Genomic DNA, 42843 nt, shown 5'->3' with positions numbered 1-42843 from the left:
CACCTACTTTTCTTTGCCGCCGCAAAGAAAAGTAGGCAAAAGAAAGCGGGCTCACAACCGCCAGCCTGTAGGTGTCCACCACTCAAACCATTGCGGCGTGGTCCGCACGAAGACCGGCCCTCGCATCTCCCCCATTAGTGACAAAGGGCTCATCCACCCCACTCCGCACTGCGTGCGTCGCGGATGGGTCTGCCTGGGAAAGCGGGTCTGCCTGGGTTTGCGGCCTATGGTCGGGCTGTGCGGCGACACCAGGAACAATGGGATGGACTCCTCCTCACCCGGTTAGCGCTCGGCGCATGATCAGCGACGTGGTTGACCGCTCGGCATGCCGCCGGCGCTACCGTACCGATAGTGGGCAAGCCAAAGATCGCTGGAATACCTACGGAGTGTGCAGAAGGCGCTATGCCCTTCGGCGGGGCGCGTAGCGCAACGCTGGAACGGATGACGGCCTTGTCACTAACGCGAATGGTGCAAGGGCCGCTCCTCGTGCGGACCATTCCGTGGTGACCTGAGTGGTGGACACCTACGGGCTAGCGGTTGTCAGCCCGCTTTCTTTTGCCTACTTTTCTTTGCGGCGGCAAAGAAAAGTAGGTGCCGCCCCGCACAGGGGCAACGCTAATAAACCAATAACACAGCAAGGAAAGGCCAACGCCGTAGGCAAACAGACCACTAAAAAAACAAGAACTCAAAATGGAAGAATAGGTAATGCACCAGTAACCCCCACTGCTTGCAACTCCCCTAGACTCGCTCTCCAATGTTGTTCGGAGCGCTCTCATGTCACAGCCGGTTGCCGTCGCGATCCATTCCCTTCACTCCTTCGAGCTGACCGGCGATGGCCAGTACCTCATGCTCAAAGGAAATCAACCCGATAGCATCGCCCTGCACTACTCGGTCATGCACGAGCTGTTGGCCGCCATTTCCAATGCCATCGGCTGGTCCGCAAGAGTCCGGCAGCAAAACGACGACGTGAAATTCGCCATGCCCTGCGAGGCCTGGGCCGTCGGCAAAGACAAGGGCGAGTCATCCCATCTGCTGCTCTCGTTTCGTCTGCCCGGCGGCGCCGAGCTGTCGTTTCGCATGCATCGCACCGAAGTGCGTCATATGACCGAAGTGCTCTCGCTGGTGACAGGCCTCGCCAAGGTGAATGGCGCAGCCGGCGTTCGCCTGCAATAGCGCGGCCGTGCCCACCGTTCGTTCGCGGCCCCGCGCTCGCCTTCCTTCTCTCGTATCGCCGTCCTCGCACCCGGAGCAGCGGCTCCCGGAGCAACGGCTAACGTTGCGCCTCCCATCCTCCTATTGTGTGTCTCTCCTGTCAGCCTGTATGAACCTCGAAACCATTTCGGCCCGTTGCGCCCGTGCGCTGACATTCATTGGCGTGAGCGTCACCGCCGCCTCCGCCTACGCCACGACCCCGTTCGTGGTGCGCGACATCCGCCTCGAAGGCCTGCAACGCGTCGAACCGAACACCGTTTTCTCGTATCTGCCGATCAAGCAGGGCGACACTTTCTCCGACGACAAGGCCTCTGACGCCATCCGCGCGCTGTACGCGACGGGCTTCTTCAACGACGTCAAGATCTCGGCCGATGGCGACGTCGTCGTGATTCAGGTGCAGGAGCGCCCCGCCGTCGGCACCATCGATTTCGCCGGCCTCCACGAATTCGACAAGGACAACCTGACCAAGGCGCTGAACTCGGTCGGGCTGTCGCTCGGCCGCTACTACGACAAGTCGCTGGTCGATCGCGCCCAGCAGGAACTCAAGCGCCAGTATCTGACCCGCGGTTTCTACGCGGCCGAAGTCACCACCACGGTCACGCCGATCGACCGTAACCGCGTCGGCCTGCTGTTCTCGGTGATCGAAGGCCCCAGCGCGAAGATCCGCCAGGTCAACCTCATCGGCAACAAGGTGTTCAGCGACAGCACGCTGCACGACGAAATGCAGGAGTCCACGCCCAACTGGTTCTCCTGGTACACGAAGAACGACGTGTACTCGAAAGACAAGCTGACCACCGACCTCGAAAACCTGCGTTCGTACTATCTCGACCGCGGCTATCTCGAGTTCAACATTGAATCGACCCAGGTCTCGCTGTCGGCGGACAAGAAGGACATGTACCTGACGCTCACCCTGCACGAGGGCGAGCCGTACACGATTTCCGGCATCCGTCTGTCCGGCAACCTGCTCAACCGCGATGCGGAGCTCACGAAGCTCATCAAGATCAAACCGGGTGACCGTTTTTCGGCGGCCAAACTGAAAGCCGCCACCAAGGCCGTGGTCGACAAGCTCGGTGAATACGGCTACGCGTTCGCCACCGTCAACGCCCAGCCGCAGATCGACCAGCAGCACCACACGGTCGACCTGACGCTGCAAGTGGACCCGAGCCGCCGTGTCTACGTGCGCCGCATCAACATTATCGGCAACACCCGCACGCGCGACGAAGTCATCCGCCGCGAAATGCGCCAGCTCGAAAGCTCGTGGTTCGACTCCAGCCGTCTGGCGCTGTCCAAAGACCGCGTCAACCGCCTTGGCTACTTCACCGACGTCGACGTGACGACCGTGCCGGTGGAAGGCACCCCCGACGAGGTCGATATCGAAGTCAAGGTGACCGAGAAGCCGACCGGCTCGATCACGCTCGGTCTCGGTTACGGTTCCGGCGAAGGTCCGATCATTTCGGCGGGCGTGTCGCAGGACAACGTGTTCGGCTCGGGCACGAGCCTCTCGGTGAACGTGAACACGGCCACCACCTACCGCACGCTGACGGTCACCCAGGTGGACCCTTATTTCACGGTAGACGGCATCAAGCGCATTACCGACGTCTACTACCGCACCACCGAGCCGCTCTATTACTCGAGCGTCACCGACACGAGCTTCCGGATCATCACGCTCGGCGCCGACCTCAAGTTCGGCGTGCCGTTCTCCGAATCGGACATGGTCTACTTCGGCACCGGCATCGAGCAGAACCGGCTCGACGTGGACTCGACCACGCCGCAAAGCTATATCGACTACGTGAACTCCTTCGGCCGGGTGTCGAACAACGTGCCGGTCACGGTAGGCTGGTCGCGCGATAACCGCGACAGCGCACTGGTGCCGAGCCGCGGCTATTTCACCCAGTTCAACGCCGAATACGGCACGCCGATCGCCCGCACCAACTATTACAAAGCCGATCTGCAGGCGCAGTACTACTACTCGTTCGCCAAAGGCTTCGTGCTCGGCCTGAACTTCCAGGGCGGCTACGGCAACGGCCTCGACGGCAAGCCGTACCCGATCTTCAAGAACTATTACGCCGGCGGTATCGGTTCGGTGCGCGGCTATGAGCCGAGCTCGCTGGGTCCGCGCGATACGAGCACGGGCGACCCGATCGGCGGCTCGAAAATGCTGGTCGGCAACATCGAACTGACGTTCCCATTGCCGGGCACCGGCTACGACCGCACGCTGCGCGTGTTCACCTTCGTCGACGGCGGCAACGTCTGGGGCACCGAAGGCAGCAGCACGGGCGCCAACGGCTTGCGTTACAGCTACGGCGCCGGTCTCGAATGGATCTCGCCGATCGGGCCGCTCAAGCTCGACTTCGGCTTGCCGATCGTGCGGCATGCCGGCGACCAGTACCAGAAGTTCCAGTTCCAGATCGGCACGTCGTTCTGACGGCGCCAGCCGCGCTTCGTGGACCGCACGTCGGCGACGCGCGGTTTTCACGGCAATCCTAACAATATGCTTTCGCAACATTACGGAATCGAAATATCCAGCTCGCCATGTCTTGCATAACGGGCTGATGCGTTACCGTCTTTTACACAGCGCCCGTGGCGTAACTCCTCGCAACCACTTTGAGGGTCGCAAGGCACGGCAAGCACCCCCGCGCACATTAAACTCCTGCGCATGGCTATCCAAATTCTGGTCGTCGACGACGACGCCGATCTGCGCGATCTGCTGCGCACCTATCTGAGCAACTCCGGCTTCGAGGTCTCGGTGCTGCACGGCGCCGGCACGCTGGAGCGCCGGCTCGAACGGGAGCGCCCCGATCTGATCGTGCTCGACCTGATGATGTCGGACATCGACGGCCTGACGGCTCTGCGCAAGCTGCGCGCCACCGGCGACGACATCCCGGTGATCATCCTCACCGCCAAGGCCGACGACGTGGACAGGATCGTCGGCCTCGAACTGGGCGCCGACGATTTCCTCGCCAAGCCGTTCAACCCGCGTGAGTTGCTGGCGCGCGTGCAGGCCGTACTGCGGCGCCGCGTCACCCCCGCGGCAGCGGCGCCCGAGCAGCGCGAGCCGTTCACCTTCGGCCACTTCACGCTCGACTTCCAGGCGCGCATGCTCAGCCAGCAAGGCCGGCCGCTCATGCTGGCCGACAGCGTGTTCGCGCTGCTGAAGATCTTTGTCGACCATCCGCTGCGTGCGCTCAACCGCGAACGCCTGCTGGAGCTGCTGCACGGGCCGGAATACGACGGCACCGATCGCGGCATCGACGTGCAGGTGTGGCGCCTGCGCCGCATCCTCGAGGCCGACCCGTCCACGCCGCATTTCATTCAAACCGTGCGCGGCCGCGGCTATATGTTCGTGCCCGACGGCATGCGCCAGCCAGGCTCCGCATGAAGCATGGCTCGTCAGGACACAACGGCTGTCACATTCGTCAAAAGAAAATCAAAGGACGGTTCGATGGTGACAACGCCCAGTAAACGTGGCACTTTTCCGCAGTCGCGAAAAAATGCATTTTTTCGCCTCGCCCTGCGTTCGCCAACCGGACAGATGAACCGGTTGCGGCAGCGGACGCGAGTCGTTCTTGCCGGTGCGGTCCAGCCAGGCCGCATCGAACCCAACGCCTACGGCACCACCAGTTTTCGGAGATTGATATGAGCGAAGCCGTGTCCACGCAGCCCAAGCGCTCGCGCCGCAGGCTCGTCCTGCTCGCGGTCATAGTGCTGGCGCTGGTCGCGCTCGTGATCGTGCACCTGCTGAACCGGCCGAAGCCGGCGCGGGGCACCCCGCCGCAAGTCGTCACGGTCGCCACCGCCACCCTCGGCTCGATGCCGGAAACCTTAAGCGAACTGGGCACGGTCACGCCCACCGCGACCGTCACCGTGTTGCCGCAACTGAGCGGCTACCTGACCGCGGTCGGCTATCACGAAGGCCAGGACGTCGAGAAAGGCCAGTTCCTCGCCCAGATCGATCCGCGCCAGTACGAGATCAACAAGCAGCAGGGAGAAGCGCAGCTCGCCAAGGACCGCGCCTCGCTCGGGCAGGCCCGCTCGGACCTCGCGCGCTTTCAGCAGTTGTACGAGCACAAGTCGATCGCCGAGCAGACCTTCGTTGACCAGCAGTTCCTCGTCCAGCAGGACGAAGCCGCGGTCAAGTCGGACCTCGCGACCATCGCACAGTACGAACTCGACCTGGCCTATTGCCATATCACCGCGCCGGTTTCCGGACGCGTCGGCCTGCGCCTCGTCGATCCGGGCAACTATGTCACCGCATCGTCCACGACGGGCATCGTGGTCATCACCACGATGAAGCCCACCACGGTACAGTTCACCGTGCCGCAGGACTCGCTCGCCGCGGTGCTGCGGCGCATGAACGGCGGCGCGAGCCTGCCGGTCACCGCCTACAGCAGCGACAACTCGCGGCAGGTCGCCACCGGCATGCTGTACGCGGTCAGCAACCAGATGGCCACGGGCACCGGCACGGTCACCTTGCGGGCGACTTTCCCCAACGACGATGAAGCGCTGTTCCCGAACGAATTCGTCAACATCAAGCTGCTGGTCGATACGCTGCAAAACGCCGTGCTGGTGCCCACCCCGGCCGTGCAGACCGGCGCCCCGGGCGACTACGTGTACCTCGTGAACGCCGACAACACGGTGTCGGTCCACAAGGTCACGCTTGGCCCGAGCGACGGCAAGAACACGGTTATCACCTCCGGGCTCGAGGCCGGCAATGTCGTCGTGACCGACGGCACCGACCGGCTCAGCGACGGTGCCAAAATCCAGGCCGCTGCCCCGCGTGCCGCCTCGGGCGGCGCTGCCGCGGCAGCGCAGGGCGGCGCGGCCAGCGGTGCACCCGGCCAGCATCGACGGCCTCATAACGGCGCTTCGGGGGCCGCTGCCGCCTCTGCAGATGCAGCTTCGTAGTAGCGGACCCAGCCAAGCCACGCGCCGATGAATATCTCCCGCCTGTTTATTCTCAGACCGGTAGCCACCCTGCTGCTGATGATCGCCCTCGTGCTGGTGGGCCTCGTCGCGGTACGCGTGCTGCCGGTTTCCTCGCTGCCGAACGTCGACTACCCGACGATCCAGGTGCAGACCTTCTATCCGGGCGCGAGTCCGGACGTGATGGCCACCACCGTGACCGCGCCGCTCGAAGTGCAACTGGGCGAGATCCCCGGCTTGCAGCAGATGACCTCGTACAGCTCGGACGGCGCGTCGGTGATCACGCTGCAGTTCGATCTGTCGCTGAACCTCGATATCGCCGAACAGAACGTCCAGCAGGCCATCAACGCGGCCAACAGCTACCTGCCGAGCGGCCTGCCCGCGCCGCCGACCTATGCCAAGGTCAACCCGGCCGACCAGCCGATCCTGACGCTCGCGGTCACCTCGAAGTCGATGTCGCTCACGCAGCTCGAGGACGCCGCCAACAACCGCCTCGGCACCAAGATTTCGGAAGTGTCGGGGGTGGGCGTCGTGACCACCAGCGGCGGCAATGTGCCGGCCATCCGCGTCGAAGCCGACCCGCAAAAGCTGGCCGCCTACGGCCTGAATATCGACGACCTGCGCACCACACTCAGCTACGTCAACGTCAGCCAGCCGAAGGGCAACTTCGACGGACCGGACCTCGACTACACGATCAACGGCAACGACCAGATCAGCGATCCGAAAGACTACATGGACACGGTGGTCGCCTATCAGAACGGCGCGCCGGTGTTCATGCGCGACGTCGCCCGCGTGACCTCGGCGGCCCAGGACGTCGAGCGCGGTGCCTGGTACAACGGCTCGCCCGCGATCGTGCTGAACGTGCAGCGCCAGCCGGGCGCCAACGTGATCGCCACCGTCAACCAGATCATGCGGCAGTTGCCGCAGCTCGAATCGACGCTGCCGGCCGGCATGAAGGTCACGGTGGTGTCGGACAGCACGGGCGTGATCCGCTCGTCGGTGTCGGACGCGGCGCTCGAACTGGTGCTCGCCATCGTGCTGGTGGTGGCGGTGATCTTCGTGTTCCTGCGCAACGTGCCGGCCACCATCATCCCGAGCATCTCGGTGCCGGTGTCGTTGATCGGCACGCTCGCCGTGATGTACCAGTTGAACTACTCGATCGACAACCTCTCGCTGATGGCGCTGATCATCGCCACCGGCTTCGTGGTCGACGACTCGATCGTGATGATCGAGAACATCGTGCGCTATCTGGAGGAAGGCAAGACGCCGCTCGAAGCGGCGCTCGAAGGCGCCGGGCAGATCGGCTTCACGATTCTGTCGCTGACCATCTCGCTGATCGCGGTGCTGATCCCGCTGCTCTTCATGGGCGGCGTGATCGGGCGGCTCTTCAGCGAATTCGCGGTGACGCTCGCGGTCACCATCGTGCTGTCCGCGGTGGTCTCGCTGACCGTGGTGCCGATGCTCTGCGCGCGCATGTTGCGGGCTCAGGCCGAACGCCATCCGAGCCGCTTCGAGCGCTTCAGCGAGGGCCTGTTCGACAAGACGCTCGCCGCCTACGAACGGGGCTTGCGCTGGGTGCTCGATCACCAGTTGCTGACCCTGATGGTGGCGATCGGCACCGTGGTGCTGACCGGCGTCCTGTACGTCGTGATTCCGAAGGGCCTGTTCCCGGTGCAGGACGTCGGCGTGATCCAGGGGATCAGCGTGGCCGACAACTCGGTGTCGTACAAGGCGATGGTGGTGCGCCAGGGCGCGCTCGCCGATGCGATCCTGAAGGATCCCGATGTGGTCTCGCTCACCTCTTACGTCGGGATCGACGGCACCAACCCGACACTCAACAACGGCCGCTTCCTGATCAATCTGCGCGAGCACGACAAGCGCTCGGACACGGCCGAGGAGATCGCGCGGCGCCTGCAGCAGGAAGTCGCCAATGTGCCCGGGATCAGGCTCTATATGCAGCCGGAGCAGGATCTGACGCTCGACACCACGGTCTCGCCGAACCAGTACAGCTTCGTGCTGCGCGGACCGAGCCAGCAGGCGTTCCAGAAGTACGTGCCTGAACTGGTGGCGCGCCTGAAGCAGATCCCGGCGCTCGCCGATGTGCAAAGCGATATGAATACCGACGGCCTGAGCGTGAACGTCGAAGTCAACCGGCAACTGGCCGCGCGCTTCGGCATCACGCCGGCCACCATCGACAACGCGCTCTACGACGCGCTGGGCCAGCGGATCGTCTCGACCATCTTCCAGCAGTCGGACCAGTACCGCGTGATCCTCGTCGCCAAGCCCGAGTCGCTGCCCAACGTGGGGTCGCTCGGCAACCTGTATCTCCCCAGCGAGACCAGCAGCTCGGGCCAGGTGCCGCTCTCGGCGATCGCCAAGATCCAGATCGTCAAGTCGCCGCTGGTGATCAGCCATCTGGCGCAGTTCCCGGCCGTCACGATCTCGTTCAACCTCGCCAAGGGTGCGTCGCTGAGCACGGCGGTGGCGCGCATCCACGAGGCCCAGCAGGCGGTGAATCTGCCGCCGTCGATCACCTCGTCGCTGCAGGGCGCGGCCCAGGCGTTCGAGGACTCGCTTTCGAGCGAGGTGTTTCTGCTGATCGCCGCGCTGGTGGCCGTGTATATCGTGCTGGGGGTGCTGTATGAGAGCTTCATCCATCCGGTGACGATTCTCTCCACCCTGCCCTCGGCGGGTATCGGCGCGCTGCTCGCCCTGATGATGGCGGGCAGCGACCTCGACGTGATCGGCATTATCGGCATCGTGCTGCTGATCGGTATCGTCAAGAAGAACGCCATCATGATGGTGGACTTCGCGCTGGAGGCCGAACGCAATCACGGCAAGGCGCCGCGCGAGGCGATCTTCGAGGCCTCGCTGCTGCGCTTCCGGCCGATCCTGATGACCACGCTCGCCGCCATGCTCGGCGCCCTGCCGATGCTGCTCGGCACCGGCACCGGTTCGGAACTGCGCCGCCCGCTCGGTCTGGCGATCATCGGCGGCCTGACCTTGAGCCAGATGCTCACGCTCTTCACCACGCCGGTCATCTATCTGTACTTCGACCGCATGGCCGAGCGCACCCGGCGCTGGCGCAACCGCAACCGGCCCGAGGGCACGCCTGAAGGTACGGCGGGGGACGCGCCTTGAACATCTCGGCGTTATTCATCCGGCGCCCGGTCGCGACCACCCTTCTGGCGATCGCGATCCTGATCTCCGGGACGCTCGCCTATTTCCGGCTGCCGGTCGCGCCGCTGCCGAACATCGCCTTCCCGGTGATCGTGGTGCAGGCCAACATGGCGGGCGCGAGCCCCGACATCATGGCCTCGACCGTGGCCGAACCGCTCGAACGGCGCCTCGGTACGATTGCCGACGTGGAGGAACTGACCTCGATCAGCTACGTCGGCTCGTCGATGATCGTGGTGGAGTTCGGGCTCAACCGCGACATCAACGGCGCGGCCCGCGACGTCGAAGCGGCCATCCAGGCCGCGCGCGCCGACCTGCCGACCACCCTGCGCAGCAATCCGACCTATCGCCAGTACAACCCGGCCGATTCGCCGATCATGGTGCTCGCGCTGACCTCGAACACGCTCACCAAGGCACAGCTCTACGACTCCGCGGATTCGGTGATCCAGCAGCAGCTCTCGCAGGTCAACGGCGTGGGTCAGATCACGCTCGGCGGCGGCGCGCTGCCCTCGGTGCGGGTCGAATTGCAACCGGGCAAGCTGAACAGCTACGGCATCGGCCTCGAAGACGTGCGCGCGGCAATCTCGGCGGCCAACGCCGACAGCGCCAAGGGGCACCTCGACGAGGGGGAGCAGCGCTACGTGGTGCTGTCCAACGACCAGATCACCAAGGCGGCGCCGTACCGCGACCTCGTGGTGGCCTACCGCAACGGCGCGCCGGTGATGCTGCGCGATGTCGCCCAGGTCAAGGACTCCAACGAAAACATCCGCAACGCCGGGCTCTACAACGGCAAGTCGGCGGTGCTGGTGATCGTCTATCCGATGCCCGGCAGCAATATCGTGAACACCGTCAAGCAGATCAGAAACGTCCTGCCGGCGATCGAGGCAACCCTGCCGCACAGTGTCCACGTGCAGGTCGCGGTCGACCGCTCGGAATCGGTGCGCTCCTCGGTGGGCGATACCGAGCGCACGCTGTTTATCGCCGTGCTGCTGGTGGTCGGCGTGGTGTTCATCTTCCTGCAGTCGCCGCGCGCCACGCTGGTGCCGGCGGTCGCGCTGCCGCTGTCGATCGTCGGCACGTTCGGGCCGATGTACCTGCTCGGCTACAGCATCGACAACCTCTCGCTGATGGCGCTCACGATCGGCACCGGCTTCGTGGTCGACGATGCGGTGGTGGTGCTGGAAAACATCACGCGCTATCTGGAAATGGGTCTGAGTCCGAAAGAAGCCGCGCTGAAAGGCAGCGGCGAAGTCGGTTTCACCGTGATCTCGATGAGCTTCTCGCTGATCGCGGTGTTCCTGCCGATCCTGCTGATGCCGGGCATCGTCGGCCTGCTGTTCCACGAGTTCGCGGTCACGCTGTCGATTGCGATCCTGATTTCGCTGGTGATCTCGCTCACCGTCACGCCGGCCATGTGCGCCTATGTGCTGAGCCGCAACAACGCCGGCCATTCGCAGGCCCGCTGGGCGAAGTGGATCGAGGCGCAGTTCGAGCGCTTCAAGAGTGCTTACGCGCGTTCGCTCACCGCGGTGCTCGACCATGCGCTGCTGGTGATCGTGCTGCTGTTCGTGCTGCTGTTCGGCAACTTCTTCCTCGCCAAGCTGCTGTCGGCCACCTTCTTTCCGGAGCAGGACACCGGCATCCTGATCGGCCAGATCATCGCCGACCAGAGCATCTCGTTCCCGGCGATGCAAAAGAAGCTCGAGCAGTTGCAGGAGATCGTGCAGAAAGATCCGGCGGTCCAGTCGGTGGCCGGCTTTACCGGCGGCCGTGCGCTGAACACGGCGAACGTGTTCGTCGAACTCAAGCCGCTCGCGCAGCGCCGCGTCAGCGCCACCGAGGTGGTCAACCGCCTGCGGCCCAAGCTGAACCAGGTCTCGGGCGCACGGCTCTTCATGCAGGCGCAACAGGACTTGCGGATCGGCGGACGGCAGTCGGCCGCCGAGTATCAGTACACGCTGACGAGCGAAGATTCCGCGGCGCTGTTCGCCTGGACGCCGAAGCTCGTCACCCAGCTCAGCAAGGACCACGCCCGGGTGCTGGACGTGAACTCGGACCTGCAGCAAAACGGCCTGCAGACCTACGTCAACTTCGACCGCAGCACGGCGGCGCGCTACGGCTTTCAACCGAACCAGATCGACAACGTGCTGTATGACGCGTTCGGCCAACGCACGGTCTCGACCATCTACAACGCGCTCAACCAGTATTTTGTGGTGATGGAAGTGGCGCCGGAGTACTGGCAGTACCCGCAGACGCTCAGGCAGATTTTCCTGAGCACGGCGGCGGGCAACTCGAGCGGCACCGCGCAAACGCAGATGCCGGGCAAGACGGTCACGGGCGTGACGGCGACGAGCACGACCACCAGCACGTCGAGCAGTTCGTCGAGCACCAACTCGCTGAATTCGAACGCGCAAGCCAACGCCACCACCAACAGCATCTCCAACAGCAAGGGCGGCACCTCGAGCGGCAGCGCGGACAGCACCTCGGCGGAGACCATGGTGCCGCTGCCGGCGATGACGAGCTACGTGAACAATCACACCTCCACCCAGGTCAATCACCAGAGCGGCCTGGTAGCGGCGACGATCTCGTTCAACCTGCCGGCCAACGGCTCGCTGAGCACCGCGAAGCAGGCCATCGACGACGCCGCTCGCGAGATCGGCATGCCGGCCAGCATCCACGGGGCGTTCGCCGGCGCGGCGCAGGCCTACGCGCAATCGACCGGCACCATCCCGTTGCTGATCCTGGCGGCGCTCGGGGTCGTCTACATCGTGCTCGGCGTGCTCTACGAGAGTTCGATTCACCCGCTCACGATCCTCTCCACCCTGCCCTCGGCCGGCATCGGCGCGACCCTCGCGCTGCTGATCTTCGGCACGCCGTTCTCGGTGATCGCGCTGATCGGCATCATCCTGCTGATCGGTATCGTCAAGAAGAACGGCATCATGATGGTGGACGTGGCGATCCAGTTGCAGCGCAAGGAAGGCATGTCGGCCAAGGAGGCGATCCACTCCGCCGCCGTCGTGCGTCTGCGGCCGATCATGATGACCACCTTCGCCGCCGTGCTCGGCGCCGTGCCGCTCGCCATCGGCATCGGCCAGGGCGCGTCGCTGCGCCAGCCGCTCGGGGTCACCGTGATGGGTGGCCTGATCCTGAGCCAGGTGTTTACGCTCTACACCACACCGGTGATTTACCTCTACCTGGACCGTTTGCGCTTCAGGCTCGTCAGATGGGCGTCGCGACTGCCGTGGAGCAGCCAGGCGGAGCAGATGGGGCCACCGGCACAGCCGGGGCAAACGGATACGAAGGCATGAAGATGAAGATTTCCCTCACCCCTCTCACCCCTGTTGCCGCTGCGGCGGCCCTGCTGCTCGCCGCCTGCGCGGTCGGCCCGGACTACCACCGGCCGCAGGTCAGCGTGCCCGCCACCTATCGCGAACTGCCCGGCTGGACCCAGGCCGAGCCGGCCGCCGACGGTCCGAAGGGCGCGTGGTGGACCGGTTTCAACGATCCGCTGCTCGACCAGCTCGAACCGCTGGTAGCGGTCTCCAACCAGACCGTGCGCCAGGACTACGCCAACTACCAGGAAGCGCTCGCCGAGGTGAAGGTCGCCCGCGCGAGCCTGTTTCCGACCATCGGCATAACCGGCTCGGCCACCCGAGCGCGCAGCGCCACGGGCACACCGACCGTGAACAACTCCGGTTCGCTCGAAGGCAATGTGAGCTGGTCGCCGGACCTGTGGGGTTCGGTACGCCGCACCATCGAGGAGAACTCGGCAACCGCCCAGGCGAGCGAAGCGACCCTCGCGAACGCCACGCTCTCCGAGCAGGTTGCGCTCGCCACCGCGGTGATCGAGCTGCGCACCAGCGACGCGAATATCGACCTGCTGCAGAACACGGTCAAGGCGTACCAGCACTATCTGGATGTAGTCGCGAATCAGGACAGGTTCGGCACCATCGCGCCGTCCGATGTGGTGACCGCACGCACCCAGCTCGAAACCGCGCAGTCGAGCCTGATCGCGCTCGGCGTAGCGCGGGCGCAGGATGCGCACGCGATCGCGGTGCTGGTCGGCAAGAACCCGGAAGAGCTGGACATTCCGCATAGCACCGCGATGCCGACCTTGCCGTCGATTCCGGTCGGCGTGCCGTCGACGCTGCTGCAGCGGCGTCCCGATATCGCGACGGCCGAACGCCAGATGGCGGCCGAAAACGCGGCAGTCGGCGTGACCATCGCGGCGTATTACCCCACCGTCTCGCTGTCCGCGCTGGACGGCTTCACGCAGGACCCGCTGGGCGGCTTGCTGCACGTCGCCAACTACGTCTGGTCGCTCGGCGGCAGCGCCACCGAGACGATCTTCGACGGCGGCGAGCGCAGCGGCGACGTCGCCGCAGCAAAGGCTGCGTACGACGCGGCGGTTGCCAACTACCGCGGCACGGTGCTGACAGCGTTCCAGGATGTCGAGAACGACCTCTCCGGCCTGCGCATTCTTGCCGAGCAGGCCAATGTGCTCGATGCTGCGGTGCGCGATGCGACGCACGGCACCGAGATCGCCTTCAACGAATACCAGGCCGGCACGGTGGACTACACCACCGTGGCGACGGCCCAGGCGACCCAGTTGACCAACCAGCAAACGGCCTTGAGCGTGCAGGAGTCGCGCCTGCTCGATGCGGCTTCGCTGTTCGGCGATCTGGGCGGCGGCTGGTCGGATAGCGAGTTGCACGATCCGCGCCATCCTGACCGTCAGCCGGCTGCGTCAGCGGCGGCGGCGACCGCAGCAGCGTCCACGCCTGCGGCGCCGGGCAGCAGTGCCGCTGGCGGCCAGGGGACACAAGCCGCGACACAGTGATCCGTACCCGGCGAGCCTCGTGCGGGACGCGGCTCTCTAACGGATCACCTGCGGGATTACCCGCTCGATGAATTACTCGCTCGGGGCGTTGGTGGCCGGCGTCGGCGACGACGCGCGCAGCGTGTCGATATGCGTCAGCGTCGTCTGGCCGTCGTTGTGCGCAAACGTGAAGACCGGGAAGCTGCGGCCATGAAACTCCGGTCCCACTTTTGACAGCATCGTCTGAACCTCCGCCTTGCTGCCCTCCCATGTCCCCCCTGGCTTGTTGAACATCAGGCCGGCAACCGCGGTCGGCTCTATCCCGACGGTCTGGATCTCGCTGTTTTCAATGTTGGCGTGCTGGGCCTGCTTGTCTTTCAGCGTATTGAGCAGCGCGCCGACCTGGCGCCTGCTGTCTTCAGGCCGCAGGGCCTGGGTGCCGGCCGCGATGTTGCCCGACTGCTGGTCGTTCTCATGCACGCCCACCACGTGCTCACCTGCAAGATCCGGCATCGCGAGCACGGCAATGTGACGGGCAAACGGTCCGTTCGTGTCAGGGCCCATCTTGTAGTACTGCGGCTTGAGGTCCGCATGGGCCAGCGACCATTTGCGCAAGCCGCCATGACCGCCTGCGGCGGCCTGGCTGGACGCCTCCTCGACCGTGACGCCGCACTTGTCCAGCTCCTTGTGCGCGTGCTTCATCTGTAGCGTGCGGATCAACAGGCCGCTGTTCCTGAACGCGTGCTGGATGTCTTCCGGCGTCTTGTCGTGGCTGTGCGTGCCGGTGACCGGCGCCGTCATGGTCGCGCTGCTGACTGCCGAGGTGGAGCCGACCGCTTGCGTCTGGGCCGTTCTCGCGAGCCCGGACGGCCTGGTTGCGCTGCCCGACTGCGATGGTGGCGGGCGCGAAGACGAGGTCCGGAACGCCGAAGGACGAAACGCCGGGCCGGGAGGCGGCGGAGGTGGCGGGGGCGCTGCCGTAGGATGGCTGCCAGCCGTGCCCGACGTCGTCGAGAAGCTTGCCCGCGGGGAGCGCGACCCCGCGTCAGTGGCGCCTGAGGTCTGCCCCGGCGGCTGTTTCAGCGCATCGAGGCGCGCATCGTCGGCCGCTGGGCTGAATCCGCCCGAGGCCTCGTCCTTCGTCTGTTTGAGCGCGCCGGCATGCTCGCCTGCGTGGTCAAGGCTGCTAGTCGACGATGTCGCCGAAGATACCTTGTACATACGTTCTCCCATCCGGTCAGCCGCCATGATCCAGGCAACCGGCGCGGCCACCGAGGCCGCTTGCGCAGCGATGTGCAGCCCGCCGAAGCGGCCAGCTACGGCTCAACCGTCCGGCATCGAAAGCCGGCCCTTCCCCGCGCGGCCAGTCCCACGATTGCGCAACGCCTGTGCCTGCGCTAGTGTTGTAGGTCGTCATGCCCACCGGATCGTCATCATGCGCAATCTGCCCCGTTGCCTCGCCCTGAGCGTGACATGCAGCGCCATCGCGATGCTGAGCGCATCGGCGAGCGCCGCGCAGCCGCCTTCCGCGCCGCTGCCGCTCGACCAGCTACGGCTGTTTGCCGAAGTGTTCGGTCAGATCAAACAGGAATACGTCCAACCGGTCGACGACGCCACGCTGCTCACGGCGGCCATCAAAGGCATGGTGTCGAGCCTCGATCCGCACTCGGCCTATCTCGACAAAACCGACTTCAAGGATCTGCAGGAGCAGATCACCGGCCGCTTTGCCGGCATCGGCATCGAAAGCGGCACGGAAGACGGTCTCATCAAGGTGATTGCGCCAATCGACGACACGCCCGCGTTTCGCGCCGGCATTCGTCCGGGCGACCTCATCATGAGCATCGACAACAAGCCGGTGAGCGGCATGACGCCGGACCAGGCCTCTGCGTTGATGCGCGGCACGCCCGGCACCAAGGTGACGCTGACCCTTTACCGCAAGCGCGAAGACCGCACCTTTCCGCTCACCATTACGCGCGCCCTCATCAAGCTGCAGAGCGTGAAAACGGCTGCCCCGGCGCCGGGCTACGCTTACGTACGCATTACAAGCTTTCAGGAAGGCACGACCCCGGATCTGGCGGCGAAGCTGCGCGTCATCGCCCAGCAACAGCCGCAGTTGAAGGGGCTGATTCTCGACCTGCGCAACAACGGCGGCGGGCTGGTGGAAAGTGCGGTCGGCGTGGCGGGCGCGTTCTTGCCGCGCGATTCGGTGGTGGTGACGACCAATGGCCAGGTCGAATACTCGAAGCGCGCCTATCGCGACAACTACGCGTACTACAGACTCGCTTCGTTTACCAGCGATCCGCTGCTGAACGAACCGGCCATCTTCAAGACGGTGCCGATGATCGTGCTGACCAATGCGTACACGGCATCGGCCTCGGAGATCGTCGCGGGCGCCTTGCAGGATGCGCATCGCGCGCTGATTCTCGGCAAGACCACCTTCGGCAAGGGCTCGGTGCAGACCTCCATGCCGCTCAGCCCGGACACCGCGCTGCGCCTGACGACCGCTTATTACTACACGCCAAGCGGCCGCTCGATTCAGGACATCGGCATCCGTCCGGACGTGGCGGTCGACCAGTTCGCCGACGGCGATCCGGACGATGCGCTCGTGACGCGCGAAGCCGATTATCCGAATCACCTCGCGAATATCCAGGATCCGAACGAAAAGAAAGAACTGCAGGCGCGCGAGCAGGACCGTCAGGAACAATTGCGGCTGCTCGAGGAACAGAGCGACCGCGAGACGCCGGAACAGCGCCAGAAAGACCGCGACCGTGCGCCCGTGGAGTTCGGTTCGCGCGACGACTTCATGTTGCAGCAGGCGCTCAACAAGCTGCAGGGCAAGCCCGTGCAGCTATCCAGAGGGCTGCTCGAGCGCCGGCTTGCGCAAAGCGATGCGCCGGCGTCGTCGGTGGCGGCGGAGGAGCCGGCCGCGCACTGAGGATCGGGCGTTGCGGGTCGCACCGAGAGGCTGCTGGAGAACGGTGCTTGAAGCGCCGCTCTGGAGGCTTCGTCCATTGTTCGCCTCTCCCGTCAAATGAATTCGCCTTGACCCCAATGATCCACGGCGGCCGATGCACTAGAGTGGCTCCAGTCGCACCTCAATGCACCGCCGGGAACCCTCCCGCCCGTGCTCTGTCACTTGCCCCCTCAAAGGAAGCCATCATGTCCAAGCTCACCGGCAAAGTCGCCGTCGTCACCGGCGCATCGAAAGGTATCGGCGCCGCCATCGCCAAGGCTCTCGCGGCGCAAGGCGCGTCGGTCGTCGTCAACTACGCGTCGAGTCAGGCCGGCGCCGATGCGGTCGTCGCGGCGATCACGCAAGCCGGCGGCAAGGCGATCGCCGTGCGCGGCGACGTCTCCAAGGCGAGCGATGCGCAAGGCATTATCGACGCCGCCATCGAAACCTACGGCCGCCTCGATGTCCTCGTCAACAATTCGGGCGTCTACGAGTTTGCGCCGCTCGAAGCGATCACCGAAGCGCATTTCCACAAGCACTTCAATGTCAACGTGCTGGGCTTGCTGCTCACCACCCAGGCGGCCTCGAAGCATCTCGGCGAAGGCGCCAGCATCATCAACATCGGTTCGGTCGTCAGCCGCGTGACGCCGCCGGGCAGCACTGTCTACACGGCCACCAAGGGCGCCGTCGATGCGGTCACCGGCGTGCTCGCACGCGAACTCGGACCGCGCAAGATTCGCGTCAATTCGATCAACCCGGGCATGGTCGCAACCGAAGGCGCCACGGAAGCCGGCTTCATCGGTTCGGACATGGAGACGTGGCTGGTCACTCAAACGCCGCTCGGCCGTGTCGGTCAACCCGACGATATCGCCAAGGTCGCCGTGTTCCTCGCCTCGGACGATGCGGGCTGGGTCACCGGAGAGTCGCTGCTGGCCGGCGGCGGCTTGCGCTAACGGTTGAACGCCGGGGTGCCGGGTGCCGACCCGACACCCCGGCCCGCCGACGGCCGTCGTTGCGTCACTCGTTTCAATCGCCTCAATCCCGTCCATCGCCTCCCTGCCTCCTCCCTGCGACCGGCGCATCGTCGTGTTGCAGCATCGATTCAGACCCCGTCATACAATTGTTCATCTGGGCTGACCCAATCCGGGGCAGCTTCGAGTCGCGGCCCAACCACGGAGGGTCGATGCGTTCGCCAGTGAAATACCCCGCACGCTTCAGACGCACCGCCATCGCGTTAGTGGTGGTCGTCGTCGCCGTCCTGATCGTCGTCGGCCGGATCACCGGCATCGTGGTCGATGGGTTGTGGTTTGCATCGATCGGTTATGCGAACGTATTCTGGACTGTCATTTCCACCCAGGCGCTCCTGTTCGCCGCCGTGTGCGTCGTGTCGGCGGCGCTTATCGGCGCATCCGGATTCGTCGCGCACCGTTACGCAACGCGCCCCGGTAGCTGGCAAGTCGAAGCAGCCCAATCGTCCGGCCCGCCGGATCTCATCAACGCCCTGACGGAACAGTTCGCGCCGCGCATTCCCTGGCGCACCAGCATCGCCGCCGCCGCGCTCGTTTTGGGACTCGTGATCGCCGCGGGAGAAACCGCCAATTGGGACATGGTGCTGCGCTACCTGCATCAGGTGCCGTTCGGCCAGCGCGATCCCGTCTTCGGCAAGGACATTGGCTTCTATCTGTTCTCGCTGCCCGCCTTTCTCGCGCTCAAGAACTGGCTATGGCAAGTGCTCTTCTGCAGCACGATCCTCGCAGCCGTGGTCTATGGCATCCGCGGCGACCTCAGCTTCGAGCGCGTGCCGCGCGGACTCGCGCGCGCAGCCGCCGCGCATGGTTGCGCGCTGCTCGGCCTGTTCTTCTCCGTGAAGGCATGGTCGTACACACTCGAGCGCTTTTTGCTGCTGTACGGCGACAACGGTGTCGTGGTCGGCGCCGGTTATACGGACCTCCATGTCGAGCTGCCGATGCTGTGGTTGCTCGCCGGACTCGCCGCGGTTGCGGCGCTCGCGTCGTGGTTCAACATGCGCCGACCCGGCTACCGGATTCCAGCCGCCTCGGTGCTGCTCGTGTTCGGCGGCTCGGTGCTGTTGGCCGGCGTCTACCCTGCGCTGTTCCAGCGTCTCTATGTCAAACCGAGCGAGCTGCAACTGGAGACGCCCTATATCAGGGACAACATCGCGTTGACGCGGACCGCCTACGGTCTCGGGCAGATTGCGGTGAAACCGTTTCCGGCCGAGCAGGGCTTGAACCTCGCCTCGCTCGAAGCCAATCGCGCGACCGTCGACAACATCCGCCTGTGGGATGTGCAGCCGCTGATGGATACCTACGCGCAGTTGCAGGAGATCCGGACGTACTACAAATTCTTCTCCGTGGACATCGACCGCTACCGGCTCGACAGCGGTTACCGGCAGGTGATGCTGTCGGCGCGCGAGCTCGAATCTTCGATGCTGCCGCCGAACGCCCAGACCTGGGTGAACCTGCATCTCCTGTTCACCCACGGCAACGGGGTCGTCATGTCGCCGGTCACCGAAAAATCGACCGAAGGCTTGCCGTCCCTCTACCTGCAGGATATTCCGCCCGCTGCCAGCGGCGGCCCCGCGATTCGCGAGCCGCGTCTGTACTTCGGCGAAGGCGGCGACGGCTATGTCGTCGTCAAGGGCAACCTGCCCGAATTCGATTATCCGAAGGGCAAGGACAACGTCTACACCACCTACAGCGGGCGCGACGGCATCAGCATCGGCAGCGCCGCGCGCCGCAGCCTGTTCGCCTGGGAGTTCGACGACCCCAACATCCTGCTGACCGATTACATCACGGGCGGCAGCCGGATTCTGCTGCACCGTAACATTCAGGACCGGGTGCGCATGATCGCGCCATTTCTCACGCTCGATCACGACCCTTACCTGGTGGTGAGCAACGGGCGCCTGTTCTGGATGCAGGACGCCTATACGACGAGCCGCTGGTTCCCCTACGCCCAGGCGGGCGCCGACGACGGCGTCAACTACATCCGCAATGCGCTCAAGGTGGTGATCGACGCCTACAACGGCACGGTGGACTTCTATGTCAGCGATCCTGACGATCCGATCGTGCAGACGTACCGGCGCATTTTCCCGGGTCTGTTCAAACCGCTGGCGGCGATGCCCCAGGATCTGCAGCAGCATATCCGCTACCCCGAGGATCTGTTTCTGATCCAGGCGAAACTGTACCGGGCGTACCACATGGATGCGCCGGAAGTCTTCTACAACCGCGAAGACCTCTGGCAGTTTCCACGGGAACTGGTCGGCATCGACGGCGGCGGCAGTCCCGGCACCGCGATGGCGCCGTATTACACGATCATGCGGCTGCCGGGCGAGCCGCACGAAGAGTTCGTCCTGATGCTGCCGATGGTGCCGAGCCAGCGCGACAACATGATCGCGTGGCTGGCGGCGCGCTGCGACCCGCCCGAATACGGCAAGCTGATCGTCTATACCTTCCCCAAGGACAAGCTGGTTTACGGGCCGTTCCAGATCGAGGCGCGGATCCAGCAGAACACCGAGATTTCGCAGCAGATCTCGCTGTGGAACCAGATGGGTTCGCGGGTCATTCGCGGCCATCTGCTGGTTGTGCCGATCGAGAACTCGCTCCTTTACGTCTCGCCGTTGTATCTGCGCGCGGAGTCGGGCCAGTTGCCCGAGTTGAAGCGCGTGATCGCGGCGTATGGCGACCGGGTGGTGATGGACGAGACGCTGGGTGGCGCGCTGGCGGCGCTCTTCAAGGCGAGCACCCCGCTCGCCGCTGCGCCGGCGGGTGCGGCGGATGCGCGCGCCCGCGATGCACTGGCCCATTACCAGCGCGCCATCGAGCGGCTGAAGGCAGGCGACTGGAGCGGTTTCGGCGCGGAGCTCGATGCGCTGGGCCCCCTGCTCGAAGCGCTGGGCGGCGGCCGGACTCAGGGACAGAAGTAAGTCCGGCCTGCAGGCCTGCACGCCCGCGCGGCCCGCTTCTCGGTAAACTAGCGCCTTTCGTTTTGCGGTTCCGCGCCGGCCGAGGCCCTCGTGTACGGCGCGCCGCTCATCTGGCGACAGGATCGGGTCATGAAGCGAGTAGTCGTATCAGCAGCGCTGGCGGTTTGCCTCGCGCAACCCGCCGTACAGGCGGTTGCGCAGACAGTCAGCAATCAATGTTTTGCGCTTGGCGATATTGCAGGCCAGGTGGCCTCGTGGCGCCTGCACAAGAAGACCAAAGCGCAAGCGCTGACCCAGGCGGCGACCTACTACAAGGACGATTCCGACCGGCAGGAGGTCGACGCGATCATCGAGCGCATTTATAGCCACGAGGGCCAGGCGCTGACGCCCGACCAGGCCAGCATGATCGTCACCGCGGACTGCGCCAACCGGCACAAGGGCGCCGCGTCCGCACCCTAGAGCCTGTGCACGCTAATAACGGGCTTGCGCTGGCCCTGGGCGGCATGCCCGGCCGGCCCCCCTGCCACACCTGCGCCATGCCCGCGCGGGCAACCGCGCCGCCTGTGAGAGCGGCCACAATCGGCTAAGATGCCCGTATCCGCAGCACACACCGGCCGCCCGCAGTTGTCGCGGCCGCTCGCCCCAACCGCCAGAGGAACCCAGCATGGCCACTTCGAGCTATACCGATACCCGTCTCCTGATCAATAACGAGTGGTGCGACGCCGCCAGCGGCAAGACCATCGAAGTCCTCAATCCGGCTACCGGCAAGCCGATCGGCAAGGTCGCGCACGCCGGCATCGCCGATCTGGACCGGGCGCTCGCCGCCGCCCAGAAAGGCTTCGCAGCCTGGCGCAAGATTCCGGCCGCCGAGCGCGCCACCACCATGCGCCGTGCCGCCGCGCTGGTGCGCGAACGCGCCTCGGACATCGCCCGCCTGATGACCCAGGAGCAAGGCAAGCCGTTCGCCGAAGCGCGCATCGAAATGCTGTCGGCCGCCGACATCATCGAATGGTTCGCCGACGAAGGCCGCCGCGTCTACGGCCGGGTCGTGCCGTCGCGCAATCTGGCCGCGCAGCAACTGGTGCTGAAAGAGCCGATCGGTCCAGTCGCCGCCTTCACGCCGTGGAATTTCCCGGTCAACCAGGTGGTGCGCAAGCTGAGCGCCGCCCTCGCGAGCGGCTGCTCGTTCCTCGTCAAGGCGCCGGAAGAAACCCCGGCCTCGCCCGCCGCGCTGCTGCAGGCGTTCGTCGAGGCTGGCGTGCCGGCCGGCACGGTGGGCCTCGTGTTCGGCGATCCGGCCGAAATTTCCGGCTACCTGATTCCGCACCCGGTGATCCGCAAGGTCACCTTCACCGGTTCGACGCCGGTCGGCAAGCAACTCGCCGCGCTGGCCGGCAGCCACATGAAGCGCGCCACCATGGAGCTGGGCGGTCACGCACCGGTCATCGTCGCGGCGGATGCGGACGTCGAGCTGGCCGTCAAGGCGGCCGGCGGCGCCAAGTTCCGCAATGCGGGCCAGGTCTGCATTTCGCCGACGCGCTTTCTCGTGCACAACAGCATCCGCGAAGAATTCTCGCAGGCGCTCGTCAAGCACGCCGAGAGCCTCAAGCTCGGTGACGGCCTCGCCGAAGGCACCACGCTCGGACCGCTCGCCAATGCGCGGCGTCTGACGGCCATGGCCAAGGTGCTCGACGACGCGCGCGCCACCGGCGCGACGGTCGCGACCGGCGGCGAGCGGGTCGGCACCGAGGGCAACTTCTTTGCGCCGACGGTGCTGACCAACGTGTCGCTCGAAGCCGATGTGTTCAACAACGAACCGTTCGGCCCGGTCGCCGCGATTCGTGGCTTCGATTCGCTCGAAGACGCGATTGCCGAAGCCAATCGTCTGCCGTACGGCCTGGCCGGCTATGCCTTCACGAAGTCGTTCGCCAACGTGCATCTGCTGTCGCAGCACCTCGAAGTCGGCATGCTGTGGATCAACCAGCCGGCTACGCCGACGCCGGAAATGCCGTTTGGCGGCGTCAAGGATTCGGGCTATGGCTCCGAAGGCGGTCCGGAAGCGATGGAAGCCTATCTGGTGACCAAGTCCGTGACGGTCATGTCGTCCTGAGCGAGATCACGGATGCACGCGCGGCGTGAAACGCCGCGAAGCCGGGCGGCCCCATAAGGGGCCGCTTTTTTTTGCTTGCGGCGTGCGTGAAACGTCAAGCGCTGGGACGGGCCCGCTTCGTTCATCTTCGTTCGTTATTTTTTAGAGAGATTCGTCCACCCGCCACGGCTCAAGATATTCGTCACCACAGCCGTTATGCAATTGAGAGGCACGCTCGGATTTTTTTGCGAAATGTCATCTGGCCGGATGCAGATCGCGGCAATACCGAACGTGCGCACCAACCTTCGCAAACCGCGAACAGCCGATCGACCCGCGCCGGCAAGCCGGTCCGCTCAGCCTCGTGCGGCACGGCGCTGGGGGACGCGACGCCCTGGACATGCAATTGCTCGAATTCGGGTGCATGATGCTGGGCGGGATCGATCCCGTGTACACGCTTGCAAAAGGACCAAGGACATGCGCTGGGGCCTCCCGCTCCTCTGGCAACCAACGCCGGATCCCGCCAGGACGCCGGCACATTCGCCATGCCGTATCCATTGCGCATATGGTGTGCGGGGACTGCGGCGGCTCGGCTTGCTTGCGTGCGTCTCGCTGTTTCCGGCGCTGTTGTCGATCTTGCCGGCCGCGCCTGCTGTGGCCGGTGACAGCGTCCTACGCGTACTGGCCTGGCCAGGCTATGCCGATAGTGACGTGGTGAAAGCCTTCGAGGCGCGCTTTCACGCCACGGTGGAAGTGACGATGGTCGATTCCGACGAGGCGCTGTGGGACAAGATGCATGCGGGCGCCGCTCCGCAGTTCGACGTGCTCGCCGCCAACACGGCCGAAATCCAGCGCTACCGGCACGAGCACATGCTGGCGCCGCTCGACCTCACGCAGTTGCCCAACACGCGGCGCCAATTGCCGCGCTTTCAGGCGCGCGCCTCGATCGACGGTCTCACCGGAGACGGCAAGGTCTACGCGATTCCGTTCACCTATTCGTCAATGGGGCTGATCTACGATCGCAAGCAGATCGCGGTGGCGCCGCGTTCGATGGCGGAGTTATGGAATCCGCGCTATCGCGGCAAGGTGCTCGACTTCAACAGCGCGCAGCATAATTTCTCGTTCGCGGCGCTCGCGCTCGGCTATCCCGATCCGTTTCAGCTAAGCCCTGCGCAAACCCGGGAGATCGCCCTCAAGCTGATCGATCTGCGGCGCAATCTGCTCACCTATTACAACCTCCCCGAAGAGGGCACGGCGTTCTTTATCCATCACAAGGTCGCGCTGATGTTCGGCAACTACGGCACCCAGCAACTGGCCCAGTTGCGCCGGGCCGGCGCGGATGTGGGCTATGTGATTCCCGACGAAGGCGCGCTCGCCTGGCTCGACTGCTGGGCCATGACGAGCACGGCCGCCAATCGTGCTCTCGCGCTTGCATGGATCAACTACATGCTCGAGCCGGACGTCAGCGCACTGCTGACGCAGCGCCAGGGCCTCGCCAATACGCTGAGCGCAACGCCTGAGAGCAACGCCGACGCACACCTGATCTGGATCCGCCCCGTCGACAACATCCAGCGGCGCGAAGCGCTCTGGAGCAAGATCGTCTCGGGAGACCGGCCGGAGACCTTCAAATGATGCGTCCGGGCCTGACCTTCAAGCTTTCGATCCTGCTCGCCTGCATCGGCGTCGTCGCCTCCGGCGCGACCGGCTACTACGCGTACCGCGCCAACCGCACGATGCTCGTGAGCGAAGCCGAGCAGAACCTGTTGACCTCGACCGAACTGCTGGGCCAGCGCATTTCGTCGGCGATCGACGACGTGGCCGCTGACGCGCAGGTGCTCGCCGCCTTGCCGTCGGCCGCGCGGGTCGCGCAATTCGACGACGGCTCCGGCGTCGATCCCGCACGCGAGCGGCTGGCGAACGTGTTCGCCAGCTTCATGGAGAATCACCCCGAGTACCTGCAGATCCGCCTGATCGCGCGCCAGCACTACGGGCTGGAACTGATCCGCTTCGACCGCGACGGGCAAAGTGCGGTGCGGGTCGAGGCAAACCGGCTGCAGGAAAAGAGCCAGTTTGCCTATGTGTTCGACACGCTCACGCTGCCGCGGCGCGGCATCTATATTGCGCCGATCTCGGTCAACCACGAGCACGGCGCGCATTCGGCCGAGGGCAAACCCACGCTGCGCCTCGCTACGCCGGTGGTAGCGGCCGACGGCAGCGTGGTCGGCGTGGTGGTGGTCGACACCGATCTGGCGAGCCTGCTCAGGCTGTTGCAGGTCGATCTGCCGCGCGACTACCAAGTGTATCTCGCCAACGAGTGGGGCGATTTCCTGATTCATCCGGATGCTGCGCAGACCTTCGGTTTCGACCGCGGCCGGCGCATTTTCATGCAGGACAGTTTTCCGGCAACCAAGCCATTGTTCGAGCAGTCGAAGAGCGATGTGCTGATGAACGGCCTGGTGCGCCCACAGCAGGCGGCCGGCCACGTGCTCGCCTTCATCCGCAGGCCGTTCGGCGTGGCCGACGGCAACCGCTTCATCGTGCTCGGACTCGCCAAGCCGCTCTCCGACGTGCTGGCCGACGCGAACCTGCTCGGCGACCGGATTATCCGCATGGTGCTGATATCGAGCGTCTTCGCCTTCCTGCTCGCCATTCTGTTTGCACGCGCACTCACTCAACCGCTGCAGATCCTGGCGCATGCCGCCACCCATTTCTTCGCAGACCATACGATGGGCGCGCTGCCGCTCAAGCGCACCGACGAGATCGGCGTGCTGGCGCGCTGCTTCGACCGGATGCGCCGCGAGATCCGCTCGCAGCTCGATGTCCTGCATAGCAAGCAGCACGAGCTCGTGCATCTCGCCAGTCACGATACGCTGACCGGGCTGCCCAACCGGATGCTGTTCGCCCAGAAGCTGGAGACGGCGATTCGCGAGGCCGCCGCGAGCGGCGAACGGCTCGCCGTCCTGTTCGTCGACCTCGACCGCTTCAAGCAGATCAACGATCAGTTCGGCCACACGGTCGGCGACCGGGTGCTCGCCGCCGTCGCGCGGCGCCTGCAGGCGGTCCTCTCGGAACGCGATATGGTCGCGCGGCTCGGCGGCGACGAGTTCATCGTGCTGATCCGCGGCACCTCCTCGACCGATGCGGCGCCGGGCATCGCCGCCGGCATCATCGATTCGTTGAACGAGATCCTGCTGATCGACGGGCAGCCGATGGTGGTCGGCGCGAGCATCGGCATCAGTCAGTACCCCGCCGACGGCACCTCGGCCGAGATGCTGCTGCTCCACGCCGATGCCGCGATGTACGCCGCCAAATCGGGCGAGCACGCTTCGTGGCTGCGCTACCAGGATCTGCTCGAAGCGCGGCGGCGCGAGGCGTCCGGCAAGACCGCGGACGAGCCGGACGACCACGGGATTGCGCCGGGCTCGGATAACCTGGATGCCGTGTTGTAAGGCAAGCCACGCAGGCTTCAGCTTGACGTCCGACCTATTGTGAAGGTAACCTTATCAGGTTGCCTTCATATCTCCCGGACATGAACGAATCCCCCTCCGATCCCGAAGCCCTTCGCGCATTGGCGCTGGCCGGGGAGTTGCGCGTCGTCATCGGCCAATTGAAGCGGCGCCTGCGCGAACAGGCGCATCTCGGCGACCTGAGCTGGTCGCAGATCCGTGTGCTGTTGCGCCTGGAAAGCGAGGGGCCCGCCACCGTCACCGCGCTCGCCCGGGCCGAAGGCATGCGTCCGCAATCGATGGGCGAAACGGTTTCCGCCCTGAAGGCGGCCGGCCTGGTCAGCGGCGCGCCCGATCCGGCCGACGGCCGGCAAACCGTGCTGTCGCTCACCCCAGCCTGTGTCGAAGCCATCAAGACCGGCCGCGCCGCACGCGAAGACTGGCTGTTCCGCGCCATTCGCACGAAGCTCGCGGCGGCGGAACAGGCGCAACTGGCAAGCGCCGTCGAACTGCTCAAACGCCTCGTCGAAGCATGACCCGTGCTGCCGCGCGCCGTGCGCGGCAGCCGCCATTCGAACCCTGTCCGCGGCTTGCGCCACGTCGGCGCCACCGCTGTCCTCACCCCACGAAGGAGCATCTCATGGCAGTCACCACACTCGATCCGAACACCGCGCTCATCGTCATCGATCTGCAGAACGGCATTCTCGCGCTGCCCACCGCGCACCCCACCGGCGAAGTCGTCAGGAACAGCCGCGTGCTGCTCGACGCATTCCGTGCGCAGCACCTGCCGGTCGTGCTGGTGAACGTCGCCGGCGGCGCACCGGGACGCACGGAGCAGGCGCGCAGCGGTGCACTGCCGGCCGGCTGGAGCGATCTCGTGCCCGAACTGAACCAGCAGCCGCAAGACCATCTGGTGACCAAGCGCACCTGGGGCGCCTTCACGGGCACGGATCTCGAGCAGTATCTGAAGGGGCGCGGCGTCACCCAGGTGGTGATCGTCGGCGTGGCCACCAGCATCGGCGTCGAATCGACCGCGCGCCAGGCGTTCGAACTGGGCTTTAACGTCACGCTCGCCGTCGACGCGATGACCGACCTGAACCCCGACACGCACCACAACTCGATCACGCGGATTTTCCCGCGTCTTGGCGAGAGCGGCACCACCCAGGAGATCGTCGCCCTGCTCGGGCAGACCCACGCATGAGCGTCAAGTGAAAGGCACCTTCCGCTCGCTGAGCGGCTTCAACTACCGGGTCTGGGCCAGCGGTGCACTCGTCTCCAACGTGGGGACCTGGATGCAGCGTACCGCCCAGGACTGGCTCGTGCTCACCGAGCTGACGCACCGGAATGCGACCGCGGTCGGCATCGTGATGGCGCTGCAATTCGGCCCCATGCTGCTCCTGCTGCCGCTGACCGGCTTCGCCGCCGACCATCTCGACCGGCGCAAGATGCTGTTCGTGACCCAGGGGGCGATGGGCGCCCTCGCCTTCGGGCTCGGTCTGCTCACGCTTACCGGGCTCGTGCAGTTGTGGCAGGTGTACCTGTTTGCGTTCCTGCTTGGCAGCGTCAGCGCGTTCGACGCACCCGCGCGTCAGACCTTCGTCGCGGAACTGGTCGGCGAAGAGGACCTGTCGAATGCGGTGGCGCTGAATTCCACTTCGTTCAACGCCGGCCGGATGATCGGCCCGGCGGTAGCCGGCGTGCTGATCGCCTCGGTCGGCACCGGCTGGGTGTTCCTGCTCAACGCGCTCTCGTTCGCCGCGGTGCTGGGGTCGCTGGGGATGCTGCGTGTCCACGAACTGCACCACAAGCCCAAGGCGCAGCGCACCCGCGGCGGTTTCGTGGACGGCTTCCGCTATGTCGCGAAACGGCCCGATCTGATGGCGCTGCTGCTGATGCTGTTTTTGATCGGCACGTTCGGCCTCAACTTCCCGATCTTCATCTCGACCATGTCGGTCACGGCATTTCATGCGGGCGCGAGTCAATACGGACTACTGAGCTCGACGATGGCGATCGGCTCCGTGACCGGCGCCCTGCTCGCCGCGCGGCGTGCGCGGCCCCGGCTAGCGCTGCTGCTGGTGAGCGCAGCACTGTTCGGCTGCGGCTGCACCCTGGCCGCCTGCATGCCAAACTACGCCCTGTTCGGCGTCACGCTGGTGGTGATCGGCATCTGCACCCAGACCTTCACCACCTCGACCAACAGTCTCGTGCAACTGTCCACCGAGCCTGCCATGCGCGGCCGGGTAGTGGCGATCCTGCTCGCTATCGCGCTGGGCGGCACGCCGCTCGGAGCGCCGATCGTCGGCTGGGTGGCGGATCATTTCGGCCCGCGCTGGGCGCTCGGCGTGGGCGCCGCCTCGGGCTTCGCCGCCGCGCTCGTCGGACTTCGTTATCTCAGGAAATACCGCAACTTGCGGGTGTGGTTCGATGGCGGGCGCATTCGTGCGAGCGTGGACGGCGTCGAAGCCGCGAGCGCCGTTTCGTCACCCGCTCAGGTCGAAGCGGCGCAGAAGGCGCCTTAATCACCCACTCCACCCGCACCACCCGCTCTGCAGCAACCCTATCCCTTGTACAACCCCGCGCCGCGCGCCGCCGGATTCACGACGCGCAGCGTCCACTGCGCCTTGCGCCGCAGAAGCGGCGCTTCGATATAGCGCCACGACAGTTTCGCCAGCACCAGTGCAAACAGGAACGACGTCGCGATGCCTCCGAGACGAACCCACGATGGCTCCCCCGCGCCATGAAACAGCGCCTGCACGCGATTGAGCCGCGCAGGATTCGGCACGAAGTTGTGATACAGATAAAAGCCATAGCTGATGCGGCCGAGCGAAACCAGCCATTGCGTTTCCAGCAGGCCCACGAGTGTCGTGCTGCGGCTGCACGCGATCGAACACACGAGCGCCGCGACGCAGATGCCGTAGAGCGTGCAGATCAGCGTATAGACGGCGGGACTGGTTGCCGCCATCATCCAGTGAGGCTCGCTGGCGCACAGCGCGCCCACGACGAACAGAAGCACGGCGAAGCTCGACGGCCGGGCGAGCCACGCACGCAGCAGCGAGCCTTCCGCGTTCAGCCATGCCCCACCGATTCCACCGAGCGCAAGCAGCCAGAAATTGGTCAACGGGTGCGTGTAGATGACGATCTCCGGCGTGCCTGCCATGCGCATCCACCACATCGACGCCACACCGATGACGAACACCGTGTAGCAGATCGGCAGATGCCAGCGCAGCGGCGCAAGCAACAGCAGCGGCGCGAAGAACAGATAGAACTGCTCCTCGATAGAGAGGCTCCATAGATGCGAATACGGGCCGGGCCAGTAGCGCAATACTTCGCCGATCCAGATATTCGACAGGTAAGTGAAATGAAATAGCAAGCCGCTCTTGAGCTGCGGGCTGACATAGCCGAACAGCATCAGGACCGCCAGCACGCTCAGCAGCAGGTAGTAGATCGGAAAGATGCGCAGCGTGCGCCGAAACAGAAAGCGTTTGAGTTCGGCAAAAAAATCGCTGACACCCGTCTCGATCGTCCGGCGTTGCGCCGTCAGGATGCCGGTGATCAGAAAGCCGCTCAGCGCGAAAAAAATCCATACGCCGAGATGGCCGGTCTCATCGCTGCTGGCGAGCAGGCGATGCTGCAAAAACACCATCAGCACGGCGATGGCGCGTAGTCCGTCGAAACCGCGAATCCTGTTGTCCATGAATGCCGTCGTCCTGGTCGGTGTCGGCCCCTTGGCTAGATCGCCCAAGCATGCGGGCCATCATAGGACGCGAGGTAAGAAAAATAAATAATTGCGGCGCCTTGCATTTAATTAAAAAAAATGCCGGCAGCAAGGCGAATTATTTTTTGGAAAAATAATTCGCCCGCTCGCGTGAAAGGTGGGAAGTGGTTTGCACGGGCACTCGAATTGCTGGCGAGCACCCGTGCTTAAGGTGCATGAAAGGTGTGTACTGCGCTCGCGCGTCACACCGGTCGCGCGTGAAGCGCATGCCGCCCTTACTGGGCGAGGTGCTTTCTCTGCGCCAGCTCCTGAGCCTGCGCGTAATCGGCCTGCACCGTCGGCAACGCCTTGCGCGCGGCCTCTTTCAACTGTGCATTGCGGCCCGAAGCGATTTCAGACTGAAAGGTCGACAAGGTCTTCTGCTCATCGCCGAGCGCGACCTGCTGGATATAGGCCTTGTCGAAATCGCTGCCGCGCAGGTCCTTGATGCTGTCGAGCACGGCCGTGTCGGGGTCGTTGTTCGGCACGTCGACGCCACGCGGACTCGCGGCGCGCAATGCTTCCGAAAGCTTGGCGTTGTCGGCGGCGACGTGCTGCGCGAAAGCCTTGACGTCACGATCGGTGGAGCGCGAGGTTGCGAGTCGCGCGGCGTCACGCTGCGTCGATACCGCTTTGGTCGCGTCGGCCACAAAGGCCTGATCTTCGGCGTGCAACTTCGTATCGTCCGGTGCGTTCGATGCGGCGGGTGTGCCTTGGGCATGGGCGCTGAGCGCGACCACCAGAAGACCAGTGGCGCAGGCGCCCATAAGCGAAGCAATCGGCAAGCGAATCATGCGTTCTCCCTGAAGTGAGGATGATGAAGAGACGCAGGAAATTCTAGAAGCCGCGCAAGGGTCGCAGCGCGAAAAATAATTCGTCTTTGTAACGGCTGGTAAAGAGTCTGGCGCGGCCTTCGATCCGATGCTTGCCCTGCACTCGAAGCAGTGGAGACGCGTTATTCGGCTCAACTGACATTGTCCGGGCGCAGATATTGCGGCGACTATGGCGCTGGTTCAGGGGCCCAGATCCGGATGACGGTTCGCGAGTTCGGTGACCCATTCGGTAAACGCACGGACCCGCAAACTCATGCGCCGATGCGGATAGAGAATCGACAACGGGGTCGATGGAATCGCATACTCGCTCAAGATTTCCTGCAGTTCGCCGCGCTCGATCATTTCCGCAACCATGAAGCGCGAGGGTTGAATAATGCCGTAACCCAATGCGCCGGCGGTGATGTAGACCGAGCCGTCGTTGACCGCGAGCGCGCCTTCCAGCGACACCTTCACCACTTCGCCGTTCACTTCGTATTCGAATGGAAAAACCTTGCCGCTGCGTGCCGAGACATAGTTGACAGCACGGTGTCCCGCGAGCTCTTCGAGCGTCGTGGGTGTGCCATGCGCGGCAAGATAAGCTGGCGACGCACAGGTCGTGATGCGCGAGTTGCCGATGCGCCGGGCGACCAGGCTCGACTCTTCCGGCGTTCCCATGCGGATCACGCAATCCACGCCGTCCTGGATCAGGTCGATGTTGCGGTCCGCGAGGCCGAGGCGCACATCGATCTCCGGATACTGCCGGTAGAAATCGCCGAGCGCCGGCAACAGCAGCGCCTTCGCCAGCGTGCCGGAGGTGTCGACGCGGATCGTGCCGGCAGGCGTTTGCCGCTTGTTCGATAGCGACGCCTCCGCATCGGAGATTTCGGAGAGGATGCCGACACAACGTTCGTAGTACAACGCACCATCTTCGGTGACGCTGACCTGACGTGTGGTCCGGTTCAGCAGGCGCACGCCGACGTGCTGCTCGAGCGCCTGAATCAGGTTGCTCACCGAGCCGCGCGGCAAGTCGAGCAATTCTGCGGCCTTGGAAAAGCTGTTGGTCTCGACCACACGGGTGAAGACTTCCATTGCCTGAAGGCGGTCCATACGGGGCGATCCTCGTCAGTCTCGGTTAAACGGCGGGGTGGAGGCGGCATCGCACATGAGCCATTGTTAAGCGTGCGGCTACAAGCTTGTAGCGAAGGCGCCGATGCCGCCATTATCTCCGAGCGCGGGTCCGACCTGAACAATTTTCAAAGCGTTGCGGGGTGAGGCTGCGGGTCCGGAATACCGCGCTTCCCGCCCCTAGACAAGCCGCAGCTTTGCTGGCAGCATTCAAAGACCGCGGCACGAGCCGCGACTTTGTCTCCCGATACTTCCCGACGAAAATGCAAGCTATCCAAGTCCTCGCTCACTCGATGCGTATGTCCCTGGCAGGTTCTCCCCCCAGGCGCTAAGGGCTTTTTTGCTTCTAAAAAGGGACGCCGCTGGCGTCCCTTTTCTTTTTTGGAGCAGCAATGACGTACCGATACATCACCACACCGATTTACTACGTGAATGACCGGCCGCATATGGGCCACGCCTACGCGAGCGTCCATGCGGACATCATGGCCCGCTATCTGCGAGCGGCCGGCCATCAGGTGATGCTGCTCACCGGCGCCGACGAGCACGGCGAGAAAATCGCCAAGGCCGCGGCGCAGGCCGGCGAAACGCCGCACGCGTTCGCCGAACGTCATGCGCAGAGCTTCGAGGCGGCGTGGCGGCATCTCGCGGTCGAGCCGGATCATTTTGTCCGCACCACGGCGCCGTCGCACGCCCGGGTCGTGTCGGCCTGCCTGACCCGTCTGTATGAAGCCAGCGAGATTTATCTGGCCGACTATGAAGGCTTGTATTCGGTCGGCCAGGAGCGCTTCGTCACGGAAAAAGAACTGGTCGACGGCAAGCTCCCCGAGGACAAGGAGCCGCCCGTGGTGCGGCGCGAAGCGAATTATTTCTTTCGTATGGAAGCGCATCGCACATGGATCCGGCAACTGCTGCTGGACACGCCAGATCTGATTCAGCCCACGCAATACCGCAACGAAGTGCTCAAGCTGCTGGAAGAACCGATAGGCGACCTGAGCATCTCACGCCCGGCCGAGCGCCTCGAATGGGGCATTCCGATTCCGTGGGATACGAGGCACGTGACCTACGTCTGGTTCGATGCGTTGCTGAGCTATGTCTCGCCGCTCGGCTATCCCGATCAGGCGGCGTTTGCGCACTACTGGCCGTCGGCACGGCATATCGTCGGCAAGGACATTCTGCGCACGCACACGCTGTTCTGGCTAAGCATGACGCATGCGCTGGGAATTGCGCCCTATCGGCGCCTGCACGTGTCGGGACATCTGCTGGGCGCCGATGGACGCAAGATGAGCAAGTCGCTCGGCAACGGCGTCGATCCGCTGGAGGCGGCGGACACCTACGGCGTCGACGCGCTGCGCTACACGCTCGTGCGCGAGGTCAGCTTCGGCTTTGACGGAATCATCAGTCACGCGGTAATCGAACAGCGTCTAAATCGCGATCTGGCCGACGATCTGGGCAACCTGGCGGCGCGCACGCTCTCGATGGTGGTGAAGTACCGCGGCGCTCGCGTCCCGGCACCCGGTGCCTACACCGGGCCGGAACTGGCGCTGATCGCGCGGGTGCGCGAGTTGCCCGCCATCGTTCTGGCGCTGGTCGATGAAATGAAACCCGGCCGTGCCGCCGAGCAGGTCATGGAGCTGGTAAAACAACTCAATGTCTACGTGGCGACGAGCGCCCCATGGACGCTCGCCAAAGATAGCAGCGCGTCCGGGCGGCTCGATAGCGTGCTCTACACGCTGATCGAAGCGCTATACCACGTCTCCAACCTGCTGTCCCCGGTGATGCCCGGCAAGATGCAGGAACTGCGCTCGCTGCTTGGGGTCTCCATCGAACCGCGCTGGAATGTCCCCTGGGGCGACGGCGTCAAACCCGGCACTGCGATCCATGAGGGCATCCTGTTTCCCAAACGGGCAACCGGAGACCACGTGTAAGCGCTTCACGGCCCGCGTCGACTGCACCAGCGTATGTCGACCGCGCCGTTTTCCGCTACATTGAAGCATTCCCGCCACGCAAGCTGCGATTCCAACGCACGCGAAGCGTGGCGCCCTCCTGTTGCGGAGTAGAAATGACGTCTCACGTTGCTTATTCACCCACCTCGCCGACGCGTGCCGAAGTCGATGCGCTTGCGGGCACAACCATTCTCGAGTTCGGCACGGACTGGTGCGGTTACTGTAAAGGGGCGCAGCCGTTGATCGGCAAGGCCCTCGAGGAGCATGCCGGGCTGCGCCATCTGAAGATCGAGGACGGTCCCGGCCGGCCGCTCGGCCGGTCGTTCAGGGTGAAGCTGTGGCCGACGCTGATTTTTTTACGCGATGGCGTCGAAGTTGCACGGGTGGTACGGCCGGCGGACGTCGAGTCCATCCAGGAAGGGTTCACGGCCCTTGCCCGAACGGACGGCTGAATACCGTCCAGCGACGACCGCTCAACGCACATCGCCCGCGCCTGATTGCTCAGATGCGGGCGATGCAGATTCCACGCGGATCGGCACGAAGCCGTGCCTGCGTCGTCGTATCAGTATCAGTTCGTGTTGGCGTTGCCCGCCGCGATCGGCAAGCGCGTCTTGGACGGATGGCCAATGCCGCCTTCCTGCAGCCAGTAGCCCAGCCCCATGAAGATCGCGCCGCCGGCCAGGTTGCCGAGCGTGACGAATATTTCGTTGTGCACAGCACCGGCGAGCGTCACGCTGTCCGGGTGTTCGCTCATCAAGGCCAGCGCGAACACGAACATGTTGGCGACGCTGTGTTCGAAACCGCTTGCCACGAATGCGAAGACCGGCCAGAAGATCAGGCCCAGTTTCGCACCGTCGTTGTTGGTGCGCGCCGCCATCCAGATCGCAAGACAGACGAGCCAGTTGCACAGCAGGCCCTTGGCGAACAGCGCCTCACCGGGCGCGGCCATCTTCGCCGTCACGGCCTTGAAGAACACCTCGGAGCCGTCGGTCAGCAGCACCCCGCCGCCGGCCGCATGCAGAATCGCCGCGAGCACGATGGCGCCGATCAGGTTGCCGATCCAGCACACCACCCACACCAGCACCATGCCGCCGACACCCGTCTCGCCGCGCAGCACGGCAAAAGGCATGTACATCGCTGTCCCGGTGAACAGGTCCGAACCGGCGAACACCACGATCGTCAGCGCGCAGGCGAACACGGCGCCCATGACGAGGTGCACATAGGCCGGATCCACATGCGAGCCGACCGAAAACATCAGGATGTCGCCGAAGCCGATATAGGCGCCGGCCATGGCCGCGCCAACCAGAAAGGCAAACGGCGAACGCAAGATCGCCGCCGCCTTGTGGGCGCCGATCCTGGCGAATTTATCAATACTCTCTGCGTACATCATGGCTCCACGAATTGGTCTCCCCTCTTCACCTAAGGAGGGTGCGTCAAACTGGCGCATATGATAGGGCGACCCAACTCGATCTTCATCAACAAAGCAGCGCAAAGTGGGCCGTTTGGTACGCAGATAAAACTGTGCTCCCGCAACGTAGCGAGTTCTGTATTCCTTTTTTGGCCGGCTGCACTAAGACGGGGCAGCATGGACTGCCCCGTTGCTGCAAGGCGAAGTGCTCAGGCTTCTCAGCGAAGACTGGATCGACGTGCCGCTTCGTGTTCGTTGCAAGGGTTTAGCCGCTCGACGTACCTTGCAGCCCTTGTATGCCGATTGCAAGCAGCAAGCGCTCGGCGCCGATACCGAAGCCTGCGCCCTCGCGATATGCGCCGCCTCCGGCTACCTGCTGTTGCGCGCCGAGTTCAGGACAACGGATCTCGAAACCCTCGCCGTTCAGGTAGTAACTCAGACCGCGTCGCGCAGCGACGTCGAGTTCGTAGCGCACACCGATCGAATCGAGAAAGCCTGTGGCGAGTTCACGGCTGCGTACGAGAGCGCCTAACGGATCTGGACCGAGGTACTCGAAGCCGAGCTGCACGAACTCGCGATAGCGGCCGGCCTGGGGCCGTTCATAGCGGTAGCAGCGCGCCACATAAAACAACAGCCGTTCCTTGCGGCGTTCGAGCAGTTCCTGACAACGCTCCTGAAACAACGCGGTGGCTTCGGGAATCAGGCAAACCGGCCGGCCTTTCTTGTCCGGGAACGCCCACATCTGGCCGATTATTTCACTGCCGCCGGCCTTTTGCACAAAGGTGTCCTGAGACCATAGCGCGGGGATGATGGCCTCTTCCGCCCCAGCGTCAATGAAGGTAGCTCCGGAAACGATTCTCCAGTTCACGAACGCGTGCGGCTTCCTTGCCGACGATAAAGCGGGTTCCACGGATCATGGTCATGCTCGAACTCCAGGTGGTGAGGAAATAAAAAAAGGCGCCATAGGCGCCTGGGTCGTTTTCGCATGAGCCAGCCGGTCAATCAATATCTGGCTGGCTTCGATGCTATGAGACGTAACGAACCACGGCGCGACGGACTGCTGCCGTGATGGTGATGCGAGCGGGTGGTTGCGTTACGTGGGTTCATGACGGCCAGTGTGGCACAGGTCCGGAGTTTTGTGAACGGTTTCGATGGGCACCACGTGGCGCCTCTCAACGAGTCGCGGCAAGCGGCCTGGTGCTGCGCGAAGTCGTTCTGGATGCCCTCGCCGTGCATTATTCGCTGAGACGCGCCCTCACCGTGTACTCGTTATCGAGCACCGGATCGAACTCGGCTTCAGACTCGGGCCTGCCACGCGGCGCATGAAAGTCCGCCGACAGCGGCTCCACCGGATAACCGCGCCGCTCCCAGGCGTCGAGCCCGCCCTTGAGCGCATGCACGTGATGAATATTCTTTCGATGCAGTTGCGTGATGATGCGCTTGGCCGTCGCTTCGTTCGGGCACACACAGTACACGACGATCGGACGCTTCAGCAGTTCGGGATCGAGCTGCTCGGGCGAGTCCAGATCGAGGGCGCGCGCTCCGGGAATCCGGTACGCCTCTTTCGCGCGCACCTGCGCCGGACGTGCATCGAAGATCAGCGGCGGCGCGTTCGACTTCATCAACCCGTCCAGTTGCTCGGGGGAGATGCGAATCCTCGCCAGCCAGCGGCGAAACTGCACCCGCCGCACCCAGCGATACACAACGAACAACCCACCCAGCACCGCCAGCAGATCGAATACCGTGACGCCGTTGTGCCGCACGAACTGGAGGAATTGTGCGATCTCGTCGTGCAGCGCCGCGCCGCCGACCAGCCAGAGGCCCGCCCACAACGACGCGCCGAGGAGATCCCAAAGCAGGAAAATGCGTGCATCGATACTCGTGGTGCCGAGCAAGGGAGCGGCGATCAAACCGAGGCCGGGAACGAATTTGGACACGGTGAGAATCGGCGCACCGTAGCGTTCGAAGATATTGCGCGCCGTGCGGACCGTCGCGTCGAACGACAGCGAAAAGCGCACCAGCGAATTCAGCATGCGGCGGCCGCGCAGCCGCCCAGTGGTGAACCACAGCGTATCGGCGAGCAAGGTGGCGCAAACGGCGGCGACGAACACGCTCGAGTACGAGACCTGGCCCGCGGCGGCCATGGTTCCTGCGAGAACCAGCATGGGCGCGGCCGGGAGCGGCACGCCAAGCTGCGTGATCAGCACGCTCATGAAAACCGCCCAGGCACATAGCGCGGGTGGAATCGCTGTCGGGAGATGCAACACAATACCGCTCCTGCGGAAAACCATCGCCGATGGCTTGACTTTCGGTCTGTCTCGGCAACCTGCGCGGGATTCCTGGAACAGGTGCGACAGTGCATGCGTCGCGCTGCGCCGGGCAAGGCCAGTCGCCAGTGGCCTCGGGCAAATCCTGCGCGCTGCATCGACTACCGGATTCTAAACAAAAACGCCGCCTGGCATGGCGCGAGCCGACAACGTGGCGGGCCCGATGCGCTCCGGCTTGAAGCGGCAAATACGGGCGAACGCGCCGCAGTTGCACCGGCGACTACGTTGCGGCAACGCCGTCGCCCGGCGCAGCCAGCGCCAGCAGGTCCGCCCTCACCCGCTGCAGTACTGTGGACCAGTCGCGGTATTGTCGTTGCCGGTACAGCGTCAGGGACGGATACCAGGGACTGTCAGCGCGATCGAGCATCCAGACCCAGTGCGGATTGACGTCCAGCAGCAGCCAGGTGCGCACGCCCAGCGCGCCCGCGAGATGTGCAACCGAGGTGCACACGGTGATCACCAGATCGAGATTGCCGATCAGCGCGGCGGACTCGTCGAACGAGTCGAGCGATGCCGTGTGGTCGATCACCGCGAGGCCGTGCCCAGCCATCTCCCTGACGTCTTCGGCGCCGTCAATCTGCAGGCTGTAGAACGTGGCTCCGGGGATCGCCCGCAATGCTTGCGCGTACAACGAAGGCGGCAGCGAGCGCAGCGGATTGCGCTGGTGCGTGCGATTGCCGCTCCAGACCAGCCCGATCTTGAGCCCTGCATCGCCGGACAACTTCGCGCCCCACTGCCTCATGCGGACGGGGTCCGCTTCGAGGTAACGCGACGGCGTCGTCAAGGTGTCGAGCGTCACACCGAGCCGCAGCGGCAAGCTGCCGACCGGGAGATCGAAATCGAACGCCGGGAATTCGGCCGCATCGTGCGGCACGACCGCAATGGCCAGTGCGGCAAGGCTGCGCTCGAAAAGCGGCAAGAGTTTGCGAAAACAGCAGTAAATCAGCGTCCCGCCGGCACGCCGCACCTGTTCAGCGATGGCGGGAATAAAGCGCACGAACTGGATGGCGTCGCCGAAGCCTTGCTCCCCCCAGATGAGCAGCGTCTTGCCGCGCAGATCCTCGCCTTGCCAATGCGTCTTCGGACTCAGGAAAGTGGCCTGCTGCAGCTCCGGCGAACCGGCCCAGCGCGCCTCGTGATTGATGAAGCCGTTGACATAGTCGCCGCGCAGCAACTGCAGCATCGCCACGGCCCACTTCACCTTCGGCTCGTAAGGCGACGCCTGCGCGGCCCGGACGATGACGGCCAGCGCCTCGTCCCAGCGTTGCAGTTCCTTCAGCGCGTTGCTGCATGCTTGCAAGGCGACGAAGTATTGCGGGGCCAACGCGCAGGCGCGTTCTGCCGCGATCAGCGCATTGTGCGGTTCGCGCAGCCGCAACCAGGCGTTGCTGGCATTGGCCCAGGCGAGAGCGTTGTTCGGGTCGAGCTGCAGCGCCTGTTCGGCGAAGCGCAGCGCCACGCGATCGTCCTTCGTCTGATAGTGCAGCGCCGACAGATTGCTGTGCAACATGGCGTTGCCGGAATCGAGCGCCAGCGCGCGCTGGTACGCCGCAAGCGCGGCCGGTTGCGACTGGCTCTTGTGGTGCGCGAGTCCCAACAGGAACCACGCGCGTGAGGAACCGGGCCGGGCTTCGCACCACCCCGCGGCAATCTCCACCGCACGTCCGCAAAGATTCAGTTGCAGCAGGAGTTCCAGCCACGCTTCGAGCCAGTCCGAGGATTCGGACGCGTAAGCCGCCTGCGGGGCGCTCTGGAACGCACGCTCATACCACGCGTTGGCGCGCTCAAGCGCGCCTTCGCGCACCGCGAGCCGCGCCAGTTCGATGAGAGTCGGGACAAAGTCTGCCGCGATCGCCAGCGACTGTTCGAGCGTCGCCTGGGCTTCGTCATAGCGGCCGCACAGCCTGAGCAAGTGCGCGCGGGCTGTCAGCGCGCCGGCGTCTTGCGGCTGCAACGCCAGCCAGGCGTCGATCTCCTGCGACGCGTGCACGAGCTCACCGCGTTCGAGACGCTGCTGGAGCCGCTCGAATGGCGTAGACGGTGTGGAGAGCGAGGTCATTGAGTGCATCGATATGGGCATACGAATCTCTAGCGAACCGGCCGTGCCAGCAGGTCGTCGAATAACGCCGCATAGGTGGCGACCAGTTGCCGGTTATCCGGCAAATAACGCGCAATCAGGCCGCGCTGCTGCTCGCGGTACCAGGAGGCGTGCGCGTCGTGGGATTCGATCGCTTCAACCACCCGGCGCGCGCCTTCATCGGCATCGTTGCCCTGATAGTAGTAACCGAGATCGCTGCACAGCGAGGCGTTGTGGATCAACGGATAGCCTTGCCAGCACACTTCGAGGTAGAAGTAGTTCAGCGGATTTTCGAGCTGGTGCGAAATGACGATATCGGTGTGCTCAGCCAGAAACACCGGCGTTTCGTACCGGCCGAGGAAGACCGCCTTATGGTCGCGGACAATCTCGAGCTGGTTCATCAAGGCGATGAAATCGACGCTCTCTTTCGCAATCTGTTCGGCGTTCGTGACCTGCAGCAGCCCGATGCTGTCAGGCCGCTGCCGATAGGCAAGCTCGGCGATCAATGCCGGGTAGAGGCAAAACTTGACCACATTGAGATTGGGCTCCATCACGCTCAGGCGCCGTGCGCCTTGACGCGGCCGGTACTCGCCCGCATTCGGCAGCTCTTTGACGCGCTCGTCCAGAAACATCGGACTCCAGACAAACGGCACGACCCGGCCCGTCTGCCGGCGCAACACCTCGAAGAACGACCGGCTGATATTGGCAACCTGCGGAATGATCCAGATATCGTCGTAGCGCTGATTGACGAACAGTGCCGCGCCCCACATCGGCTTGCGGAACAACACCGATTCCATTGCGTGGACATACTCGAAGCCGCAGCAGTACGACACAAGCCGCACATTGCGCTGCTTCAGATAAGCGGTCTGGGCGCCGTCGATCTGGCCGCCGAGTTCGATCAACACATCCAGTTCGTCTTTCGCCGCCTCGAACGACAGCGTCGGATAGCGAACCTGGTCCCACGGCAAGGCCGCCGTGACGGCAACCGCGGTGGTGTTCACGAGGACGACTCGCGCGACCTGCGGGCAACGCCGCAAGGCCTCCGCCAGAAACGCGGCATTCTGTTTGATGCCGTTATTCCAGAGCGTTTCTGCCTCGTGATGCAAGCCGATCGTGATGCCGACACGCAGTCCGTTCATGGTGTCGCAATCTGGCTCTGGGTCGCCGTCCGGTCCTGGGTTTGGCGCGGCACGTAACCGGTCAGATGCCACTGGCCGTCGTCGCCCAACCGGAAGCTCAGCATTTCGAACACCGTGCGCCCGCTCGCCAGGGTGGTAGCGAAATCGACGTTCGCATACAGGCCATCGGGAATGCCTTTGGCGCCGCTGTACTGGATCCGCGTGACCGAGGCCCAGCCGCGCCGGGTCACGGCGCCCACCGACTGCCGCGCCTGCTGCATCTGGCTCGCAAAGCGCTCCTGCGGCACGCTCGCCTTGACGAACGGCGCCGCGTCTTGCCAGAGCGCCGTATAGTGATTGGCGTCGAGTTGCTGCAGGACCTGGTTGGCGTCGTTCAGCAGTTCGTCGGCCGAAGTGCCCTGCTGCGCGAGCGCGAGCGTCGGCCCGCAGGCCATCACGCAGGCGGCCGCCAGCATGGCGGCAAGGCGTGCGGCCGTCGACGGGCGTATCGGCCGGGTGATTCGTTCAAGCGAACAATATGCTTTCATGGTGTGATTCGAAACCCAGGCATGAAACAGAAACGCGCGGAAACGCAGCGCGCAGTCTGGCGACTGCGGCGCAATGAAAATCGGCGTGTGCCCGCCAGATCACGCATGGCGATACCGCTAAGCGGGCGCATAGAGCGCAGCCAATGCATCGCTGTAGATGCGCACGTTGTCGTCGTTCTCGGGGTCCAGTCTGTGCAGAAACGCCTTGGCGGTGCGCCGGTAGGTCTCGAGATGCGTATCGTGCTCGACAAAGGCCCGCTGCAAGGCCTGTCCGCCCTCCTCGCAATCGAAGTCGTGATAGCGGTAGCCGCAATCGCCGATCAGATGCGAGTTGTGAATCAGCGGATAGCCGCCGTACAGCGCCTCATAGTAGACGTAGTTCTGAGCGTTTTCCCAATGATGGCTGACCACCACGTCCACGTCGCTCGCCACCACCCGGCAAAACGGAAAGCGCCCTTCGAACGAGGTCAGGCCATGCTTGACGATATTCAGGCTGCGGGCGAAGCCGTTGAAGCTCACATGCTCCTTCAGATGAAACGTGTTGTAGGCCCAGACGTGTTCCAGCAGGTCGGGATCGGTGCGGTGCGCCGCCTCGCAGGACAAGAGCGGCACGAAGCTCGTCTTCACCATGCAGATATTCGGCTCGAAGATGCCGGCGCGCCAGCGCCGCCGTCCCGGCCGGTAGCCGAAGGCGAGCCCTTCGGGCAGGCGCGCCGCTTCGCGCTCCAGCACCAGCGGGCTCCACAGGTGCGGCATCAGGCGCACCGGGCAGCGAAAGGTGCAGGCGTAATACGGCACGCAGGTGTTTTCGTATTCGGGCAGCGTCCAGACCTCGTGATACGGCGCCGCATTAATCAGGAGTCCATGTGGCTTGTCGAAGATCATCCGTTCGATGTCGATGACGTAGTCGTTGCCCACCCGCATCGACACGATCTTGCCGCCGCGCTCGCGAAACGCCACCACCCACTCGCGCGCCAGTTGGGCGCTCATCTCGATCATCACGTCGAGCGTCGCGGCCGCTTCGTCCATGTCGATCAACGGCACCGGCGAATCGGCGAGAAAGTTCTTCGCATCCTCGGGCCGGCCATCGCCTCCGCCTGCGACCAGATACGTGGCTTCGACGAGCGGCGAGCGCATCAGCAGCATCACGAGAAAAATGCAGTTCTGGTAGA

The 42843-nt window shown here is 64.4% G+C and carries 30 protein-coding genes (1 of these 30 cut by a window edge); 19 read left to right on the top strand and 11 right to left on the bottom strand.

Translation table 11 applies throughout. The features are described 5' to 3' along the window. Nucleotides 1-774 precede the first annotated feature (774 nt). The 7 genes from AC1ECK_RS12565 to AC1ECK_RS12535 all read left to right on the top strand — a co-directional run bounded on the left by AC1ECK_RS12565 (nt 775) and on the right by AC1ECK_RS12535 (nt 14152). Nucleotides 775-1173: a hypothetical protein gene (locus AC1ECK_RS12565; RefSeq protein ID WP_480319441.1), complete on the top strand. Its 399-nt coding sequence runs from the start codon at nt 775-777 to the stop codon at nt 1171-1173. Between the two features lie 148 nt (nt 1174-1321). Then, nucleotides 1322-3637, top strand: coding sequence for an outer membrane protein assembly factor BamA (bamA, locus tag AC1ECK_RS12560; protein WP_480319439.1), 2316 nt, complete (start codon nt 1322-1324; stop codon nt 3635-3637). Nucleotides 3638-3868: 231 nt separating this feature from the next. After that, a complete protein-coding gene (locus tag AC1ECK_RS12555; RefSeq protein WP_480319437.1) occupies nt 3869-4591 on the top strand; it encodes a response regulator in 723 nt (240 codons plus the stop codon). A gap of 257 nt (nt 4592-4848) precedes the next feature. Beyond that, complete coding sequence (locus AC1ECK_RS12550; protein WP_480319434.1) at nt 4849-6117, top strand: efflux RND transporter periplasmic adaptor subunit; 1269 nt, start codon at nt 4849-4851, stop codon at nt 6115-6117. A 27-nt stretch (nt 6118-6144) separates the two neighbouring features. Next, nucleotides 6145-9276 carry an efflux RND transporter permease subunit gene (locus tag AC1ECK_RS12545; protein ID WP_480319432.1) on the top strand — a complete coding sequence of 1044 codons (3132 nt, stop codon included), beginning with the start codon at nt 6145-6147 and terminating at the stop codon, nt 9274-9276. Beyond that, complete coding sequence (locus AC1ECK_RS12540; protein WP_480319430.1) at nt 9273-12620, top strand: efflux RND transporter permease subunit; 3348 nt, start codon at nt 9273-9275, stop codon at nt 12618-12620. The genes AC1ECK_RS12545 and AC1ECK_RS12540 overlap by 4 nt, the downstream gene beginning before the upstream one ends. Continuing rightward, complete coding sequence (locus AC1ECK_RS12535) at nt 12617-14152, top strand: efflux transporter outer membrane subunit (protein WP_480319428.1); 1536 nt, start codon at nt 12617-12619, stop codon at nt 14150-14152. Before AC1ECK_RS12540 ends, AC1ECK_RS12535 begins: the two co-directional genes overlap by 4 nt. 72 nt (nt 14153-14224) lie before the next feature. Here the strand turns inward: AC1ECK_RS12535 and AC1ECK_RS12530 are convergent, their stop codons facing one another. Beyond that, complete coding sequence (locus AC1ECK_RS12530) at nt 14225-15352, bottom strand: hypothetical protein (protein ID WP_480319426.1); 1128 nt, start codon at nt 15350-15352, stop codon at nt 14225-14227. A gap of 214 nt (nt 15353-15566) precedes the next feature. Here AC1ECK_RS12530 and AC1ECK_RS12525 point away from each other — a divergent pair, with 214 nt between their 5' ends. The 10 genes from AC1ECK_RS12525 (at nt 15567) to AC1ECK_RS12480 (ending at nt 29078) form a co-directional block, all read left to right on the top strand. Continuing rightward, nucleotides 15567-17066, top strand: a complete 1500-nt coding sequence (locus AC1ECK_RS12525) for a S41 family peptidase (RefSeq protein ID WP_480319424.1) — start codon at nt 15567-15569, stop codon at nt 17064-17066. Nucleotides 17067-17290: 224 nt separating this feature from the next. Beyond that, complete coding sequence (locus tag AC1ECK_RS12520) at nt 17291-18037, top strand: SDR family NAD(P)-dependent oxidoreductase (protein ID WP_480319422.1); 747 nt, start codon at nt 17291-17293, stop codon at nt 18035-18037. A gap of 230 nt (nt 18038-18267) precedes the next feature. Further along, nucleotides 18268-21027, top strand: a complete 2760-nt coding sequence (locus AC1ECK_RS12515; RefSeq protein WP_480319419.1) for a UPF0182 family membrane protein — start codon at nt 18268-18270, stop codon at nt 21025-21027. 129 nt (nt 21028-21156) lie between these two features. Continuing rightward, complete coding sequence (locus AC1ECK_RS12510) at nt 21157-21486, top strand: hypothetical protein (RefSeq protein WP_480319417.1); 330 nt, start codon at nt 21157-21159, stop codon at nt 21484-21486. Between the two features lie 205 nt (nt 21487-21691). Then, entirely contained in the window at nt 21692-23137 is a 1446-nt protein-coding gene (locus AC1ECK_RS12505) for an NAD-dependent succinate-semialdehyde dehydrogenase (RefSeq protein WP_480319415.1), read from the top strand. Between the two features lie 546 nt (nt 23138-23683). Further along, nucleotides 23684-24745: an extracellular solute-binding protein gene (locus AC1ECK_RS12500; protein WP_480319413.1), complete on the top strand. Its 1062-nt coding sequence runs from the start codon at nt 23684-23686 to the stop codon at nt 24743-24745. Continuing rightward, nucleotides 24742-26562, top strand: a complete 1821-nt coding sequence (locus AC1ECK_RS12495) for a diguanylate cyclase domain-containing protein (RefSeq protein ID WP_480319410.1) — start codon at nt 24742-24744, stop codon at nt 26560-26562. Before AC1ECK_RS12500 ends, AC1ECK_RS12495 begins: the two co-directional genes overlap by 4 nt. A gap of 80 nt (nt 26563-26642) precedes the next feature. After that, a complete protein-coding gene (locus tag AC1ECK_RS12490; RefSeq protein WP_480319408.1) occupies nt 26643-27095 on the top strand; it encodes a MarR family winged helix-turn-helix transcriptional regulator in 453 nt (150 codons plus the stop codon). A gap of 104 nt (nt 27096-27199) precedes the next feature. After that, a complete protein-coding gene (locus AC1ECK_RS12485) occupies nt 27200-27760 on the top strand; it encodes an isochorismatase family protein (RefSeq protein WP_480319406.1) in 561 nt (186 codons plus the stop codon). 7 nt (nt 27761-27767) lie between these two features. Continuing rightward, entirely contained in the window at nt 27768-29078 is a 1311-nt protein-coding gene (locus tag AC1ECK_RS12480; RefSeq protein WP_480319404.1) for an MFS transporter, read from the top strand. Between the two features lie 38 nt (nt 29079-29116). Here AC1ECK_RS12480 and AC1ECK_RS12475 read toward each other — a convergent pair whose 3' ends face one another. The 3 genes from AC1ECK_RS12475 to AC1ECK_RS12465 all read right to left on the bottom strand — a co-directional run bounded on the left by AC1ECK_RS12475 (nt 29117) and on the right by AC1ECK_RS12465 (nt 32232). Next, nucleotides 29117-30253, bottom strand: a complete 1137-nt coding sequence (locus AC1ECK_RS12475; RefSeq protein WP_480319402.1) for an acyltransferase family protein — start codon at nt 30251-30253, stop codon at nt 29117-29119. Between the two features lie 296 nt (nt 30254-30549). Beyond that, entirely contained in the window at nt 30550-31107 is a 558-nt protein-coding gene (locus AC1ECK_RS12470) for a DUF4142 domain-containing protein (protein ID WP_480319400.1), read from the bottom strand. A gap of 219 nt (nt 31108-31326) precedes the next feature. Further along, complete coding sequence (locus AC1ECK_RS12465; protein ID WP_480319398.1) at nt 31327-32232, bottom strand: LysR family transcriptional regulator; 906 nt, start codon at nt 32230-32232, stop codon at nt 31327-31329. Between the two features lie 410 nt (nt 32233-32642). Between AC1ECK_RS12465 and AC1ECK_RS12460 the strand changes: the two genes are divergently transcribed. Both AC1ECK_RS12460 and AC1ECK_RS12455 read left to right on the top strand, forming a co-directional pair. Beyond that, the gene (locus tag AC1ECK_RS12460) at nt 32643-34175 is read left to right on the top strand and encodes a class I tRNA ligase family protein (protein WP_480319396.1); all 1533 of its coding nucleotides are present in this window, start codon (nt 32643-32645) and stop codon (nt 34173-34175) included. Nucleotides 34176-34309: 134 nt separating this feature from the next. Next, a complete protein-coding gene (locus tag AC1ECK_RS12455; protein WP_480319394.1) occupies nt 34310-34645 on the top strand; it encodes a thioredoxin family protein in 336 nt (111 codons plus the stop codon). A 116-nt stretch (nt 34646-34761) separates the two neighbouring features. Here AC1ECK_RS12455 and AC1ECK_RS12450 read toward each other — a convergent pair whose 3' ends face one another. From AC1ECK_RS12450 to AC1ECK_RS12420, 7 genes are all read right to left on the bottom strand, one after another. Then, the gene (locus AC1ECK_RS12450) at nt 34762-35583 is read right to left on the bottom strand and encodes a formate/nitrite transporter family protein (RefSeq protein ID WP_480319392.1); all 822 of its coding nucleotides are present in this window, start codon (nt 35581-35583) and stop codon (nt 34762-34764) included. 283 nt (nt 35584-35866) lie between these two features. Further along, nucleotides 35867-36469, bottom strand: coding sequence for an ATP phosphoribosyltransferase regulatory subunit (locus tag AC1ECK_RS12445; RefSeq protein WP_480319390.1), 603 nt, complete (start codon nt 36467-36469; stop codon nt 35867-35869). A gap of 367 nt (nt 36470-36836) precedes the next feature. Beyond that, nucleotides 36837-37868, bottom strand: a complete 1032-nt coding sequence (locus tag AC1ECK_RS12440; RefSeq protein ID WP_480319388.1) for a VTT domain-containing protein — start codon at nt 37866-37868, stop codon at nt 36837-36839. A gap of 280 nt (nt 37869-38148) precedes the next feature. Next, nucleotides 38149-39987 (bottom strand): tetratricopeptide repeat protein, encoded by a 1839-nt coding sequence (locus tag AC1ECK_RS12435; protein ID WP_480319386.1) that lies wholly within the window; start codon nt 39985-39987, stop codon nt 38149-38151. 29 nt (nt 39988-40016) lie between these two features. Next, complete coding sequence (locus AC1ECK_RS12430; protein ID WP_480319384.1) at nt 40017-41144, bottom strand: DUF2827 domain-containing protein; 1128 nt, start codon at nt 41142-41144, stop codon at nt 40017-40019. After that, the gene (locus tag AC1ECK_RS12425; RefSeq protein WP_480319382.1) at nt 41141-41671 is read right to left on the bottom strand and encodes a DUF4019 domain-containing protein; all 531 of its coding nucleotides are present in this window, start codon (nt 41669-41671) and stop codon (nt 41141-41143) included. The genes AC1ECK_RS12430 and AC1ECK_RS12425 overlap by 4 nt, the downstream gene beginning before the upstream one ends. Nucleotides 41672-41788: 117 nt before the next feature. Further along, nucleotides 41789-42843: the 3' portion of a DUF2827 domain-containing protein gene (locus AC1ECK_RS12420; RefSeq protein ID WP_480319380.1), read on the bottom strand. 100 nt of this gene lie beyond the right edge of the window; only the last 1055 of its 1155 coding nucleotides appear in the window; its start codon lies off the right edge, out of view; its stop codon occupies nt 41789-41791.

The organism is Paraburkholderia sp. SSBN10T, assembly GCF_056619545.1.
Note: the sequence above shows the minus strand (reverse complement) of the source record. Positions and strands in the feature narration are given on the sequence as shown.

What these genes read in the sequence shown, in the direction of transcription:
- AC1ECK_RS12565 (WP_480319441.1), top strand. Translation starts at nt 775, where the DNA reads ATGTCACAGCCGGTTGCCGTCGCGATCCATTCCCTTCACTCCTTCGAG.
- bamA (WP_480319439.1), top strand. Translation starts at nt 1,322, where the DNA reads ATGAACCTCGAAACCATTTCGGCCCGTTGCGCCCGTGCGCTGACATTC.
- AC1ECK_RS12555 (WP_480319437.1), top strand. Translation starts at nt 3,869, where the DNA reads ATGGCTATCCAAATTCTGGTCGTCGACGACGACGCCGATCTGCGCGAT.
- AC1ECK_RS12550 (WP_480319434.1), top strand. Translation starts at nt 4,849, where the DNA reads ATGAGCGAAGCCGTGTCCACGCAGCCCAAGCGCTCGCGCCGCAGGCTC.
- AC1ECK_RS12545 (WP_480319432.1), top strand. Translation starts at nt 6,145, where the DNA reads ATGAATATCTCCCGCCTGTTTATTCTCAGACCGGTAGCCACCCTGCTG.
- AC1ECK_RS12535 (WP_480319428.1), top strand. Translation starts at nt 12,617, where the DNA reads ATGAAGATGAAGATTTCCCTCACCCCTCTCACCCCTGTTGCCGCTGCG.
- AC1ECK_RS12530 (WP_480319426.1), bottom strand. Translation starts at nt 15,352, where the DNA reads ATGTACAAGGTATCTTCGGCGACATCGTCGACTAGCAGCCTTGACCAC.
- AC1ECK_RS12525 (WP_480319424.1), top strand. Translation starts at nt 15,567, where the DNA reads ATGCGCAATCTGCCCCGTTGCCTCGCCCTGAGCGTGACATGCAGCGCC.
- AC1ECK_RS12520 (WP_480319422.1), top strand. Translation starts at nt 17,291, where the DNA reads ATGTCCAAGCTCACCGGCAAAGTCGCCGTCGTCACCGGCGCATCGAAA.
- AC1ECK_RS12515 (WP_480319419.1), top strand. Translation starts at nt 18,268, where the DNA reads ATGCGTTCGCCAGTGAAATACCCCGCACGCTTCAGACGCACCGCCATC.
- AC1ECK_RS12510 (WP_480319417.1), top strand. Translation starts at nt 21,157, where the DNA reads ATGAAGCGAGTAGTCGTATCAGCAGCGCTGGCGGTTTGCCTCGCGCAA.
- AC1ECK_RS12505 (WP_480319415.1), top strand. Translation starts at nt 21,692, where the DNA reads ATGGCCACTTCGAGCTATACCGATACCCGTCTCCTGATCAATAACGAG.
- AC1ECK_RS12495 (WP_480319410.1), top strand. Translation starts at nt 24,742, where the DNA reads ATGATGCGTCCGGGCCTGACCTTCAAGCTTTCGATCCTGCTCGCCTGC.
- AC1ECK_RS12490 (WP_480319408.1), top strand. Translation starts at nt 26,643, where the DNA reads ATGAACGAATCCCCCTCCGATCCCGAAGCCCTTCGCGCATTGGCGCTG.
- AC1ECK_RS12485 (WP_480319406.1), top strand. Translation starts at nt 27,200, where the DNA reads ATGGCAGTCACCACACTCGATCCGAACACCGCGCTCATCGTCATCGAT.
- AC1ECK_RS12475 (WP_480319402.1), bottom strand. Translation starts at nt 30,253, where the DNA reads ATGGACAACAGGATTCGCGGTTTCGACGGACTACGCGCCATCGCCGTG.
- AC1ECK_RS12470 (WP_480319400.1), bottom strand. Translation starts at nt 31,107, where the DNA reads ATGATTCGCTTGCCGATTGCTTCGCTTATGGGCGCCTGCGCCACTGGT.
- AC1ECK_RS12465 (WP_480319398.1), bottom strand. Translation starts at nt 32,232, where the DNA reads ATGGACCGCCTTCAGGCAATGGAAGTCTTCACCCGTGTGGTCGAGACC.
- AC1ECK_RS12460 (WP_480319396.1), top strand. Translation starts at nt 32,643, where the DNA reads ATGACGTACCGATACATCACCACACCGATTTACTACGTGAATGACCGG.
- AC1ECK_RS12455 (WP_480319394.1), top strand. Translation starts at nt 34,310, where the DNA reads ATGACGTCTCACGTTGCTTATTCACCCACCTCGCCGACGCGTGCCGAA.
- AC1ECK_RS12450 (WP_480319392.1), bottom strand. Translation starts at nt 35,583, where the DNA reads ATGATGTACGCAGAGAGTATTGATAAATTCGCCAGGATCGGCGCCCAC.
- AC1ECK_RS12435 (WP_480319386.1), bottom strand. Translation starts at nt 39,987, where the DNA reads ATGACCTCGCTCTCCACACCGTCTACGCCATTCGAGCGGCTCCAGCAG.
- AC1ECK_RS12430 (WP_480319384.1), bottom strand. Translation starts at nt 41,144, where the DNA reads ATGAACGGACTGCGTGTCGGCATCACGATCGGCTTGCATCACGAGGCA.
- AC1ECK_RS12425 (WP_480319382.1), bottom strand. Translation starts at nt 41,671, where the DNA reads ATGAAAGCATATTGTTCGCTTGAACGAATCACCCGGCCGATACGCCCG.